The sequence below is a fragment of the Streptomyces sp. NPDC001450 genome (genome assembly GCF_053597295.1).
This window is the reverse complement of record NZ_JBSFHY010000057.1, coordinates 1-47238: the sequence shown is the minus strand read 5'-3', so window position 1 is coordinate 47238 and position 47238 is coordinate 1. Positions and strand designations below refer to the sequence as shown.

The window sequence follows — 47238 nt, the reverse complement described above, 5'->3', positions numbered from 1 at the left end:
CGCCCAGGGCGGTATCGACGGCGAAGTGCAGGGCCGTTTGTTCACCCCGAGCCTGCGCAAGGACCGCGCCGAGGCCGACTCGATTCTCTCGGCGGTCGCGGGGCTGTATCTGCACGGCGGGCAGGTGGACTGGCGCGCCGTGTTCGCCCCGACAGGGGCCACGGTGGTGGACCTGCCGACCTACGCCTTCGAGCGCGAGCGCTTCTGGCCCGAGGGAGCCAGACTGGGCGGCCGGCCGGCGGTGGACTCCACCGACCGCGCGGACTCAGGGTTCTGGACGGCTGTCGAGCGCGGCGACGCCCGGACGCTGGCCGACTCGCTCGGTGTGACGACGGACGCGCTGGACGGGCTGTTGCCCGCGCTGTCGTCGTGGTGGCGTGGCAGGCAGGAGCAGTCCCGGGTGGACGACTGGCTGTACGGCACGAGCTGGAAGCCGCTCGGCGCGGTTTCCGGTGGCGCGCTGCCGGGCCGCTGGCTGGCGGTCCTGCCCGCCGGGCTGCGGGACGACACGTGGAGTGGCGCCGTGCTGGACGGTCTCGTGACGAGCGGGGCCGAGCCGGTCCCGGTCGAGTACGAGCCCGACGCCGACCGGGCCGCCGTGGCCGCGCGGCTGGCCACGGCGGCGGGGGACGAGCCGGTCGCCGGGGTCCTTTCCTTCCTGGCGCTGCCCGAGCCGGACGGCGAGAACGCCACAGGGGCCGACGGTGCCGGTGACGGCGTACCGGCAGGCCCCGCCGCCACCGCCGTACTCGTACAGGCGCTCGGCGACACCGGTATCGCCGCTCCGCTGTGGGCGTTGACCAGGGGCGCTGTCTCGGTCAACCGGTCCGACCAGGCACCCGACCCGGCGCAGGGTGCCGTATGGGGGCTGGGCCGGGTCGCGGCGCTGGAGCATCCGGACGGCTGGGGCGGTCTGGTCGACCTGCCCCAGGTCGTGGACCGGCGCACGATGGGCCGTTTGACCGGCGTGCTCACGGGCCGTTCGGGAGAGGACCAGGTGGCGATCCGGGCGACCGGCGTGTTCGGGCGGCGACTCGGCCGGATGGCGCCCGGAGCCCTCGGCGCGGGCTGGCGTCCCTCGGGCACCGTGCTCATCACGGGCGGTACGGGCGCGCTCGGCGCCCGGGTGGCCCACTGGGCCGCCGCGCAGGGCGCCGAGCGTCTCGTCCTGATCAGCCGGCGCGGCCTCGACGCGCCCGGCGCTCCGCGGCTGCGCGACGACCTCGCCGCCTCGGGCGTACAGGTGACGGTGGCCGCATGTGACGCGGCGGACCGTGAGGCACTCGCGGCGCTGCTGGCCGAGCATCCGGTGGACGCGGTGGTGCACACGGCCGGTGTCCTCGACGACGGGCTCGTGCAGGCGCTCACCCCGGAGCGCTTCGCGGCCGTCCTGCGCGCCAAGGCCGTCGCCGGACGCAACCTCGACGAGCTGACCCGGGACCGGGAGCTGTCGGCGTTCGTGCTGTTCTCGTCGTTCGCGGGCGCCATCGGCTCTCCGGGGCAGGGCAACTACGCAGCGGCCAACGCCTACTTGGACACCCTCGCCGAGCGACGCAGAGCGGCCGGGCTTCCGGCCACGTCCGTGGCGTGGGGGCCGTGGGCGGAGGACGGCATGGCCGCCGACGGCAGCGTGGAGGAGTACCTGCGCCGCCGGGGCCTGACGGGACTCGCCCCCGAGCCGGCGCTGGTGGCGATGGAGCGGCTGGCGGGTGGCGGCGATCCGGTCGCCGTCGTGGCACGGGTCGACTGGACGCGCTTCGCTCCCGCGTTCACCGCCGGACGGGGCACCACCCTGCTGGGGGAGATCCCGGAGGCGGACGCCGCGCTGAAGGACGCCGCGTCCGGGGCGGACGCCGACGCGCTGCGGCAGCGGCTGGCCGGACTGGGCGCAGACGAACGGTCCTCCGCGCTGGTCGAGTTGGTACGGGAACAGGCGGCCGTGGTCCTGGGACACGCCAGGTCCGACGCGGTGGACCCGGCCCGTGCCTTCCGGGAGGCCGGATTCGACTCGCTGACCGCGGTGGAACTGCGCAACCGGCTGGGCGCGGCCACCGGACTGCGGCTGCCGGCGACCCTGGTGTTCGACTACCCGGCGCCGGTGGACATCGCCCGGTACCTGGACGCCGAACTCCTCGGCCCCGGCGGCGACCCGGCCGCAGAGACCGGGGTCGTCGCCGAGATCGACCGACTGGCCGAGGCTCTCGCGGCCGAGGCCGGCGCCGGCGGCGAGAGCCACCTGGAGATCACGACGAAGCTGCGGGGGCTGCTGGCGATGTGGACCGGCGCCGACACCGGTGAGACGGACGACGCGGTCGCGGAACTGGACGGGGCGACGGACGACGAGATGTTCGACCTCATCGACAAGGAACTCGGAATCTGACCACCCGGCTCGGGCGACAGGACCGTTCACGGCTTTTGCGAGGAAGTGGAGCACGATGGCGAGCAATGAAGAGAAGCTTCGGGACTACCTGAAAAGGGTGACGGCGGACCTCCGCCAGACCCGCAAGCGCCTTCATGACGCCGAGACGAGCCGTCAGGAGCCCGTCGCGATCGTCGGCCTCGGCTGCCGCTTCCCCGGAGGCGCGGACACCCCCGAGGAGTTCTGGCGGCTGCTCGCGGAGGGCCGCGACACCGTGGCCGACTTCCCCGCCGACCGGGGCTGGGACCTCGACGGCGTCCTCGACCCGGCGGGCGGCACCGGTACCACGTACGCCCGCCAGGGAGCCTTCCTCTACGACGCCCCGCTGTTCGACTCGGCATTCTTCGACATATCGCCCCGCGAGGCCATGACCATGGACCCCCAGCAGCGGCTGCTGCTGGAGACCTCCTGGGAGGCGCTGGAACGGTCGGGCATCGAACCGGGGTCGCTGCGCGGCAGCCGGACCGGCGTGTTCACGGGCACCAACGGCCAGGACTACCTCGCGCTGATGCTCGGCCGGCCCGAGGAGGCCGACGGCCATCTGACCACGGGCATCACCGCGTCCGTGCTGTCGGGCCGGGTGTCGTACGTGCTCGGCCTGGAGGGGCCCGCGGTCACCGTCGACACCGCGTGCTCGTCGTCGCTGGTCGCCCTGCACCTGGCGGTCCAGGCGCTGCGAGGCGGCGAGTGCGATCTGGCCCTGGCCGGTGGTGTCACCGTGATGTCGACGCCGGGTGCCTTCGTGGAGTTCTCGCGGCAGCGGGGCCTGGCGGCCGACGGCCGGTGCAAGGCGTTCGCCGAGGGCGCCGACGGCACGGGTTGGGGCGAGGGCGTCGGCGTGCTCGTGGTGGAGCGGCTGTCCGACGCCCGGCGCAACGGGCACCGGGTGCTCGCCGTGGTCCGCGGTACGGCGGTCAACCAGGACGGGGCCTCCAACGGCCTCACCGCCCCCAACGGCCCCTCCCAGCAGCGGGTGATCCGCGCCGCGCTGGCGGGCAGTGGACTCACGCCGGCCGATGTCGACGCCGTCGAGGCGCACGGCACGGGTACGGCACTGGGTGACCCGATCGAGGCGCAGGCGCTGATCGCCACCTACGGCCAGGACCGCGAACGGCCGCTCTGGCTGGGCTCGGTGAAGTCGAACATCGGACACACCCAGGCAGCCGCCGGTGTCGCCGGCGTCATCAAGATGGTGCTCGCCCTGCGGCACGGCACGCTGCCGCGCACCCTGCACGCCGACGAACCCACCTCCCGGGTGGACTGGACGGCCGGCGCTGTCAGGCTGCTCCACGAGAACACCGACTGGCCGCGGGACGAGGACCGTCCGCGGCGGGCGGGCGTCTCCGCCTTCGGCGTGTCCGGCACCAACGCCCACGTCGTCCTCGAACAGGCCCCCGACGAACCGGCCGCCGACCCGGAAATCCCCGCTCCCGCGCCGCCGGCCCTGCGCCTGCCGTCCGCGGCGGTGCCCTGGGTCGTCACCGGCCGCACCCCCGCCGCCCTGCGCGACCAGGCCCGGCGGCTCGCCGGCTTCCTGCGGTCCCGCCCCGCGACGGACCCGGCGCACACCGGCGCCGCACTGCTCGCCACCCGGTCCGTCTTCGAACAGCGGGCCGTGGTGCTGGGCACCGATCGCGAGGAACTGCTGCGCGGCCTGGACGCCCTGGCCGCCGGCCACGCCCGGCCCGGACTGATCAACGGCTCCGCCTCCGGAACCGGCCGGACCGCCTTCCTCTTCGCCGGACAGGGCTCCCAGCGCCTCGGTATGGGGCGTGAGCTGTACGAGACGTACGAGGTGTTCGCGGAAGCCTTCGACGAGGTGTGCGCCCAGGTCGACACCACCCTCGAACGCCCGTTGCAGGACGTGGTGTTCGGCACCGACGCCGACCTGCTGAACCGCACCGAGTACGCGCAGCCGGCCCTGTTCGCCCTGGAAGTCGCCCTGTTCCGGCTCGCCGAGTTCTTCGGCGTACGCCCGGACGTACTGCTCGGCCACTCGATCGGCGAGCTGGCCGCCGCCCACGTGGCCGGTGTGTGGTCCCTGGCCGACGTCTGCCGGCTGGTGGTGGCGCGCGGCCGGCTGATGCAGGAGCTCCCCGAGGGCGGCGCCATGGTCTCCCTCCAGCTCTCCGAGGACGAGGTGCCGCCCCTGCTGGAGGGCCGTACCGACCGGGTCGGGATCGCCGCGGTCAACGGGCCCCGCGCCACGGTGATCGCCGGGGTCGCCGCCGACATCGGGGAGATCGCGGAACGGGCGAGGGCACAGGGCCACAGGGCCACCGCGCTCCGCGTGAGCCACGCCTTCCACTCGCCGCTGATGGAACCGATGCTGCGCGACTTCCGGCGTGTCGCCGAGTCGCTGGAGTTCCACCCGCCGCGCCTGACCGTCGTATCCGACCTCACGGGCCGCCCGGCCGACCCCGACGACCTGACCGACCCCGAGTACTGGGTCCGGCACGTCCGGCACGCCGTCCGCTTCGCCGACGGCGTCCGCGCCCTGACCGGCCTCGGCGTCACCCGCTGCCTGGAACTCGGCCCCGACGGCACCCTGTCCGCCCTGGCGGCGCAGAGTCTGCCGCCGCAGGACGAGGTGCTCGCCGTCCCGGCCCAGGTCAAGGACCAGCCCGGACCGCGGGCCTTCGAGACAGCCCTTGCCGCCCTGTACACACGCGGCGCCCCCGTCGACTGGACCAGCCTCCTCATGGGCACGAGTACAGGCACGGGCACGAGTACAGGCACAGGCACAGGCACAGGCACAGGTACAGACACGGGCACAGCCACCCCGCCCGCCCCGCCGGAGCCGCTGCCGACCTACGCCTTCCAGCGGCGCCGCGCCTGGCTGCCCGCCGTGGCGTCCGGCGCCGCCGGAGTCCGCGCCGCGGGCCTCGGCGCCGCCCGGCACCCGTTGCTCGGCGCCGCCGTCGAACTCGCCGACGCCGGCGGCATCCTGCTCACGGGCCGGCTGTCCGCGCGGTCCCAGCCCTGGCTGGCCGACCGTGAGACGGCGGGCTGCACCCTGCTGCCCGCGTCGGTCCTCGTCGAACTGGCCGTCCGCGCCGGCGACGAGGCCGGCTGCACCGTCCTCGAAGCGCTGTCCCTCCGCGATCCGCTGCCGCTGCCCCGACGGGGCGCGGTGCGGATGCAGATCCTGGTCGGCGCGGCCGACGAGACTGGACGGCGCACGGTGACCGTGCACTCCCGGCCGGACGACGACGAGGGCGACCAGCCCTGGCGCTGCCACGCCGAGGGCACCCTGACCGCCGCCGCACGGCCTGCCGGGGACGCCCCGGACACCAGTGTCCGGCCGCCCGACCGGGCCGAACCGGTCGACGTGGACGGCCTGTACGACCTGCTGTCGCTGCAGGGCCACTCCTACGGCCCCGCCTTCCGCGGCGTGCGCGCGGTGTGGCGCCACGGCAGTGATCTGTTCGCCGACCTCGCCGTCCCGGACGGACTGGGCGACCGCGACGCCGGAGCCTTCGGCCTCCACCCCGTGCTGCTCGACGCCGCGGTGCAGGCGGTCCTGTCGGCCGCACCCGAGGCGGGCGAGGGCCGCATCGCGCTGCCGCTCGGCTGGCAGGGGGTGACCGTGCACGCGACCGGAGCGGACGCCGCCCGGCTGCGGGTCACCGGCGCGGGCACGGACCGGGTCTCGCTCACCCTGGCGGACACCGAAGGGCGGCCGCTGGCCACCGTCGACTCCCTCTCCCTGACCTCCCTGCCCGTCGCCGACCTCGCGGCGGACGGGCCGGTCGACGGGCTGTACGCACTGGACTGGACGCCGGTGACCGGCCGGCCCGCCGACAGTGGACTCGCCGGGCACCCGCACGGCGACTGGGCGGTACTGGGCCCGGACGGCGCGGCCCTCGCCGCCCACCTCACCGAACGAGGCGTCCCCGTCCGTGAACACCAGGACCTGGCCGCCCTGCGGGCCGCCCTCGACGAAGGCGCGACACCACCCGTGACGGTGCTGCTGCCGGTCGGCTCCACGGACCGTCCCACCGACAGCGCGGGCCTCGCGGCCGAGGCCCGGGACGCCACCGCCGCGGTCCTCACCACCCTCCAGGAGTGGCTGGCCGACGAGCGCCTCGACGCCTCCCGGCTGGCGGTGCTCACCCACCACGCCGTGGCGGCCGCCCCCGGCGACCGCGTACCCGGCCTCGCGCACGCCCCGGTCTGGGGGCTGGTGCGCACGGCCCAGTCGGAGCACCCCGGCCGCTTCCTGCTCGTCGACCGCGACACGGCCGACGCCCTGCCCCCGTCCGCCGTACGGGGAGAGGAACCCCAACTCGCCGTGCGCGGGGAAGCGTTGCTGGCACCCCGGGTGGTCCGCGCACCGCGCCCCGCCGGGGAGACTCCGGTCGTGTTCGGGCCGGACGGCACGGTGGTGGTCACGGGCGGCACCGGCGGTCTGGGCGCCCTTGTCGCCCGGCACCTGGTGACCGGGCACGGCGTACGGCGGCTGCTGCTGGTCAGCCGGTCCGGGCCCGAGGCAGTGGGCGCGGCCGAACTGCGCGACGAGCTGATCGCGCTCGGCGCCGAGGTGACGGTCGAGGCGTGCGACGTCTCCGACCGCGTCGCGCTGGCCGCCCTCCTGGGCGGAGTGCCGGCCGAGCACCCGGTCACCGGGGTCGTGCACACCGCGGGTGTCCTCGACGACGGCCTGGTCACCTCCCTCACCCCGGAGCGCCTGTCCACCGTCTTCCAGGCCAAGGTGGCAGCCGCCGCGCACCTGCACGAGCTGACGAAGGATCAAAACATCTCCGCGTTCGTGGTGTTCTCCTCGGCCGCGGGTCTGCTCGGCAACCCTGGTCAGGCCAACTACGCGGCCGCCAACACGTTCCTCGACGCCCTCGCCCAGCACCGCCGCGCCGCCGGACTGACGATGACCTCACTGGCGTGGGGGCCGTGGGAGCGGTTCGGTGGCATGACGGCCGGCCTGGACCGCGCACATACGGCCAGAACGGCCGCCCAGGGTGTCATTGCGCTCTCCGTCGAGCACGGACTGTCCCTGTTCGACGCCGGCACCGCCGCCGACCGGGCGCTGCTGCTGGCGATGCGCCTCGACACAGGGGCACTGCGCTCCCGCGCCGAAAACGGTGAACTGCCCTCGCTGCTGCGCGGACTGCTACGGGTCACCGTCCGCCGCGGCGCGACCGGCGCGGCCGGACAGGGCGGCGGATTCGCGCGGCGGCTCGCCTCGCTGCCCCGCGCCCGCCGGCACCGCGCGGTGGCCGAACTGGTCACCGGCCAGGTCGCCGCACTCCTCGGCTACGACAGCGCCGACCTCGTGGGCTCCGACAAGCCGTTCAAGGAGCTGGGCTTCGACTCGCTCGCCGCCGTCAACCTGCGCAACCGGCTCGGCCAGGAGACCGGACTGCGTCTGCCCGCCACCCTCGTCTACGACCACCCCACCTCCGGGGCCCTGATCCGCCACCTGGTCACGGAACTGGGCCTGGACGGGGACCAGGGCGACGGCGACGACGCCCCCACCCGCCCCGGTGCCGCCGTACCCGACGACGACCCGGTGGTGATCGTCGGCATGGGCTGCCGCTACCCCGGCGGGGCCGACTCACCCGAAGCCCTGTGGCGTCTGGTCGCCGCGGGTGCCGAGGGGCTCGGTCCGTTCCCCGCCGACCGCGGCTGGGACCTCGACGCGCTGTACGACCCGGACTCCGACCGCCCCGGCACCACCTATGTCCGCGAGGCCGGATTCCTCTACGACTCCGGGGAGTTCGACGCCGAGCTGTTCGGCATCTCGCCCCGCGAGGCACTGGCCATGGACCCGCAGCAGCGCCTTCTGCTGGAGACCGCCTGGGAGGTGTTCGAACGGGCCGGGGTCGCCCCCGGCTCCCTCAAGGGCAGCCGTACCGGCGTGTTCGCGGGCGTGACCTATCACGACTACGCCTCCGGGATGCAGATGGGCACGGCGGGCAATGTGGCCGCGGGCCGGGTGTCGTACGCCTTCGGTCTCGAAGGCCCCTCGGTGGCGGTGGACACCGCCTGCTCGTCCTCCCTGGTCGCCCTGCACCTCGCGGCGCAGGCCCTGCGCGCCGGGGAGTGCGACCTGGCGCTGGCCGGCGGTGTGGCGGTCATGTCGCAGCCGGACCCCTATGTGGCGTTCAGCCGGGAGCGCACCCTGGCCGCCGACGGCCGGTGCAAGCCGTTCTCGGCCGACGCGGACGGCACCAACTGGGCCGAGGGCGTGGGCCTGTTGCTCCTCGAACGCCTCTCCGACGCCCGGCGGCGAGGCCACACCGTCCTCGCCCGGATCGCGGGCAGCGGCATCAACCAGGACGGCGCCTCCAACGGACTGACCGCCCCGAGCGGGCCGGCCCAACAGCGGCTGATCCGCCAGGTGCTGGCCTCCGCCGGGCTCACCGCCGCCGACGTGGACGCCGTCGAGGCCCACGGCACGGGTACCCCGCTCGGCGACCCGATCGAGGCCCAGGCACTCGTCGCCACGTACGGCCAGGACCGCGAACGACCCCTGTGGCTGGGCTCGATGAAGGCCAACATCGGTCACACCCAGGCGGCCTCGGGAGCCGGCGGCGTGATCAAGATGATCATGGCGATGCGGCATGGCGTCCTGCCCCGCACCCCGCACATGGACCGGCCGTCCTCGCACGTCGACTGGTCCGCGGGCGCGGTGGAGCTGCTGCACGAGGACGTGGACTGGCCGAGCGGCGACCGTCCGCGCCGAGCCGGAGTGTCGTCCTTCGGTATCAGCGGCACCAACGCCCATGTGATCATCGAAGAGCCGCCCCGGGACGGGGAAGGCGTCGTCGGCGCCACCGACACCTCTGTCGATGCCCAGACCGCCGACGGCATACGGACCAGGGCTCCTGCGGTGCCCGGCCGCGTCCCGCTCCCGCTGTCGGCGCGCAGCGCGGAGGCGCTGCGCGGACAGGCGGCCCGGCTGCACGCCTTCCTGACGGACGAGCCGGTGGCCCGGCTGCACGACGTGGCCCTGTCGCTGGCCACCACCCGGTCCGCCCTGGAACACCGCGCGGTGCTCACCGTCTCCGACCACGGCACGGCGCTGACCACCCTGAAGGCACTGGCGGACGGCACCGAGCCGGACAGCCCCGTCATCAGCGGCACCGCCCGCACCGGCTCCGCACAGCCGCCCGTCGTCCTCGCCTTCCCCACGGCCGACGCCCGGTGGACGGCGAGCACCGCGCCTCTCGCCGACTCCGCACCGGTGTTCGCCGAGACGCTCACGGCCTGCGGACGGGCCCTGTCCGCACTGGTCGACTGGACCCCCGCCGACGTCCTGGCCGGGCGTACCGCCCCCGACTGGCAGCGACGGCCCGAGATCGCCGGACCGCTCGGCTGGGCGGTGGCCGTCGCGGTGACCGCGCTGCTGCGCTCCTACGGCGTCGAGCCCGCGGCGGTCACCGGTCAGGGACACGGCGAGATCGCGGCGGCGTGCGCCGCCGGGCTGCTCCCGCTGGAGACCGGCGCCCGGCTCGCCGTGCACCACAGCCGTACGACGGTCGAGAGCGCGCCGCCGGTCCGGTTCGGCCCCGCCGAGGTGCCGTTCTGCTCTGCCGCGACCGGTGGCTGGCTGGACGCGGGGGAGGAGACCGGCCCCGCGCAGTGGGCCGCCGACCTGGCCAGGGCCCCCGCCCGGACCGAGCAGGCGCTGCGGACGCTGCTGGACAGCGGGCACCGCACGATCGTCGTCCTCGGTCCGGAACTGCCCGGCGGCGAGGGGGCATCGGAGGAGGCAGCGCAGGTCACGGAACGGCCCGGCGCCGTGACGGCCGACGGCGCGGACCTGCTGCCGCTCACCGGGCCGGACGGGCCCGACCTGACGGCCCTCCTCGCACGGCTGCACGTACGCGGCGTCGAGATCGACTGGGACGCCGTCTTCGCGCCCACTGGGGCCCGCCGGGTGCCGCTGCCCACGTACGCCTTCCGCCGCCACCACTACTGGATGACCCCCGCCCCGCGACCCGCAGGCGACACACCGTCCGCCGGAACGGACCGGACGGCGGACGGGCACCCACTGCTGGACTCGGTCGTCGAACTTCCCGAGCCGGGCGGGCTGTTGCTGGCCGGCGGGCTGTCCCGGGCCACCCAGCCGTGGTGGGCCGCACAGGAGGTGGCCGGCACGGTCGCGGTGCCCGGGTCGGTCCTCGTCGAACTCGCCGTCAGGGCCGGCGACCGGGCCGGCTGCGACCGCATCGCCGAACTGACCACGGAGGCCCCCCTGGTCCTGCCCGAGCGGGACGAGGTCCGGCTGCGGGTGACCGTCGGCGAGCCCGGTGCGTCGGGTGAACGGCCGCTGCGCGTGTACTCCCGGCCCGCCGGCGCCCTGCCCGGCACCCCCTGGACCCGCAACGCCAGCGCGGTGCTGTGCCCCGCCGGCGGCCCGGCCTCCTTCGATCTGGAACTCTGGCCGCCGGCCGAGGCGGAGCCGGTCGACCTCACCGGCCTGCCCACATCGGCCACCGACGGCCTGCTCGGCCTGTGGCGGCACGGCGACGACCTGTTCGCCGAGGTTGCCCTGACCGCCGAGCACCGGCAGGCGGGCGGCCGCTACGGCCTGCACCCGGCGCTGCTGGACACCGCTCTGCGCACCCTCGCCCTCGCACGGGACGAGCCCCGCGAGCAGGACACGGCATCCGTGCCCGACTCCTGGCACCAGGTGGCGCTGCACGCCGAGGGCGCCTCGGCGCTCCGGGTGCGGCTGACCCGTACCGGCACCGACACCGTCGCCGTGGAGGCGGCCGACGACACCGGGCTGCCCGTGGCGTCGATCGGCGCGGTCCGGCTCAGCCCCGCCGACCCCGCACGGCTCACCGGCGCCCGCACCGCCCAGCACGGCCCGCTGCTGCGCCTGGACTGGCCCGAGACCGCGTGCGAGACACCCGGCGCCAAACCCCGCTGGGCGCTCGTCGGCCCCGATCCGCTCGGCGCACGTGCGGCCCTGATGAAGGCGGGTGTCTACACCGAGGCGTACGACACCCTGGGTGCCCTCGCCAAGGCGGTGGATTCCGGCGCGGCCGCGCCCGGGGCGGTGCTGGCCGGCGTGGTGCCCGGGCCCACGGACACGACCGCCGCCGGTGCCATCCGGTACGCGGCCGAACTGGCCGGTGAATGGCTGTCCGACGAGCGGTTCGCCGACGCCAGGCTGGTGTTCCTCACCCACGGTTCGCTAGCCCAGGCCGACGGCGGCGGCACCCCGGACCCGGCGGCCGCCGCCGTCTGGGGACTGATCCGCTCCGCACAGCTGGTCGACCCCGGCCGACTGGTCCTTGCCGACCTGGACGGCAAACGCGCCTCCTGGCGCGCCCTGGCGGCCGCGCTGTCCACGTCCGAGCCGCAACTGGCCCTCGTCCGGGGCGCGGTGCACATGCCACGGCTCGCCGCCGTGCAGGCCGCACCGGCGGGAGGCGCGGGCCTGTGGGCCGATACGGCGGGCACCGTCCTGGTCACCGGCGCCCACCGGCCGGCCGCCGCCGCAGTGGCGCGGCACCTGGTGGCCGAGCGGGGCGTACGTCGCCTGCTGCTCGCCGCGGCCCCCGCGGACGGCGACGCGGCCGCCCGGCTCGAGGAGGACCTGACCGCACTGGGCGCCGAGGTGACCGCAACCGCATGCGACCCCACCGACCGGCAGGCGCTGACCACGCTGCTGGAGTCGGTACCGGCCGCGCACCCGCTGACCGCCGTCGTGCACGCGGCGGAGGTACCCGAGCCCGGTGCGGCCGAGGCGGAGGAGGAGCTTCTGGAGGCGGAGCTGCGGGCGGCCCTGAACCTCAGCGAGCTGACGGGACGTGAGGACCCCGCTACCGCGGTCCCGCTGATCCTCCTCACGACCGCCGCCGGCACGCTGGGGGCCGCCGGACGAGGCGGCGAGGCCGCCCTCGGCGCCTTCCTCGACGCCCTCGCCCGCCGCCGCCGCGCCGCAGGGCTGCCGGTGACATCGGTGGCGTGGGGGCCCTGGGACCTCGAGGACGGGGCGGCGGGCGGCGCACCCGCGGGTGTCGTGCGGCTGCCCCGGACCGCGGCCCTGGACCTGTTCGACGCCGCCTGCGCCCTCGACGCCCCCACCGTCGTCCTGCTCCGCCCGGACGTACCCGCCCTGGCCGGCAGGTCCGGGGACGAGAGCCTTCCGGCGCCCCTGCGGGGCCTGGCCGGACCTTCGCCCCGGCGCCGTGCGGGACAGCGGGGAAGCGCGGGAGTCCTCAGCACGCTGCGCCGCCGTCTCGCCGGTCTGGCCGACGCCGAACGCGACACCGTCCTCGTGGACCTCGTCCGTGCCGACGTGGCGGCGGTGCTGGAATACCCGTCGCCCGAAGCCGTCGACGCCACCCGCGCCTTTCGGGACATCGGCCTCAACTCGCTCACCGCCTTCGCCCTGCGCAACCGGCTGCGGGAGACCACGGGACTGAGGCTGCCCGCCGCCCTGCTGTTCGAGGTCGACACCCCCGGGCGGCTGGCGAAGCACCTCAAGGAAGAGCTCCTGCGCCCGTGACACCGGCAACCGCACCACATCCCAGCAGTTCCACGACACCCAAGGAGAACAGCCACAGATGAAGACGGACGGCGTCTATGTCGACACGGTCGGGACGTACATCCCGGACCGGTGGGTGAGCGTCGAGCAGGCGGTCGAGGAGGGGCTCTACGACGAGTACTCCGTCCAGTACGGCACCGGGCTCACCGCCGCCTACATCGCGGGCGACCTGCCCGCACTGGACATGGCGGTGTTCGCCGCCCGGCAGGCGTTCCGCCGGTCCGGCAACGACGTGGAGGACCTCGACTTCCACGTCCACTGCACCGCCGTGCAGCACGGCCCCGAGGGTTTCTACCCGCCCGGCTACGTACTGCGCGAGCTGGGCGCGAGCGGGGTGCCCAGCACGGATGTGCGCCAGCACTCCAACGGTCTGCTGGCCGGCATCGAGGTCGCCGTGGGGCAGCTGACGGGGGCCGCCGGGGCCGAGACCGCGCTGGTGACGGCGGCGGAGAACTTCACCAGCCCGCTGATCGACCGGTGGAAGGGCTTCGGTACCGGTTTCACCGCAAGTGACGGCGGCGCCGCCGTCCTGCTCAGCGGTGAGGGCGGGTTCGCCGCGCTGCGCGCCGTGAACTCCGGGACGCTCCCGGAGCTGGAGCAGTGGCACCGCGGCGAGGAGTCACTGCTGCCGTTCCGGGGGGAACAGCGCAAGGCGTCCGGCACGATGGAACTGTTGTCCTACTTCAACCAGCACGTGGTGCCGGTCGACAAGTGCATGGAGCTGATCCGCGACTTCGAGCTCGACATCGTGCACCGGTCGCTGGTGGACGCGGGCCTGAACGCGTCGGACCTGCGGTGGGTGGTGGCCGCCAACAGCGACTCCCGCATGATCGACCAGATGAAGATGCAGCCACTGGGCCTGCCGATGTCCCGTTCCACCTGGGACTTCGGCAAGGAGTACGGCCACATGGGCGCCTGCGACATGGCGGTCTCCCTCGACCACCTGCTCCGCAACGGCCTGGTGTCCCCCGGCGACCACATCCTGATGACGACGTCCGCGTCCGGCTGGGTGTCCACCTCGGCCGTCCTGACCGTCCTCGAGCTCCCGGCCTGGGCCCGGGAGAACCCGGTCTCCTGAACCCGGGCGCCTCACCGGCGTCCACCACGCACGTGCCCGACAACGGAACATTCCGACAACGCAAAGACCCGGCACCAGGCAGAGGTGCCGGGTCGGCTCGCTGAAGGGCGCGCTACTGGGGCGTCGCAGGCGGCGGCTCGGGAGCCGTCAGCGCTCGCGCCTGGCGTACACCATCGAGTAGCGGTACACCTCCGGCAGGTTCGCCGCGTTCTCCACCGTCACGGCGAAGCCCTGCGCGTCGAGGATGTCCCGCACCGCGTCCAGGCGGCCGTCGAGGTCCTGCACCTCGATCACGGTCTGGCGCACGCGCTGCCAGTCCGCCGCGTCCAGCCCTTCCATGACCTCCAGCTCCGCGCCCTCAACGTCGATCTTCAGCAGGTCGATCGGGCCTTGCGGCGCCCACCCGCGCAGCTCGTCGGAGAGCCGGTTCACCTCGGCCTCGACCTCGACGCCGGCCATGATGCGGTCCAGCGCCTCCTGGCCGATCTGCTCCACCGTCAGTTCCTGCCCGACCTTCTTCTGCTCCGGGTACCGCGTCGAGTTGCCGGGCAGGGCGGGGTAGAACGTGAAGCGGACCTGGTCCTCGTGCCGGCTGCCCAGCGCCGAACGCACCACCTCCACGTCCTTCGCGCCATGGCTGTCCAGGTTCTCCAGCAGCGCCTGGTGGATGGCCGGGATCGGCTCGAACGCCAGGATCTTCGCGCCGGGGAACTCCTGCTTGACGAAGAGGGAGAACAGGCCCACGTTCGCACCTGCGTCCACGATCCGTGAGGAATCGGAGAGCTGAATACCGTGCTTGAGGTAGGTGCGTTCGACGAATATCTCGTTGTAGATGAAGTCGACTTCGGAGAACAGCGCGCCCTCCGTCTGCGGCACGAAGACGGAAACGCCGTCAGCGACCTGAACTGACCTGATGTCGGTCATGATTGCTCCCTGAGCCGTGGATTGCTGCTCAGTGTGCCCCGCGGAAATCCAGCAATCTCCTAGACTTCCGCGCGCCCCGGGGCAGGGCGTGGCGCGTGGCGCCGTTCAGGCGTCCCGGCCGCGCAGCACCAGATAACCGCCGAGCACCACGGCCGCCACCCACAGCAGCATGATGACGAGGCCGCCGCCCGGCCCGTAGGGCACGTCGGAATTGCGCACCACCCGGGCCATCGCCTCACCGGCCTGGTCGGGCAGGTAGTGCGCGACCTTCTTGGCACCGGGCACCGAGGACAGGATCTGCGTGACGAGGAAGAAGAAGGGCATCAGAATGCCCATGGACACCATGGAACTGCGCAGCATGGTGGCGACGCCCATCGAGAACACGGCCATCAGCGTCATGTAGAGCCCGGCACCCAGCGTCGCCCGCAGCACGTTGTGCGCGCCGATCGTGGTGCTGTGCGAACCGAGTGCTGCCTGCCCGGCGAAGAAGGTCACGAAGCTGGTGACCATTCCGACTGCCAGCGCGGCACCGGTCGCCACCGCCAGTTTGCTGAAGTAGAAGACGCCACGCCGTGGCACCGCCGCCAGCGAGTTGCGGATCATGCCGGTGCTGTACTCGCCGCCGATCACCATGACGCCGAACGCGATCATCGCCAGCTGGCCGAGGACCCCGCCGGTGAAGCTGGTTCCGGCGGGGTCGAAGGTGAGCTTCTGCTGCTGTGACAGGTCGTCGTACTTGGCGTTGGACAGCGCGCTCACCAGCGTGCCGAAGGCCACGGTGACGGCGAAGGCGGCGAACAGGGTCCAGCCGGTGGAGCGGACCGTGGTGAGCTTGGCCCACTCGGAGCGGAGGGCCGCGGTGGGTGCGGACATGGGTCAGGACTCCGTTCCGGTGGTCTGCGGTGCGGTCCGACCGCCGTGCGACACGGCGCCGGCGGCGAGCGGTCCGGTGCGGTACTCGGCCGCCTCACCGGTCAGCGCGATGAACGCCTCCTCCAGGGAGGCGTGCTGCGGGCTCAGCTCGTGCAGCAGGATGCGGTGCTCCAGCGCCAGCTCGCCGAGCCGCTCCGCCGGGACGTCGGTCACCTCGAAAGCGCCGGAGGAGTTCTCGGTGGCGGTGATGCCCGCCCCGGCGAGCGCGTCCCGCAGCTTCTCCGGTTCGGGCGTGCGGATCCGCACGCCCGAGCGGGTGTTGCGGTCGATGAACTCCTGCATGCCGGTGTCGGCGAGCAGCCTGCCCCGGCCGATGACGACCAGGTGGTCGGCGGTCAGCGCCATCTCGCTCATCAGATGGCTGGAGACGAACACCGTGCGGCCCTGGGCCGCCAGCCCCTTCATCAGGGTGCGGATCCAGTGGATGCCCTCCGGATCGAGGCCGTTGACCGGCTCGTCCAGCAGCACGATCTCCGGATCGCCCAGCAGCGCCGCGGCGATGCCGAGCCGCTGCCCCATCCCCAGTGAGAAGCCCTTGGGCCGCTTCTTGGCGACCGAGGCCAGTCCGACGTCTTCGAGCACCTCGGCAACCCGGGACAGGGGTATGCCGTTGCTGAGCGCGAGGCACCTGAGGTTCTGGTACGCGCTGCGCCCGCCGTGCATCGCCTTGGCGTCCAGCAACGCGCCCACGTGGCGCAGCGGGTCCTTGAGCCGGGCGTAGGGTTTGCCGTCGATGAGTACATGGCCCGAGGTGGGGCGGTCCAGACCGAGCATCATCCGCATGGTGGTGGACTTGCCCGCTCCGTTGGGGCCGAGGAATCCGGTGACACAGCCGGGCCGGACCGTGAAGGTGAGGTCGTCGACGACCACCTTCTCGCCGTACCGCTTGGTCACTCCCGCAAGGTCGATCACGCCGCCCACGCTAGGCCGAGGAACCACTTCCGGTCCGCTCCCGCGGCAAATGTCTAGGGGTTCTCGCAGCCGGCGGCGCGGTCACCGGCCGGGCAGTGCCGCCAAGTCCTGTGCGATGGCGGTGTAGTAGGGCAGATAGGTGTCCAACAGCGCCCTCAGGTAGTCCCCTTCCGCGGTGGCTGCGCGGAAGTCCGGTACCAGTCCGCGCAGCCGTCCCACGGACGCACGGGTGATCGCGGGGGAGCCCGGGCGGATGACGCGCCGGGCCGCGATGCCCAGGCGCTGCTCGATCGCCGTCACGATCGACTCCACCGGTTGTGGGATTCCCGAGGCCACGTTGAGCACCTCGCCGGTGATCCCGTCCGCCAGGAGCCGTCCGACCGCGTGCAGCAGGTCCCGTACGTCCAGCAGGTCCCGGTGCGCACCCTGATGGACCGTCACCTCTCCCTGCGCGACATGCCGGACGAGGGTGGGCAGCAGCTGGTGCGACCGCTGGTGACGGCCCACCACATGGCTCAGCCGCAGGATCAGATGCTCGGTACCCGACGAACGCACCACGCTCTCCAGGGCCAGCTTGTGCCGCCCGTAGGCGTTCGGCGGCCGTACCGGGTCCGTCTCCGTCGCCTCGCCGTCCGGGAAGCCGTACATGGAGAAGGAGGCCGTGGAGAAGAACAGCAGCCGACGCCCCTCCCGCGCGCAGCCCTCCAGCACGTCGTAGAGGAGCTGTGCCTCACGGTCGTACTCGGCGAGGGTCGTGGTGGATGTGCTGGACACACCGGAAGCGATCGCCGTCACATCGGGGAAGCGGTCGCCGAAGGCGGCGGCCAGGTTGCGGCCGAGGAAGCCGTCACCGATGATCCGCACGACCGTCTCCCCCGCTCCCGGCGGTGCTCCCGACTCTCCGGACTTCGGCCACGGGCAGGCCGGGTGCGATGCCCGCGACGGTACGCAGGGCCGCGACGAGGGTCCGCGCCTGTACGTTGAGGTAGTGGCTGTACTTCAGCAGTTCACCGAGCTGATGCAACGTCACCCACTTGTAGTCGCCGGGCACTTCGGCGGGCCCGCCGTCGTCCGCCTCGACGATCAGGTACCGGTTCTGCGCGTGCAGGAACCGGCCGCCCTCCTCCGACAGCACCGTGTCGAACAGCACCTGTTCCGGGCGCGCCTCCTCCACCAGGCCGAGGAAGCGGGGGCGGCCCTCCGCGGGCAGATGGGCGTAGTTCTCCGGGGTGCACTGCACGGTGGGGCCGAGTTCGACGACGTCGAGGTACCCCGGCTCGACCCTGGCGTGGACCAGACAGTGCGGTACGCCGTCGATCCGGCGCACCAGCATCGCCACCGTCCCGGTGCCGTGCGGTTCGAGCAGCGGTTGCGACCAGGACGCCACCTCGCGCCGGTTGGAGACGACGTCCACGGGCACGATGCTGAAGAACAGGCCCCGCTCGTGGGAGATACGGTCCTCGGTGCGGTACCAGCCGTGCCCCTCGACCTCGCGCAGCGGCAACAGCGCGGCGCTGACCTCCCGCTCGCTCTGCTGTGCGGTGATCCAGCTGCGGACCGCCACGCCCGAGTGGAGGCCGGTGGCCGGCCCGGAACCGTGGTGCCATTCCGGCAGGCAGGAAAGCACCGTACGCGCGTCCATGTTGATCAGATTCTCGTAGTGAAGCAGCGCATTGACCTGCCGCAGTGTCAGCCAGCAGAAGTCCTCGCCCGCCTCCACCTCCGGGCCGACCTCGACGATCATGTTGCGGTTGCGCTTGCAGAAGAACCACGAGCCCTGCTCGGACTGGAGCACATCTGCCAGTACCCGATGGCCACGGGCCTGCGGCTCGCGGAAGCAGTCCAGGTACGGCACCGAGGAACCCCCGTGCACCCGGGTGTAGTTGCTCTTGGTGGCCTGCACCGTCGGTGACAGCTGCACCCCGTTGACATTGCCCGGCTCGGACTTCGCCTGCATCAGACAGTGCAGCACCCCGTTGATCTCACGGACCGCCAGCCCGAGGATGCCTATCTCCGGCTGCCTGATGATCGGCTGGCTCCACTCGGGAACCGGCCCGAAGTCGGTGCGCACCCGCATCCCGCGCACCGCGAAGAACCGCCCGCTGCGATGTTCCAGGTCGCCGGTGCCCGGGGCGAAGTGCCAGCCGGACAGTTCGGCGAAGGTGGTGCGGTGTACCTCCTGGCTGTGCTTGCGGCGGCGCTCGTCCAGCCAGTCGAAGAACTGGACGTCGGACATCGCCTCGCCGCCCGTGGCCGTCGCGGAGACGGCCAGCCGCGCGGCGAGGACCGCATCGGTGTCGGACTCGGGACCGGTCGCGTTGAGCTGGGGCATCGCTGCCTCTCCATCGGATCGACGTCGGCCCACGGCGCCCGCCGCGGACCGTGGGGCTACTGCGGCGGGCAGGAGGTGCCGGACGGCACCGACGCCCCGGACGTAGGGGCCACGGCCCGCTCCGCGGGCTCACCGGCGCGTGGGCCGGCACCCTGCGCGGCGGGTGCCAGCGCGGTCAGCACCAGGCCCTCGTCGACCAGCCACCGCCCGGTGAGTTCGGTACCACCGCCGACCGGACCGGTGAAGGCGGGGGGCACCGGCACCAGCACCCGGACCGAGAACGTGCCCCGCGTCCCGCCGGAGGCGTCCGGCTCGTGGGTGAAGCGCAGCCGGGCGTCCTCGAACCCGAGCGGGCTGCGGGCCAGCGGGAACCACACCTTGTACACCGACTCCTTCGCGCTGAACAGCAGCCGGTCCCAGGGCACCTGCGGCACCGACCGTCCCAGCGGGGCGAGTTCTGTGCGCTCGTCGGGCAGTGACACCGCCTCCAGGACGCCGTCCGGCAGCGGGGCGGCCGTCTCGGCGTCGATGCCGAGGGCCGCCAGTTCGGTGGCGCGGGCGACCGCCGCCACCCGGTAGCCGTCGCAGTGGGAGATGGCACCGACCACTCCCGCGGGCCAGCCGGGCTCACCGCGCGGGCCGGGCAGCAGCGGCACCGCCGGAAGCCCCAGCGCGGCCAGCGACAGCCGGGCGCACCGCCGGCCGGTGGCGAACTCCCGGCGGCGCTTCTCCACCGCCTGCGCCACCACCGCCTCCTCCTCGGGAAACAGCGGGGGAGCCACCAACTCGCCGCGTACCTCGGTCACTTCCACCTGGTCGGGCAGCAGCCGGCGCATCAGTGGCGTCATCGCGCACCTCGCCGGGGAAGGATCTCGCGCAGCAAGGGGGAAGGCATCCCGCGCGGCTGCCACTCGCGCGGGTAGCCCAGCGACACCTCGCGGTGCGGCACCCCGTCGTGCCACGTCGTACGGGGGATGTGCAGATGGCCGTACACGACGGTGGCCGCCCGGTAGCGCCGGTGCCAGTCGTGCGTGGCGGTGGTTCCGCACCACAGCGCGAACTCCGGGTACCGCAGAATGCGGGTGGGCTCGCGGACCAGCGGGAAGTGGTTCACGAGTACGGTCGGCAGGTCCGGCGGGCAGGCGTCCAGCCGCTCGCGGGTGTACGCCAGCCGCGCCCGGCACCAGGCCGCGCGGTCCGGGTAGGGGTCGCTGTGCAGCAGGAACTCGTCGGTGGCCACGACGCCGGCCTTCTCCGCACGGGCGAGCGCGTCGGCGGTACCGGTGGCACCCGGCGGCAGGAACGAGTAGTCGTACAGCAGGAACAGCGGCGCGATCACCACCGGCCCGTCCGGGCCGGGCCACTGAACGTACGGGTCCTGCGGGGTCAGCACGCCCAGCGACCGGCACAGTTCGACCAGGCTGCGATAGCGGGCCTCACCGCGCAGGATCACCGGGTCGTCGGGGTGCGTCCACAGTTCGTGGTTGCCCGGCACCCACACCACGGTCGCGAACCGCTCGGCGAGCAGCCGCAGCACCCACTCGACATCCGCGGTCAACTCCCCGATGTCACCGGCGACGATCAGCCAGTCGGAGGGATCGGAGGGGTGCAGGTCCCGCACGACTGCGCGGTTCTGCTCGTAGGCGACGTGCAGGTCACTGACCGCGAAGAGCCTGCCGCCCGGCACACCGCTCACCGCTTCGGTGCCTCGCCGGTCCCGGGCCGCGGATCCGTGGTGGGCATGGGAACTCCTCGCTGTGCGTCCGGCGCCTCGGATACGCGTCCGGCGCTCAGCTTTATGCCACCGTCCCGACCGATGACACAACGTGCTGCCGCCCCGCCCGGCCAAGTACAGGGGAAACGCCCAGACTTCCGCCCCGACACGGCCGTCCGGGCCCGACGGTGCTGGATAGTGGCGGCACATCCGTACGAGCAAGCACGAGCAAGCCAGTGCTCCAGACCACTGGAACCCGCCAACAGAGGACGGACGAGCAGCGTGAGCGTTTCCCCCGTCGACGACGGCCTGTGGTGCAGGCGGTTCAACCCGGCTCCCGACGCCGCCCACCGCCTGGTCTGCTTCCCCCACGCGGGCGGCTCGGCCAGCTACTACCTGCCGGTCTCCACGGCCCTCAGCCCGCGCGTCGACGTCGTCGCCGTGCAGTACCCGGGCCGTCAGGACCGGCGTAACGAAGCGTTGCTCGACGACATCGGCACGCTCGCGGACCGGGTGCACGAGGTGCTGCGCGGCTGGGACGACCGCCCGCTGACCTTCTTCGGGCACAGCATGGGCGCGCTCGTCGCCTTCGAGGTGGCCCGGCGGTTCGAACGGGAGGGCAGCGGTCCGGTACGGCTGTTCGCCTCGGGCCGGCGGGCCCCCTCCCGCTACCGCGACGAGAACGTCCACCGGCGCGACGACGACGGAATCATCGCCGAGGTGAAGGCGATGAGCGGCACCGACGACCGGTTGCTGGGTGACGAGGAACTGATCCGGATGATCCTGCCCGCCCTGCGCGGCGACTACCGGGCGGTGGAGACCTACCGGTGCGCGCCGGGCGCCACGGTGGGCTGCCCGGTCACCGCGCTGGTAGGCGACAGCGACCCCAAGACGTCGGTCGACGAGGCCCAGGACTGGGAGAAGCACACCACGGCGGAATTCGACCTGCGGATCCTGCCCGGCGGCCACTTCTACCTCAACAGCCGTGCCGCGGACGTGCTGAAACTGCTCGACGAGCACTTCACCGCACAGACCGCGCCGCAGGGCACCTGACCGGTCCTCCCGGTGAGCACGTCCACGACAAGGAAGGACAGACGTGAGCATGTCCGACGACACCGCCCTGGTACGGGTCGTACGCGGCGAGGCCAGTGCGGAGGAACTCGCCGCGCTGACCGCGGTCCTCGTGGCCCGCGCCGTGGCCCGCGGCCACACCCCGGACGGTCCGGACCGCCCCCGCAGCACCGCCCGCTGGAGCCGTCTGGAACGCCTTACCCACTACCGGTCGCCGGTCAGCTGGCAGGTGGCGGCTTGAGCCGAGCCGTACGTCCTGGTCAGGCCGCTCCCTGGGGGCGGATCTCCTCGGCGGGCACAGGCGGCGCGTCTGCCGGGTCGAACAGACCCGCTTCCCCGAGAGCGGTGGCGAGGCCCGAACGTCCGGACGTGGACATCTTGCGGTAGCAGCTCGTCAGATGCTTCTCCACGGCCCGCCGGGAGACGCCGAGGGTGTCGGCGATGGCCTGGTTGGTCAGGCCCTGCACGGCCATCCGGGCCACCATCCGCTCCGCCGACGTCAGTCGTGCCCGCGCCGGCGCGCCGACCGCCGCCGGCCCCAGCATCTCCTGCGCACGGGCCGCGACCTGGGACGCCCCGCACTCCACAGCCAGTTCGTACGACATACGCAGCGCCGTCTCCGCCTCGGCGGCATGGCACGGCGCCACGGCCTCCCCGAGCCGCAGCAGCACCGAAGCCCGCGCGTGCAGATCGGCGGATTCCTCCAGGACCTCGGCGGCCTCCCGCAGCAACCTCGGCGCCGAGGCCTTGCCCAGCACCGCGGCCTGGAGGGCCAGTGCGCGGCCCAGAACCGACGGGGCACCCCAGGCCCGCGCCCGCTCCAGGTGCTGCGCGCACAGCTGTTCCGCCCGGTCCGCTTCGCCCATCCGGTGCAGCGTCCGCGCCGCCCAGTACGCCGACGGTGCCACCATCGGATTGCGCCATCCCGCCCGCTCCAGGGCGTACCCGGCGTCGAGGAAGTGCTCCACCGCCATGCCCGGCTCGTGGCGTCGCTCCGCCTTCAGTCCCCGGACCAGGGTGAGCAGCCCGGCCAGCTCGCAGTTCTCGTGCAGTGCGCGGATGCGCTCCGGCAGCGAACCGACCAGCTCCGGCTCCCGGGCCCGCAGCGCCACCAGGACCAGCGCGAGCGCCGACAGCGTGCTCACCTCCTCGGGACCGACCACCGAGCAGGCCTTCACCGCCCGCTCCCGCGCCGCCGTCAGCCGGCCCTGGGCGAGCAGCACGAGCGCCTGCTCGCTGAGGATCACCGACTCCTCCAGCCGTGCGCCCCGCCGCACCGCGTCCGCCAGGGCCGTGTCCAGCCAGGGCAGCAGCCCCGCCACCGAGTCCGCGGTGACCAGGACCGGTACCACCAGCGGCAGCATGGTGTGCACGTGGGCCGCGGAGGCCGGCTCATGTTCCAGGACGCGGCGTGCGAGCGCCCCGACCCGCGTGGCGGGCAGCGACATGGCAACGGTCGCCGCGTGCAGGAGCGCCACGAGCAGCTCCCGCTGGCCGCCGCGCGTCATCTCCGGCCACTTGCCCAGCCCGGCCAGGCGGTCCGCGGCCGACGCGACCACCGCCGGATCGGTTTCGCAGAGGTAATGCAGCCGGGCCTCCAGACGCAGCTCCAGCGGGCGCCGCTCAGCCGGCAGTGCTCCTGGGGCCGCCAGTTCGTCAGCCGTCTGCCGCAGCAGATCACCCAGCGACAGCAGCGTGGCACCGGGCGCGACCGGGGTGAGCGCCATCAGCGCCTCGGCGCGGGCCAGCGGGCTCGGCAGCAGCGGGAAGGCCTGGGCGACGTGCCGGGCGGCCACCGACGGGGCGAAGCCGCGCTCCACGGTCGCCAGTTCCACCAGCAGCCGGGCCCGCGCCTCACTGTGCGGCAGGACGTCGCGCAGTGCCCGGCGCAGATAGCGGGCGGCCGTCTCGGGGGCGCCGCGCCGCACCGCCGCGTCTGCGGCGCGCCGCAGAGCCGCCACCGCGTCGCCGTCCAGCTGTGCGGTGGTGACCAGCAGATGGCCGGCCACCCGTTCGGGCGTGCTGCCCCGGTAGCGCAGCAGGGCGGCGGCCTCCAGGTGCAGCCGGTTGCGTTCGCCCGGTGGCGTGGCTTCCTCGACCACCTCGTGGACCGCCCGATGGGCCAGCCGGAGGGTGTCCTGCCGGGTGAGCAAGGCCAGCCGGCGCAGACGCCAGAGACTGTCGTCCCGGTCCACCGGGTCCAGCCCGGCCAGTTCGCCCACCACCTGCGGGTCGGCGTCGTCCCCGAGGACCAGCAACGCACGGGCCGTGGCGAGGACGGACCGCGGCTGCTCACGCAGACACAGCAGCAGCCGCCGCCGCAGCGCCGGAGGCACCAGCGTGGCCACCTTGGTCGCCTCGGCCGCCACCGGTGCGATACCGCGGGTCTGGCACTCCTGCAGGAGCGACACGAGATGCAGCGGGTTGCCGCGCGTGGCGTCGTGGCACGCGGCCGTGAACTCGGCCTCGGCCGACGCGCCCAGACGGTCCAGAACCAGGGCGTCGACCGATGCCGCGCCGAGCGGGGCCGGCAGCAGGGTGTGCTCGGCGGCGGCCAGGGGCCGGATGCCGGGTGGTTCCGCAGCGGGTTCTCCCTCGCACACGGTCACCGCGACGAGGATCCTCCGATGTGTCACCTGGCGCACCAGCTGGTCGAGCCAGTCCAGCGTTCCCTCGTCCGCCCAGTGCAGATCGTCGACGAGCAGTACCGGCACACGGTCGTGGCTCATGTTCAACACCATGGACAGCAGCGCGCGCACGGTCGTCGCGGTGTGCTGCCGGGGCGACTCGGGGTCGCCCTGGAGGAAGGCGAGCGCGGGTCGCGCGGGCCCCGAGCACCATCTGGCCACGAATGCACCGGACTTGAGAACCGGCTCCAGCAGCTGCCGGGTGACACCGAGCGGGAAGTCGCGTTCCGCGGGGGCGGCGTAGGCCCGCATCACCAGAGGCCGCGGCGGTGCCGCCGACCCGGTCACCGACCCGGTGGCCAGTCGCGCGGCCAGTTCGCCGATCTCCGTCAGTACCGCCGACTTGCCGATTCCGGGCGGCCCGCTGATCACGACGAGTGATCCGCTGCCCTGTACGGCGAGCCGGAGGGCCTCGGCCGCCAGTTTCAGTTCGTTCTGCCGCTCAAGCAGCATGCCAGCGGCCTCCTTGCACGGTGTTGTTGAACATGGGGGGTGGAGTGAGAGGTCCGTGGGACGGGGCGGGTCATGGAGTCATGGGAGTACCGCCGTCTTGAGGTCCGGATCCGGGTGCCGAGATGTCCGCACGTGCCCCGTGGCGCGATCCAGCCGCCTCGCGGGCCACGACGGCCTGCGCGAAACGCCGGGACGCGGGCGTTCGGCCGAGCCGACGCAGTGCGTGTTCGGTCAGACGGGCCGCCTGCGGCGCCGGGGAGCCGAGGCCCCGGCGCAGCTCGGTCCAGGCGAGCGCGGAGTCGGTGCCCCAACGCTCGGCAAGCCGCGACTCCTCGGCGAACAGCTCCGCCGCCCGGTCGTCGTCACCGCAGCCGAGATGGGCCAGGGCCGCCAGCGAACGCCAGGCCAGGAGCCCCGGATTGCCCCACTCGCGGGCCGCCATCCGCCGACCGCACTCCTCCGCCTCGGCCAGCGCCTGCCGCGGGCGCCCCTGGCAGAGCAGCAACTGCGCGCGGGCGTACAGCAGATGGATCCAGGGGCTGCTCTCCTCGGCACCGGGCGGCAGCTCCTCACCTGCCAGCCGGTCGGCCTCCTCGTACCGCTCCCGTGCGACCAGCAGCCGGATCTGCACCGCCCGCAACGTGGTGAGCCGGGTGGGATGCCACACCTCCGGCGCTCCCAGGGAGCGGCATGCGGCCAGGTCGTGGGCGGCGGTGTCCGGGTCGCCGGCCCGCAGGTTCAGGTGGGCGCGCAGCAGCAGTCCCACTGCCACCAGCGCGGGGCTGCGGCGATGCCCGGCCTCGGCGAGCGTCGCGTCCAGCGCGCTGCGCGCCGTGCCGTGCGCGTCCGCGACGGACAGCACGCAGCAGGCGGTCAGCCGGGGGAACAGCGCTCCGCCGAGCGGCGCCCGCAGTACCTCCCGGCACATCTCGCGTACCGCGGACGCATCGTGGCCCCGGGCCATCTGCCGCCAGGCCTCCGCGGCGAGTGCGGCCGGACGGACAGGGTCCTGCGGATCCTGGGGAGCCGCCCCCGCGTCCCGTGCCGTGGGCCCCGTACGGAGCAGGAGGTCCATCGGCCGACGCCGGGCCTCCGCCCGGGGGACGTCCGCGGACTCCGCGCCGTCGTTCCCGTACCACACAGCCGGCATATTCAGCGTCGAACCGGGTTCGCCGCGGGCGAGCAGCAGGTCCGCCGCGGCCGTGCGCACATGCGCACGGGCCTGCGCTCCGGACAGCAGTTCCGTGATCCTGCGGTCCGCCGCCTCGGGCGCGGTCATCGTGTAGGCCTCGGCGGCCTCCAGTAACACCTCGGCGCGCTCCGCAGCGGGCAGTGGCTCGCGCAGCGCCCGCTCCAGCAGTTCGGCCGCCTCGATGTGCCGGCCGCGCGCCAGCAGGGTGCGGGCGGTGCGGCGCAGGACCCATGGCACCCAGGACTCGCCCAGCGGCACGGTGTTGAGCAGCAGCGCGGCCAGCGCCTCCTCGTCGGCGTCGCAGCGGTGGGCCCAGCGGGCCGCCTCCGCGTACAGCCGCTTGCGTTCGTCGCCGTTCATACCGGCCAGCACGGCGGCCGTACGGTCCGTCAGCCCCGGACGCGGTGGATCGCGGAAGTCGATCAGCCCTTGTACCCGCAACGCCCTCAGGGCGCCCGCCAGTTCGCTCTCGTCGAGGCCCACGAGGGCAGCCACCCGGTCCACCGGCACCAGCCCCCGGCAGACCGCCAGACCGCGCAGCAGCGCGAGCGGGCCCGGGGACAGCTTCGCGGCCGACTCGGCTGCCAGGTCCGCACGCGCGGTGTCGATTCCATGGGTGAACGCCGTCCTCAGCCCGGTGGCGGACACCTCGCCCGGCTCCCGGCGCAGCTCGCCCAGGACCCGCTGCAGCAGCCAGGGACTGCCACGGCTGAGCCGGGCGGCTCTCTCCCACCAGATGTCGTCCGATGCCGCCGGGGCGGGCAGTCCCGCCGCTGCCCACATGGCGTGGACCTCCAGCGCGCCGAGCGGCCCGGGCTCCAGCAGCAGACCCCTGCCGTCCTGCAGGGCGGCCGCCTGGTCCAGGAGCCCGGCGCAGGCGTCGGGGAACTCGCCGCGCGCGCTGGTGACGGTCAGCAGTACCCCCAGCGGGGCCGAGCCGAGCCGTCGCAGCAGCCCCGCGATCACCTGGATCGACTCGGGGTCCGCCCATTGCACGTCGTCCAGGGCGAGGAGCGTCGGCCGGTGGGTCGCGCACAGCAGTGAGCGGCACCATGCCTGCGCGGAGCCCTCCGCGGGCGGCTCCATGGCACGGGCCGGGCCGGCCGCCGGTGACCGAGGCGGCCTCAACTGCTCCACCAACGCGTAGGGGGCGTACGAGAACGTGGGGGAGCCCAGTGCGGTCAGCACCTGGACACCGGCCGCCCGGGCGAAGGCCACGCCGCGCCGCAGCAGCCGGCTGCGTCCGCTGCCCGGAAGGCCGTGGATCACCATCACACCGGGGGTGCCGCCGGCGAGCCGGCTCATCATGTGGAGCAGCGCCGCTTGTTCGGTGTCCCGTCCGTACAAGGGTGCGAAGCCGTCCTGGGCGGCCAGTTCGAGCAGGGCACGACTGCAGGGTGTCGGCGGTCGGTCGGGTGTGGTGCTCATCGCTGCTGACCACCCCCACCCGGTCCGGACGAGCGGATCCCGGGCGCCTCCCGTAACACGTCAACGAGTTCCTCACGGCGGCTCACGCCGAGTTTCTGGTAGGTGTGGGTGAGATGCAGTTCGACCGTGCGCCGGGTGATGTAGAGCGTCTCCGCGATCTCCCGGTTGGAGCGGCCCTCCATCGCCAGGGTGGCGACTCTGCGCTCACGTTCCGTCAGGGCGTCGCCCGGGCGGCCGGTGAGCTGGCGGGGCCGGCCGCCGGCCTCGGCGAGACGCAGCCGAATGTCCTGCGCGGCGTTTCCGGCCCCGCACCCGATCATCAGGTCCAGCGCCGTCCGCAGCCGGGGCCGGGCGGCCAAGGGGTCGCCGGCGTCGAGCAGGGCGCGGCCCAGGGCGTATTCGGCGCGCGCCCGCAGCAGCCGCGCGGGGGATTCGGCGAGTCGCGCGCACGCCTCGTCGAGGAGCAGGTGTCCGGCACAGCCGGGCGTGGCCAGACCTCGTGCCAGCAACGCGAGCCCGGCGCCGCGCGGGGTGCGCGAGTCGGCGACGAGTCCGCTGCCCTGGGCGGCGATCTGCCGCGCCTCGGCCGGGCGGCCCAGTTCCGTCAGCAGGTCGGCCGCCTCCAGCCACCACGGCAGCACCATGTGTGGCTCCGCGGCTCCAGGGCCCAGCGCCCGGCCGCTGGAGCGCAGTGCGACCAGGGCGCCGCGCAGGTCCCCGCGGGCTCGCCGGACGGCTGCCGTCGTCCACCAGTACATGGGGTGGACGTAGAACAGGGGTTGCAGTTCCGCGCCGCTGATCTCGCCGAGCACGGCCTGGGCGGCGGCGATCCTGCCGCGCTGGGCGAGCACGTAGGCGAAGACGACGGCGGGAGCGACGGCCGGGCCGTCGCCACGCCCGCGCTCGATTTCCAGGGCCCGTCGGCCGTCACGTTCGGCCTTGGGCAGGTCGCCTGTGCCGCACAGCACCAGCGCCCGGACCATGAGGGCCTGGACCCGGCTCGGGTCGAGGTCCTGGCGGACGGGGCGGCGCAGAAGGCGGTCGAGGGCGTCGAGCGCGGTGGTGTCGTGGTCGGTGAGGTGCGCGACGACGGCAGAGGCGATCAGCGTCAGGTCGTCCAGCGGGGTGCCGGGGGTGTCGACGGCCATCGGGACGGCGTTGCCGGGCAGGGGAGTGGGGCGGCCGCTGAGTGCCGACAGCGCGGCGCGGGCCAGCCGCAGGCGACGGTTGCCGGGACCGTTGTCGGCGGGCTCGGCGAACGTCTGGGAGCGCTCTCTGACCCAGCGTACGGTTCCGGGCCGCAACGACCCGCTCAGCAGCAGGGCGGATTCCAGGACGGGTCGGCAGTCCTCCGGGACGGTGACCGCCCCGGTGCCGGCCGGGCGGTCCAGGATGCGGGCGAGCAGTCGCGCCGCCTCGTCACCACGACCGAGTACGACGAGGGTGTCGGCGTACCGCAGTGCGATGTGGGCGAGTTCGCCTCCGTCGGTGCTGGTCGCCAGCAGCGTGCTCAGGTGGTGGACGGCGACGGCGGGTTCGGTGGTGGTGAGGATCTCGGCAAGCCGGGCCCGGATCCGGCGCAGTGTACGGGTGTCCTGGTCGGCGCCGATGTCCAGCGCGTGCGAGAGGTAGCGCACGGCGGAGCCGGGCGAGTCGGCGTCCAGGGCCGCGCTGTGGAGAGCCTCCAGCATCCAGGGCGCGGCGCCGCACCGGATCCGCAGGAGGGCGTCCGCCACCTGGGTCGGCGGACGCCCCGCGTCCTCCAGCAGGCGCGCGGCGCGGGCGTACAGCGGAATGAGGTCGTCGTCCGATATGCCGCGGAGTATGTCGCCGGCGGGTCCGTCGAACCGGGTTCGCGGGCCGTCGGCGGGCAGGGCACGGCGTTCGGCGAGGTGGTCCATGGCGCGTCGTACGGTCGGCACGGGCATCCGGATGAGTTGGCTCACCAGCTCCGGGTCGGCACAGCCCAGTACGGCCACCGCGGACAGAACCGCGCAGGCCGAACTGGGCAGCGGGCCTGGATCTGTGGGTGTGGTCCGGCCCGGTCCCGTTCCTTCGTCGCCCGCGACACTCGCGTCGGCGTACCGGTCGGCGAATGCGTGGACGGCCGCGGGTATGCCTTCGGAGTGCTCCAGGCACCGGCTCAGCAGGGCCGCGTCGGGTTGTCGACCCAGCCGCCGGGTGAGCAGTTCGGCGACGTCGCAGGCCGCCAGCGGCTTCAACTCCATTGTGGTCCAGGCATGGTGGGCGAGCAGCGAGGTCAGGGCGGGGGGCTCGGCGACGGCGGACACGGCGGGCACCGTGATCACCAGCAGCAGGGGTAACCCAGTGGATCTGCGCAGTACGTAATCCAGTCCGCGCAGGGAGTTCGGCCGGTCCAGGTGCGCGTCGTCGACGGCCAGGACCACGGGCCCGCTCCCGGCGAGCTCGATGACCGTCTCGTGGAGCTGATGCGATGTCACAGGCCCGTGGCCCGACGGTGATTGAGCATGAGGCGCGTCGGCCCGTGCGGGGCCGACCGCGTCGTACCAGCTACCGTCGAGCGGGCCGGCGAGCAGTACCGACGCCCAGGGCGACACGGTCCGGCAGAAGGTCCGCAGCAGCGCGCTGCGGCCGATGCCGACGGGGCCTGTCAGCATCACCGCCGGGGCCGGTCCCGAGGCGGCGCGGGGGGTGCGGCCGATCAGTGCCGCGAGGGGGGCGGTCCTGCCCACCAGCGGTTCGGAGGGGTCCACACCCATGGTCGGCGAGCAAGGAGCCGGTAAGGCCAAGGCGAGATTCACGGTGCCACCGGGTGTTCTGTGGGGACGGACACTTGATGGGCTCTGTGCGGGGAGGGATGGGGCAGCGGGGAAAATGAGTGGCCGCACAGTGTTCACAGCGGCATGTGTGAGGGCGAGAACTCGTGGAGGCGCCCGTAGGTGAAGGGCGCGTCCCCTCTGCCGCTTTGTAAGCGGTTGTCGGGGTCTTGTTCTCGGTTCAGTGCTGGTGCACACACAACGCCGGGATTGTAGCCGATTCGCCTTGTCAAGTGTGTCTGTCATGTGAAAGAGCGTAGTCACTTGAATAGTCAAGCAGGCGCCACCGTGGCGTCGGTGACTGGCCGGATGTGTCTGGCGCCGCACATATTGCGCCCGTTTCCTCCGCTTCATCCTGCTGATGTGGCGATTGAGGCCGCTCCGGGCGGGTGTGAAAGGGGTGTGAACAAAGAAGACTAGTGAATCCCCTAGAATCCAACCGAGTCATGCACGGCGTTTGGCTTGAGGCATTTTCCACGGATTGCCGGTATCGCCGCGAAGCGCTTTCGGGTCAGGGTGACCTGCCTATTCCGGGTCAGGGGAATGAGGAAGTGGGCCGGGCGGACGGTGGCGCGACGTGGCGTAATCGTGGAATGCTGCGGCCGGATTCGTCAGCACCGGCCCGGCTCAGGCCGGCAATCGGATGCGGAACCAGGTTCCGCTGCCGGGTTCGAGGGTCACCGTGCCGCCGTGCGCGGTGACGATGGCCGCGACGACGCTCAGCCCCAGCCCGATTCCACCGCCCGCGTCCTCGTTCGGAACCCGGGTCACCGCCTGCCCGCCGTGGACGAACCGCTCGAAGGCCGAGCCGCGCAACTCGACGGGTATGCCCGGGCCGTCGTCGATCACCTCGATCACCCGGAAACCGTCCTCGGTGCCCAGGCCCAGCGCGGTGCGCGTGCCCTCGGGCGTGTGATGCCGCACATTGGCCAGCAGGTTGGCGACGGCCTGGTAGAGGCGGTCCCTGTCACCGGTGACCATGTGGGTGCCGGGCAGGATCGTGACCCGGATCGGATGGTGCGGGGAACAGGCCCGGGCGTCGGCCACCGCGTCACGGCAGAGCCGCGCCAGGTTGACCGGCTCACGGCGCAAGGGCTGGCCGAGGTCGAGCCTGGCCAGCAGCACCAACTCGTCCAGGAGCGCCGCCATTCGACGGGTCTCGTCCGTCATGCGGGCCATCGCCAGGTCGAACTTCTCCAGATCGGCCAGGCCGCCCAGCCGGGCCAGCTGTACATAACCGGAGATCGCGGTGAGCGGAGTGCGCAACTCGTGCCCCGCGGTGGCCAGGAATTCCAGCAACCGCCGTTCGGTCTTGCGGCGGTTGTCGTGCTCCCTGTACAGCTGGGCGCCCAACCCCAGAGCCGTCAGCAGGGGCAGGAAGATCAGCATCACCTTGAAGATCATCTGTGGACCGGGGGCTCGCAGGGTCGGTATGGGTCCGACGATCCCCTGCTGTCGTCGACTTGTCGGATCACGGCCGCCCGGTGGGCACCGTGGCCGATGGCGACCGTGTGGAGGGGGGTCGGGTATGCGGTGGTCGAACCGCCGGTCGGCGACAGGCCGCCCGGTGCGGGCCAGGTGGGCGGCAGGAAGAAGACGGCCATCAGGGACGGTGCCCCGATCGCCACACGTCTGAGCCGGGGCCGTGCAGCGTCCGGGGAACGGGGCGCCGACACGGCGGTCTGCCCGCGAGTCCGTTGGTGGTACACCTAACCGTCCGATCAGGGTCGCGGCGTGAGAGCGGCGAGGAGACGCCTTGCTTGGCGGCACGATACCCAAGGTCGGTTCGTGTTCGGGGCTATATGGGTGACCGGTGTGTTTCGTAGCGCTACCGACCTTGACAGTTTTGGTAAGGGCAGGTGGGAAGCGGTGGAACGCGATGTTTGCGTGATTCGCAGGGCAGCCGGCGATCCGGGATCCCAACTCGCCGCCGGACGAGTCTGATCGATCGTGCGTCCTGCCCTGCTGGTCGCCCGGCCGCGGCCGGGGCATGGATGTGCGGGCGAACGCACTGCTCAAGGCCGTCCTGCGGGGCCCAGGCCTCCGTAGGCGTCGTCATGCGTACGCGTCTTCGCGTCACCGCCGGGCTGCCCCGTCGACGGCCGCGTCCGACGAGACCGGGCACCGGGAATTCAGGTGAATCCCTGGTTTTGCGCCGTTGGTGTGGCGCCGGTCCCGGTCGATGTGGTGAGGGCGGCCTCCCGGGCTCGGGTCAGTGCACCGCCGTCGGTGGCGCGGCGTCGACGCCGCGCCACTCTTCGAGGGTGGGCAGGCTGATTCGGAACCATGCGCCCCGCTCGGAGGGTTCGAGCCCTATCGACCCGCCGTGTGCCGTGACCACTGCCGCCGCCACGCTCAGCCCCAGCCCGCTGCCCGGGTAGGTCTCCTGACCCGGCGGTGACCCGGTCCCCGCGCGGAAGAAGGGCTCGAAGATGCGCTCCCGCACGGTCTCCGGGACACCGGGACCGTCGTCGACGACGTCGATGACATGACGGTCGCCGTCCAGACGCAGTCGAACCTCGGCCGAGGTGTCCTCGGGTGTATGGGTGAGCACGTTGGAGAGGAGGTTGCCGATCGCCTGCTGCAGCCGGCGTCCGTCGCCCTCCACCAGATGGGTGGAGGAGTCCAGCACGCAGCGCAGGGCGCGCCGGGCGTCGGGAGGCTGCGCCAAGGCCACCGCCCGGACACACAGTTCGGCCAGGTCCACCGGTCGCTGTTCGAGTATTCCGCAGTGCCCCGCACGCGCCAGCAGCAGCAGATCCTCGACCAGGCGGGTCATGCGCAGGGTCTCTCGCTGGACCTGCTCCATCGCCTCATCCAGTTGGCGTGGGTCGTCCAGTGCCCCTATCCGGGCCAGTTGCGCGTACCCGGTGATGGCGGTGAGGGGAGTGCGCAGCTCATGGCTGGCGGCGCCGACGAGTTCGCACAGCCTGCTGTCCTCCTGTCTGCGCTGCACCGACCCCTCCTCGATACGTCGTAGCAGGTAGTTGAAGGCGTCTGCCGCGGACTGCAACTCCCTCAGCGGTTGCGTGCGAACCGGCACGCGCACTGACGGCTCGTCACTTCCTTCCGCGATCCGCCGGGCGCTGTGGGCCATGTCGCGCAGGGAGACGAGGGCGCGCCGGCTGATCCACAGGGCGCCGAGGACCAGCACGAGGACCAGCGGAACGCTGATGGCGATCTCGATTCTCACCAGCGTCCGCACGGTCGCCTCGTCCGTGGCCGTCGACCGGGCGGTCACCAGGTAGCTGCCGTCCGGCAGCCGGCCCACCATGGCCCGCACGGGCACGTTCGTCACCGCCCTGGAATGACCGACGCCGGCCCGCTCACGCAACTCCTCCGCCGAGGTCGGCAGACTTCCGATGAGGCACGTGACCCCGGTCGACAGCCGCACGGCACCCCGCTCGTCGGTCACCACCGACGCGGATCCGTCCTTGGTCGGAAACAAGCCGTGCCCTTCGCGCAGCGCCTGCAGCCGGAAGCGATGGCTCTGGACGATCTGCTGGTCGGTGCGCTCCCGCAGGTGGTACGACAGCGTGAGCGCACAGTAGATGTCGGCACCGAGCACGCCGATCGCGGTGATGATGAGGAAGCCTCAAGTCATTCTGCGGCAAAGCGACTTGACAACCGGTCCGGACCGAACCGGACCGGACCGCCCGCTCCTTGCTGCAGCAGCGGCTCGGGGCGGCGCCCGCGTAGGTGGGCATCGCCTCAGTCCTCCGCGAGCTGTGCGGGAGGGGTCGTGCGTACCAGATAGCCTGCCCCACGAACGGTGTGTATGAGGGTCTGGTCGGTGTCGCCGAGCTTGCGGCGCAGGTAATAGATGTACGTCTCGACGATTCCCGACTCACCCCGGAAGCCGTAACTCCAGACGTTGTCGAGCATCTGTGCCTTGGAAATGACCTGGTCGGCGTTCTCCAGCAGATAGCGCAGCAGTGCGAACTCCGTGGAGGACAACTGCACCGGCTGGCCGTGCCGCCAGACCTCGCGGGTGTCCTGGTCCAGTTCCACCCACCCTGCCCGGAGCCTGCGGCTGTTGGACTGTGTCAGCTCGCGTCCGCGGCGCATGACGGCCCGTATCCGGGCCACCACCTCATTGAGGTCGAACGGCTTGGTGACGTAGTCGTCGGCGAGTTCCAGGCCGCGTACCTTGTCCTCCACGGCGTCCCGAGCGGTCACGAACAGGACGGGAGCGATGACGCCCGCGTCCCGGAGACGCCGGCAGACCTCGAAGCCGTCCATGTCGGGCAGGAGGACATCGAGCAGGATCACATCCGGGGCGCGGTGAGCGGCCCGGGTGAGCGCCTCGGCGCCCCGGGCGGCGGTGACCACCTCGAAGCCGAGGAACTGCAGCGCCATGGTGAGCATTGAGGCGATGCTGGCCTCGTCCTCCACGACGAGCACGGTCGTCTTCGAGGACGTGTCGCTCTTGTTCATCGGGTGCACACCATGAAGTCAGCCAGAACCTAATGCCGTTGGAAATCCGCTGCTGGTCGGGGGAGACGGGGATCACATGCCGTTGTTGTCATGATGGCACAGGGGTGATCCATTGGCTTCGTATTCCAATCGCTCTCTGAGTGGACTTTGATGTACCTCTGAACTTCGTGGACTTTGCTGTCCAGACATGACCACATACGCGGGGGCGATACCTGACCCACACCCACTGTTCGCGTCCGAGGGGAACGAGGATGTCGACGAAGCGCGCCGCAGAGTCAGCTGGGAGATCTTCTCGGCCCTGACCGAGGTGGTGTCCGGCCGGGGGGACTGGAGCGAGCAGAGCGCGGCTCGCATCCGCGCCGAGGGCCGGGCATGGGCGCGACGCGGCGGGTCCGCCGACGAACTGCTCACGATGGTCCGCGGCATGACGCGCCAGCTCATCAACCGCTGTACGGTCGGTAGCCAGGACCAGGACGCTCTGGCTCACGAGGTCATGGTGCTCAGGCTTGGTGACGCCGGCCGCCGGGTGGGCCGGGAGCTGAACTGCGGTTTCTTCGAGGTCGGTGGCAACGGCGAGAACACTCCGGCGCCACCGCCCCCCGCACACCGTGCCCCGGAGTGTTCCACCGGGGCTCGCGCGGTGCTGGCGGTGCGAGCACCCTCGTGCACGCTCGCCGACATCGACCGGGTCTTCCGAACCCATGCCGGAGCGATGGTGCTGGCCTCCGACGAAGGCGCTCACGTGTTGCTCCCCGCGGCCGACCAGGAGGAGTCCGTCGCCCTGGCCCGCAAAGCTCACGGCGACCTTCCGGGTGACGTCTGGATCGCCGTGCACTGGCAGGACCCGTCCCGTGGCAGACCGTCGGTACGGGAGGTGCCGGACTCTGTCGGAGTGTCCGTCGCCGACGGCATCTGTGCCACGCTCCTCGCCCTCGACTGTCCGCCCGGCGTGTACGAACTGGACGACGTCCTGGTGGAGTACGGCGCCGCGGAGACCCCGGAGGTCTGCGAGCGGCTGCTCAAGATGGTCGAGCCGCTGCACGAGCACCCGGTGCTCTGGGAGACCCTGGTCGCCCTCATCGCCGCCGACGGCGTCCGCCACCGTGCCTGTGAGCGCCTGGGCGTTCACCGCAACACGCTGGATCGTCGCCTGCAGCGGATCGGCCTGCTCACCGGGCAGCGCCCCGACGGGCTGAGAGGCCTGTGCACGCTGCGCGCGGCCCTCGCCGTGGTCGCCATGACCCGGCTGCAGCGCAGCGCCCGCCTCGCCGGAGCAGGGCAAGCCATGACGGCGGGGCAAGGGCCCCGATGGACGTCGCTGCCCCCGACCACGACGCCGCTCCGGCAGGCCCACCCTGTCGCGGAGGCAGCCTGTCTGACCCGTCCCATGGCGGCGGGAGCCTGACCCGCCCTGTGACGGTGGGGACCTGACCCGTTCTCGTATTGCCGCCGCACCGGGACGGCACTCCAACCGCCTCCGCGCGCGGGGCGAGCGGTCCACCCGGCCGGCCCCACGCGCTCCCACAGCCGCCGCCCGCGCTCGGCCCCCGCCCGCCGCCCGCGCTCGGCCCCGCCCGCCGTCCCGGCACGGCCGGCCAGTACGCTGCCCGGCCGAGCAGCATCAGCACCGCCGGCAGGAAGGTCAGCGCGGACAGCACCGCGCACCCGATGCCGATCGCGCCGACCGGACCGAGTTCCCGGTTGTCGGTGGGGTCGCTCAGCAGCAGCGCGAGCAGACCGGCGGCGTCGGTGGCCGCACTGGCCACCACCGCGCCCGCCGAACGGCGCACGGCGGCCCGCACGGCCCCGAAACGGTCCCTCCCGGCCTCCAGCTCCTCCCGGTGACCTGCGGTCAGCAGGGCGTAGCCGGTGGCCGCGCCGATGACGAGGATCGACAGGATGCCCTGCACCTGGCCGTCGACGCGGACCAGACCGTCGGAGGCCGGCACGTGCACCACGGCACAGGCGACACCCAGCGCGAACACAGCCCTGAGAATGATCAGCAGCGTGAGCAGCACGCTGCGGTACACCAGCAGCAGGATGACCAGCACGGTGACCAGTGCCACCGCCGGCAGCAGCCCGTCGATGCCCGCGAAGGCGTCGGACAGGTCGGCCCGACTCGCGGCCGGTCCCGCCGGCTGCACGCTGGTGCCCGGCACGTGCCCGGCCGCGTCCCGGACCCGCTGCAGGACGGCCGGCAGCCGGTCCCCGAGGTCCGGGCGCAGCGGCACGACAGCCTGCAGCGCCTGCTTGTCCGCCGAGGCGACCGGCGGCGATGCGGCCGGCCCCGCCGGCGCCGGGTCGTCGGCCAGCGAGGTGAGCGCCCTCGCTGCCTGCGGCTGTACCTGGGCCACGGACCCGCCGTCACGACCGGTCCACACCACGATCGCCGGGAGGGACTCCCGCTGCCGGAACGCCTCCTGCTCCCGCAGCACCCGCGTCGACTCACACTGTGCGGCAGGAACGCCGCCTGGTCATTGGGCGCCACCTCCCCGAGCAGCCCCGCGAACGGCCCGAACGCGGCGCCCGCGCCGAGCCAGCCGACGAGCAGCACGAGGGGGACGAGCCGGCGGGCACGGCGTCGAGCGGACATCGCTCTGCACGGATCGGATCAGCAGCGCACTACAGGGAACGGAGTCGGTACCCGTGGAACACCAACCTGCCTACGGCTGTCCCGTCCCGTTCGGATGCACCCGGCCTCACCCGGCACGTCCCCGACGGCCCGTCACCCGCCCGGACCGCCCGCACTGTCGCATCCGGCCGCCTGGCTCGCACGGTAGAGAGTAGAGACAGGTGAGGGCCGCGACAGCGGCGGGCGACGAACAGGTGGGCGGTGGAAGCGACCATGAGCGACCACGAAACCACACGGACCGGGCACCCGGCGGACGGCGGCCTGACGTGCCTGGTGACCGGTGCGACCGGGTACATCGGCGGCCGGCTCGTGCCGGAGCTGCTCGACGCGGGCCACCGGGTGCGCTGCCTGGTCCGCACCCCGCGCAGACTGCGTGACCACCCCTGGGCCGGCCGGGTGGAGATCGTGCAGGGCGACGTGACCGACGCCGAGTCGGTGGCGCGGGCGATGGACGGCGTTGACGTGGCCTACTACCTCGTGCACGCCCTCGGCACCGGGCGCGGATTCGAGGACACCGACCGGGAGGCGGCCCACGTCTTCGGCGAGCAGGCCCGACGGGCCGGCGTCGGCCGCATCGTCTACCTGGGCGGGCTGACCCCCGGTGCGGTACCCGAGCGGGAACTGTCGCCGCACCTGCGCTCCCGCGCCGAGGTCGGCCGCGTCCTGCTCGCCTCGGGCGTGCCCACGGCCGTGCTCCGCGCCGCCGTCATCATCGGCTCCGGCTCCGTCAGCTTCGAGATGCTGCGCTACCTCACCGAGCGGCTGCCCGTGATGGTCACCCCGCGCTGGGTGCACACCAGGATCCAGCCGATCGCCGTACGGGACGTCCTGCGCCTCCTGATCGGCTGCGCACGCCTGCCCCGCGAGGTGAACCGCACCTTCGACATCGGCGGCCCGGACGTGCTGACGTACCTCGACATGATGCGCCACTACGCCGCTGTGGCCGGCCTGCACCGGCGGCTGATCGTGCCCGTCCCCGTCCTCACCCCCGGCCTGTCCAGCCACTGGGTCGGGCTGGTGACGCCGGTCCCGGCCTCGCTCGCGCGTCCCCTGACGGAGTCCCTGCGGCACGAGGTGGTGTGCCGCGAGAACGACATCGAACGGTACGTGCCCAGCCCGCCCGGTCACCCCATCGGCTTCGACCGCGCCGTCGCCCTCGCCCTGCAGCGCATCCGCGACGCCAAGGTCACCACCCGCTGGTCGTCGGCCTCCGTGCCCGGCGCCCCCAGCGATCCGCTGCCCACCGACCCCGACTGGGCGGGCGGCAGTCTCTACACCGACGTGCGCCGACGCGACGCCGACGTCCCGCCCGAGGTGCTGTGGGAGGTCATCGAGGGCATCGGCGGGGAGAACGGCTGGTACTCCTTCCCGCTCGCCTGGGCGGTACGAGGCCGTCTGGACCGCCTCGTCGGCGGTGTGGGCCTGCGCCGGGGACGCCGTGACGCCCGGCGCCTGCGGGTCGGCGACTCGCTGGACTTCTGGCGGGTCGAGGAGATCGAACGCGGTCGCCTGCTGCGGCTGCGCGCCGAGATGCGGCTGCCCGGCCTGGCCTGGCTGGAGATGGCTGTGGACGGCGACGGCCACGGGCCCGTCCGGTACTGGCAGCGGGCCTTGTTCCACCCGCGAGGGCTGCTCGGCCACCTGTACTGGTGGAGCGTCTCGCCCTTCCACGCCCTCGTCTTCGGCGGCATGGCCCGCAACATCGTCCGCGCCGCCGAGCGCCTGGCATCCCAGCGGGACGGGCACGGGACGACTGCGTCCACCGAGCCTGCCACGGCCGAAGACCTCCGTGCCGGTTCCCGACACCCACCCGGAAGAAGCTGACGCTCATGCACGTCTCGGTCGTCCTGTTCACCGCCGACCTGCGCCTGCACGACCATCCGCCGCTGCGTGCGGCCCTGGAGGCGGCCGACGCCGTCGTCCCGCTGTTCGTGCGGGACCGGGCCGTCGAGGCAGCCGGGTTCGCCGCGCCCAACCGCCGCGCCTTCCTCGACGGCTGTCTGGCGGACCTGGACGCCTCGCTGCGCGAGCGGGGCGGCCGGCTCGTGGTGCGCTCCGGCGACCCGGTGGAGGAGGTCTGCCGGGTGGTGGCCGAGGCGGACGCCGACGAGGTGCACATGTCGGCCGAGCACAGCTGGTTCGCCGTGCGCCGGGAACAACGGCTGCGGTCCGCTCTGGAGCAGACGGGCTGCCGGCTGTTCGTGCACGACGCGGTCACCGTCGCCGTACCGCCCGGCATGGTGACCCCCGCGTCCGCCGACCACTTCGCCGTCTTCACCCCGTACTACCGGCAGTGGACGCAGGCGCCGCTGCGGCCGGTCGTCGGCGCTCCGCGCCGGGTGCCCGTGCCCGACGAGGTAGGCGGCGAGCAGGTCCCCGCGCGCGACGAGACCACCGGGGCGTCCCCGGATCTGCCGCCCGGCGGGGAGAGCGAGGCCCGCAAGCGGGCGACCGCCTACTGGCGCCGCGGCCTGGACGCCTACGAGACCACCCGCGACGACCTGGCCGCCGACGCCACCTCGCGCCTCTCCGCCCACCTGCACTTCGGCACCCTGTCCCCGGCGGAGCTCGTGCACCGCGCCCGTCGGCGCGGCGGCGCCGGTGCCGAGGCGTTCGTACGGCAGCTCGCCTGGCGCGACTTCCACCGGCAGGTGCTCGCCGCGCGCCCCTGGACAGCCCGTGCCGACTACCGCACCAAGCGCGACCGCTGGCGCACGGAGCGCACCGCCGGTGCCGACATCGACGCCTGGCGCGAGGGCCGCACCGGCTACCCGGTCATCGACGCGGCCATGCGACAGCTGCGCCAGGAGGGCTGGATGCACAACCGCGCGCGGCTGCTCACCGCCAGCTTCCTCACCAAGACCCTCTACGTCGACTGGCGGATCGGCGCCGCCCACTTCCTGCACTGGCTGGTCGACGGCGACGTGGCCAACAACCAGCTCAACTGGCAGTGGATGGCCGGCACCGGCACCGACACCCGCCCCAACCGGGTCCTCAACCCGGTCACTCAGGCCAAGAAGTACGACCCGGACGGCACCTACGTGCGCCGTTGGGTCCCCGAACTCGCCGACGTCGAAGCCCCGTCGGTGCACGAGCCGTGGAAGCTGCCGGGCCTGGACCGCGCCGCTGTCGACTATCCCGACCCGATCGTCGAACTCTCCGACGGACTCGACCGCTTCCGCCGGGCCCGCGGCAAGCAGACGTGATACAGGCGACCGCGATGACCACCCGGCCGCCGAGCTGGGCCACCGCCTGGGCGGCCGAGCATCGCGGCGGGCGCCTGCGGCAGGAGGACTTCTACCGCTGGGTGCGCCGCGAACCGGACCTGCTGATGGACGGCGGCGAACCGGCCCGCGGCCGCTGGAACCACGACCACGCCAACTGCGCGACACGGGCTGGACGCACCACATTCCGCGGCTGATGGTGCTCGGCGGCTTCGACCTGCAACGCGGCTGGGACCCACCTGAGGTCACGGACTGGTTCCACCGCTGCTTCGTCGACGGATACGACTGGGTCATGCTGCCGGCGTCACCGGCATGCCCCAGTAGCCGACGGCGCCGGCGCCGCACTTGGCGCGAGGCCCGGCCCGGCGCTGATCGCCGACGCGCTCAAGCGGGCGCAGGCCCGGCCGGTCTTGCGTGCCGCGGGACGCTTTCCGGGCTGAGCCGACGCGCCGGGGTTGCCTCTTCGCCGTACGCCACGTGCAGCGGGGCAGCCCTGGGAAAGCCGTACACCGGGTCGGCGGTGTGGCGCAGGGGTGCGGTGAGGCCGACGCGGACGCGGCAGGTGGCGTTCGGAACTGCGCGGCCCGCGGCGGGCGCGCGGAGTTCGGCCTCGTACCGCGGGCCGACCGGCCGGTGTGGGGCGGTCGGGCTCGGCCCCGATGGCCGGCGTGCGGCGTTCAGGCTCGCCCCGCCGGCCGGCGTACGGCGCCGTCCGTGCCGTACAGGCCGGTCAGCGTCCGGGCGGCCTCCCGCAGACCCGCGCACCGAGGAAAGCCGTCGGCCCCCCGCCGGTCCCAGCCCGGGCCCGCCGGCAGGACGAAGGGCCCCCTGCGAGCGCCCGCAGGTCCCCACTGCAGGCCCGCGACATGCCGGGCCAGCGGCGCCGACGCTGTCGAGCGGGTCTGTGCCCACAACACGACGGCGGCCGGGCCGGTGCGCCGGACACAGGCCAGCAGCGCCTCCACCGGTACGGCGGCGCCCAGCATCCGCGTCGGCACGCCGAGTTCGTCCAGCGCCGCGTCGAGCGCCTCCAGCGGCAGCGAGTGCTGCTCGCCGGGTACGCAGGCCAGCACCACAGGCTCGGTGCCGACGGGCTCCGCCGCCCGCGGCAGCACCAGCGGCGCACGGCGCAAGGCGGTGGAGATCTGCCAGGACAGCAGGTGCTCCACCTCCACGTAACGGTCGCCGGAGGACTCCCACTTGCGGCCCACCGCGCGCAGTGTCGGCACCATCACCTCCTCCCACGCCGTGGTCAGCCCGTGCTCCCTGACCGCGTCCAGCAGCCGGCTCTCCAGTTCGGGCGCGTCCAGCCGCACCGCGGCCCGGGCCAGCCCCCGGCACTCCTGGCGTACGTCGCCGAGCGGCAGCCCGCCGCCGGCACCGCCGCGGCGGGCGTCGTCCCGGAACGGCGGTGCCGGCGGCGGGCTGCCAGAAGGAGCGGCCGGGGCAGGGAGGGAAGAAGCCCCCTCGCCGTGCGTGAGGCGGGCCACCCGAGCCGCCTCGGCCGGGGGAGCGCCCGCCGCCGCCAGCCGGCACATCTCCTCGACCATCGCCACGTCCTGCGGACTCCAACGCCTGTGACGCCCCTGCGACCGCGAGGCGGGCCCCAGGCCGTAACGGCGGTCCCAGGAGCGCAGGGTGGTGGGGGAGACGCCCAGGCGGCGGGCCACCGCGCCCGTGGTCAGCCCGGCCGCCTCCGTCGCGTCACTCATGACGGTCACCTCCCGCCACTTCGTCGGACTCGTGAGCCCGTCCGTCCGCATGTTCCTGCTTTCAGATTAAACGATGCGAGACCGATGCGAGTTGTAGGCGCCTTCCTCCGGGGCCCACGCTGAACGGACAAGACAACGGCACGTACGGCGCGGTGGGGCCGAGGCCGCACCGCTCACCGGGTGAGTGCCGCGCCCGACCGGCGACGCCCGCCCGGTTCACGAGGAGAGACGTGGTCATGGACCGTATTCCGGCCGCACCGAGCTCCGTCACCACCATCGAACCCGGTCTCGCCCATCCGTCACCGGACGTCGTGGACGGCATCGCGCTGTCCGCCGACGACGCCGCCTGGTCCGCGCTCCACCGGCGGTGGGGCGGGCTGGTCCACGGACTCGCCCAGCAGGCGCTCGGTGACGCACGGGAGGCGGAGGACGTGACCCAGCAGGTGTTCACCGACGCCTGGCGCGGACGGCACGGATACGTGCCGGAGCGTGGAACACCGGCCGCCTGGCTCGTCGGGATCACGCGGCGCAAGGTGGCCGACGCGCTGGCAGCCCGGGCGCGTCGCGCCCGGCTCGCCGCCGCGGCCGCCGGACTGCCCCCGGCGCAGGGCCGCGAGGCCGCCGGCGAGCCCGAGGACGCGCTCGACCGGCTGGTCGTGGGCCGCGCGCTGCGTCAACTCAGCTCCGCGCAGCGGCAGGTGCTGCACCTGGCCTACTACGAGGACCTGACGCAGGCGCAGATCGCCCGGATCACCGGCTGGCCGCTCGGCACGGTCAAGAGTCACACCCGGCGCGGCCTCGACCACCTTCGCCGCTGCCTGGAGGACTCGGGTGTCGCGGTGGCCTGACGCGCACGATCGATGCAAGTTCGACCGGGAAATGGTCTCTCTGGCGGGGAGGTGGTCAGTTGCGGGACCACTTCACTAGGCTCCGGAGCATGCGGATCTCCGTCTCCTCCGACATGGACGAACCCGTCGCCCGTCTCCTCGTGGAGGAGCTGCGCCGGCGCGGCCACGAGGTGCGTGAGCACGGCGCGCTGCGGTCCGGTGCCGATCCGCAGTGGGCGGTCTGTTCCGAGGCGGCCGCCCGTGACGTCGCCGAGGGCACGTCCGACCAGGCGGTCGTGTGCTGCTGGACCGGTACCGGCGCCTCCATCGCCGCGAACAAGGTGCCGGGCGTCCGCGCAGCCCTGTGCACGGACGCAGGTACGGCCGAGGGCGCCCGTCGCTGGAACGACGCCAACGTCCTGGCGCTCAGCCTGCGGCTCACCTCCGCACCGGTGCTGACGGAGATCCTCGACGCCTGGTTCGCGGCCGAGCCGAGCCAGGACCCGGAGGACGTGCAGAACGTGGCCCGCGTCGGCCGCCTCGACGCCGCCAGGAAGGTCTCCTAACGGCGTACGGCGACCTGGCGCGGGCCAGGACCGGTCGTTCGCTCGGTGTCGTGTGTGGTGTCCGGCGTTCGGCGTGGTGTCAGGTGTTCGGCGTTCGGTCGGATTCAGTGGGCGCCCAGTCCGCCGCCGCCGAACGAGCCGCTCGACCCCTTGCTCCAGCGCGGGCGCTCCTTCGAGGCGCTGGGCCTGGTGTCCATGTTGGTCAGTTCGTACGGGGTGAGCGGGCGGCCGCCCTTGGGGATCTGGGGAACCTCCTGGGACTCCCTGTTCTCCCGGACCTCGTGCACCGGGCCCTCGGGTGGCAGGTGCGGCTGCTCCTCGGGGCGTGGTCGATCGGACTCCCGGTACTTGACCCGGGAGTTCATCCAGAAGCCGCCGGCGAGCAGCGCCAGGAGGCCCAGGGCCACCAGGAAGAGTACGAGGCTCATCAGGCCGCTTGCCGCGGCCAGCTGCATCTGTGCGGTACTCATAGGACAGGAATACCCCACCCGGAACGGGACGAACCGGACACCTTGTGTGACCGCGCCTGCACGGACGGCGATACGGCCCCCGGTCGCGGCGTCACCTCGTCCCGCCGGGCGGGTTTGCGACGCCTCCGCCCGGCTACCCGCTCGGTGTGACACCGCCGACTTCACCACAGCAGCTCTACCGGTTCCTGGAGGACCGTTTCGAGTGTGCCCAGGCGTGCACGGAGTGCGCCAGGGCGTGTGCGGTGCGTGCGGGCCTCCTGGATCCGGCCGGGTCCCCGCGCCAGGACCGCGTGCGCCGACTGGGCATCATGTGCGCCGAGGTGTGCGACGCCACCTGCCGGATACTGGCCGAGCAGGACCGTCGTGACGAGGAAGGGATCAGGATCCAGCTGGAGTGGTGCCGCTCGGTCTGCCTCGACTGTGCGGACGCCTTCGCCGGGCAGCCCGGTGCCGAATCGACCGCGGGGGTGTGCCGGTCCTGCGCCGAGGCGTGCACGGGCTTCCTCGCGGTCCTGAACTGAGCCCCGGCGCGCCATTCCTTATTTCTGAAACACGTTCTACGGTGTGCGCCGTCAGGACCGCCCTTGGGGACCCTGGAGGCGCCGTGCACCTCGACCACACGCCCGAGCAGCAGCGGCTGCGCAGCGAACTGCGTGCCTACTTCGCCGACCTGGTGCCCGACCATGCCTATGCCCGGTACGCGGATCCCGCCGCGCAGAAGCGGTTCTACCGCGAGGCGATCCGGCGGCTCGGCACCGACGGCTGGCTCGGCGTGGGCTGGCCCGAGGAGTACGGCGGGCGCGGCATGACCGCGATGGAGCAGTTCATCTTCTTCGACGAGGCTGCGCAGGCCGGCGTACCGCTGCCGCTGATGGCGCTGAACACGGTCGGCCCGACCATCATGCAGTTCGGCACCGAGGAGCAGAAGGCGTACTTCCTGCCCCGCATCCTCTCCGGCGAGATCGACTTCGCCATCGGCTACAGCGAGCCCGAGGCCGGCACCGACCTCGCTTCCCTGAGGACACGAGCCGTACGCGACGGCGACGAGTACATCGTCAACGGGCAGAAGATCTGGACCACCAACGGCGACACCGCGGACTGGGTGTGGCTGGCCGTGCGCACCGACCCCGAGGCGCCGCCGCACAAGGGCATCACCATGCTCCTGGTGCCGACCTCCGACCCGGGCTACTCCTGCACCGTCATCAACACCCTCGCCTCGCACGACACCACGGCCAGCTACTACGAGCACATCCGCGTCCCCGTCGCGCGCCGGGTCGGCGAGGAGAACCAGGGCTGGCGGCTGATCACCAACCAGCTCAACCACGAGCGCGTCACCCTCGCCGCCCACGGCACCATGGCGATCCGCGCCCTGCACGACGTGCAGCGCTGGGCGATGGACACCAAGCTGGCCGACGGCCGCCGGGTCGTCGACCTGCCCTGGGTGCGCCGTCTGCTCGCCCGGACCCACACCCGCCTCGACGCGATGAAGCTCCTCAACTGGCAGATGGTGACGGCAGTTCAGGAAGGCACCCTCACCCCGCAGGACGCCTCCGCCGTCAAGGTCTACGGCTCCGAAGCCCGCCGGGACGCGTACGCGTGGCTCATGGAGGTCGTCGGAGCCGCCGGCCCGCTGAAAGAGGGCTCGGCAGGAGCGGTCCTGCACGGCGAACTGGAGCGCGGCTACCGTTCCGCCGTGATCTTCACCTTCGGCGGCGGCAACAACGAGATCCAGCGCGAGATCATCTCGTGGATCGGGCTGGGGATGCCGCGGGTGCGGCGGTGAACCGGTGCGACCACCGTCTTTAGTTGTCGCAAACCGGGGATGGTCGGCACCAAGATCACCGTCTGCACTCGGGGTACGCGGCCCGGGGCGCACGCCGCCATCGACGGTGGCGCTACGCCTTGGGGGAAGGCCAACAGGCAGCTGTCTCGGCGGTCGGCTGGAGTCGTGCGCAGATGCCCTCTGCGGCGCGGCTCCAGCGACCAAGGAGATCACCGGACCGGTCGAGGACCCGGAAGCGTGCGATGCACGCCGCCGGTTTGCGGTCGGTCGTCGGTGACGACGCCGGGCGTCGCGCATGCACGCGTGGAACGATTGTGGAGGACGGGAGAGGGGCACCTCTTGGAGGCCTCGTTGCGTGTTGTGATCGTCGGTGACCGTTTCATTCCTGCCGGGTTCTACGTCGACGCCCTGGCCGAGGCTTGCGGTCCGCGCTTCGGGCCGGTCCGCAGCGTGGAGTGGCGGGGCACCAGGCCATGGAGTGGCACGGCCCCGATGCCGTGACGGTGCCGGACGAGATCGTGGAGGCGGTGGGAGAGGCCGAGGTGCTGGCGGTGCACTTCGCTCCGGTGTCCCGCGCGGTGCTCGTGGCCGCCCCGGTGCTGCGGGGCGTGTGTGTGGCGCGCACGGGGCTGGAGAACGTCGATGTGGATGCGGCGACCGCCCGTGGAGTGGAGGTCGTGCCGGTGTCAGGCCGCAACGCCGCGGCCGTGGCCGAGCTCGCTGTCGGTCTGAGGACGTCGAGGAGATCGCCGCCCGCGGGGCGGCGCTCCTCGCCGCCGGTGCCGTCGGACTGCTCGGCGACACGACGGACCCGCGCGCCGGCGCCAGGGTCATCAGGCACCATGAGCCGGCCGCCGGCCGCGTCGCGGTGCTGGGGGGAAGGCCTACCAGGTCTACCGGGAGGCTCAGGAGGCTCTCTGGCCCGTCTGGGGCCGCCTCGACTCGGCGAGCGGGAGCAGGTGACCAGCGGTTGGCGGCGCGCAAACAGCACGACGGCTCTCCGTACACGGGACGCAATCACAGCCTTTATCACATTTTCTGTGATTTTCTCGGGAAAAGTATTGCATATCAACGCGGGTGGGCGTAGACAGGCATTCAGGACCAATCGCAGCCCGGCTCTC

28 protein-coding genes and 2 pseudogenes are annotated in these 47238 nt (G+C 72.9%); 14 read left to right on the top strand and 16 right to left on the bottom strand.

What is annotated here, in order from left to right; all coding sequences use genetic code 11:
• The 3 genes from ACWC5O_RS40700 to ACWC5O_RS40690 all read left to right on the top strand — a co-directional run.
• A partial coding sequence (locus ACWC5O_RS40700) for an SDR family NAD(P)-dependent oxidoreductase (RefSeq protein WP_450781209.1) occupies positions 1-2380 on the top strand: 2380 nt, incomplete at its 5' end.
• Between the two features lie 55 nt (positions 2381-2435).
• The gene (locus ACWC5O_RS40695; RefSeq protein ID WP_450591586.1) at positions 2436-12905 is read left to right on the top strand and encodes a type I polyketide synthase; all 10470 of its coding nucleotides are present in this window, start codon (positions 2436-2438) and stop codon (positions 12903-12905) included.
• Positions 12906-12963: 58 nt separating this feature from the next.
• Complete coding sequence (locus tag ACWC5O_RS40690; protein WP_450591585.1) at positions 12964-14022, top strand: ketoacyl-ACP synthase III family protein; 1059 nt, start codon at positions 12964-12966, stop codon at positions 14020-14022.
• 147 nt (positions 14023-14169) lie between these two features.
• On the opposite strand, the gene ACWC5O_RS40685 is transcribed toward ACWC5O_RS40690, so the two are convergent.
• From ACWC5O_RS40685 to ACWC5O_RS40655, 7 genes are all read right to left on the bottom strand, one after another.
• Positions 14170-14946 carry an FkbM family methyltransferase gene (locus ACWC5O_RS40685; protein WP_450591583.1) on the bottom strand — a complete coding sequence of 259 codons (777 nt, stop codon included), beginning with the start codon at positions 14944-14946 and terminating at the stop codon, positions 14170-14172.
• 105 nt (positions 14947-15051) lie between these two features.
• A complete protein-coding gene (locus tag ACWC5O_RS40680) occupies positions 15052-15819 on the bottom strand; it encodes an ABC transporter permease (protein ID WP_450591581.1) in 768 nt (255 codons plus the stop codon).
• 3 nt (positions 15820-15822) lie between these two features.
• Positions 15823-16791: an ABC transporter ATP-binding protein gene (locus ACWC5O_RS40675; RefSeq protein WP_450591579.1), complete on the bottom strand. Its 969-nt coding sequence runs from the start codon at positions 16789-16791 to the stop codon at positions 15823-15825.
• An 81-nt stretch (positions 16792-16872) separates the two neighbouring features.
• Positions 16873-17655, bottom strand: a complete 783-nt coding sequence (locus ACWC5O_RS40670; protein ID WP_450591577.1) for an NAD-dependent epimerase/dehydratase family protein — start codon at positions 17653-17655, stop codon at positions 16873-16875.
• On the bottom strand, positions 17639-19123 hold the full coding sequence (locus tag ACWC5O_RS40665) for an NDP-hexose 2,3-dehydratase family protein (protein WP_450591576.1): 1485 nt from the start codon (positions 19121-19123) through the stop codon (positions 17639-17641). The genes ACWC5O_RS40670 and ACWC5O_RS40665 overlap by 17 nt, the downstream gene beginning before the upstream one ends.
• Before the next feature lie 56 nt (positions 19124-19179).
• Positions 19180-19962, bottom strand: a complete 783-nt coding sequence (locus ACWC5O_RS40660) for a 4'-phosphopantetheinyl transferase family protein (RefSeq protein WP_450591590.1) — start codon at positions 19960-19962, stop codon at positions 19180-19182.
• Positions 19963-19967: 5 nt separating this feature from the next.
• A complete protein-coding gene (locus ACWC5O_RS40655) occupies positions 19968-20819 on the bottom strand; it encodes a metallophosphoesterase family protein (protein WP_450591574.1) in 852 nt (283 codons plus the stop codon).
• Between the two features lie 300 nt (positions 20820-21119).
• Here ACWC5O_RS40655 and ACWC5O_RS40650 point away from each other — a divergent pair, with 300 nt between their 5' ends.
• Both ACWC5O_RS40650 and ACWC5O_RS40645 read left to right on the top strand, forming a co-directional pair.
• Positions 21120-21890, top strand: coding sequence for a thioesterase II family protein (locus ACWC5O_RS40650; protein WP_450591573.1), 771 nt, complete (start codon positions 21120-21122; stop codon positions 21888-21890).
• 49 nt (positions 21891-21939) lie between these two features.
• Entirely contained in the window at positions 21940-22149 is a 210-nt protein-coding gene (locus tag ACWC5O_RS40645; RefSeq protein ID WP_450591571.1) for an acyl-CoA carboxylase subunit epsilon, read from the top strand.
• 19 nt (positions 22150-22168) lie between these two features.
• Here the strand turns inward: ACWC5O_RS40645 and ACWC5O_RS40640 are convergent, their stop codons facing one another.
• The 6 genes from ACWC5O_RS40640 to ACWC5O_RS40615 all read right to left on the bottom strand — a co-directional run bounded on the left by ACWC5O_RS40640 (position 22169) and on the right by ACWC5O_RS40615 (position 34903).
• Positions 22169-25048, bottom strand: coding sequence for an AAA family ATPase (locus ACWC5O_RS40640; RefSeq protein ID WP_450591570.1), 2880 nt, complete (start codon positions 25046-25048; stop codon positions 22169-22171).
• 70 nt (positions 25049-25118) lie between these two features.
• Entirely contained in the window at positions 25119-27668 is a 2550-nt protein-coding gene (locus ACWC5O_RS40635) for an AAA family ATPase (RefSeq protein ID WP_450591569.1), read from the bottom strand.
• Positions 27665-30409, bottom strand: a complete 2745-nt coding sequence (locus ACWC5O_RS40630; protein WP_450781208.1) for a LuxR C-terminal-related transcriptional regulator — start codon at positions 30407-30409, stop codon at positions 27665-27667. Before ACWC5O_RS40630 ends, ACWC5O_RS40635 begins: the two co-directional genes overlap by 4 nt.
• A gap of 684 nt (positions 30410-31093) precedes the next feature.
• A complete protein-coding gene (locus ACWC5O_RS40625) occupies positions 31094-31870 on the bottom strand; it encodes a sensor histidine kinase (protein WP_450591566.1) in 777 nt (258 codons plus the stop codon).
• A gap of 808 nt (positions 31871-32678) precedes the next feature.
• The gene (locus ACWC5O_RS40620; protein ID WP_450591565.1) at positions 32679-34034 is read right to left on the bottom strand and encodes a sensor histidine kinase; all 1356 of its coding nucleotides are present in this window, start codon (positions 34032-34034) and stop codon (positions 32679-32681) included.
• Between the two features lie 143 nt (positions 34035-34177).
• On the bottom strand, positions 34178-34903 hold the full coding sequence (locus tag ACWC5O_RS40615; RefSeq protein ID WP_450591564.1) for a response regulator transcription factor: 726 nt from the start codon (positions 34901-34903) through the stop codon (positions 34178-34180).
• Between the two features lie 187 nt (positions 34904-35090).
• On the opposite strand from ACWC5O_RS40615, the gene ACWC5O_RS40610 reads away from it, so the two are divergent.
• Complete coding sequence (locus tag ACWC5O_RS40610; protein ID WP_450591563.1) at positions 35091-36308, top strand: helix-turn-helix domain-containing protein; 1218 nt, start codon at positions 35091-35093, stop codon at positions 36306-36308.
• Between the two features lie 151 nt (positions 36309-36459).
• Here the strand turns inward: ACWC5O_RS40610 and ACWC5O_RS40605 are convergent.
• A pseudogene (locus ACWC5O_RS40605) lies at positions 36460-37496 on the bottom strand (MMPL family transporter); the annotation flags it as partial.
• Between the two features lie 252 nt (positions 37497-37748).
• On the opposite strand from ACWC5O_RS40605, the gene ACWC5O_RS40600 reads away from it, so the two are divergent.
• The 3 genes from ACWC5O_RS40600 to ACWC5O_RS40590 are packed head-to-tail and all read left to right on the top strand — an operon-like array spanning position 37749 to position 40956.
• Positions 37749-39359 carry an SDR family oxidoreductase gene (locus ACWC5O_RS40600; RefSeq protein ID WP_450591562.1) on the top strand — a complete coding sequence of 537 codons (1611 nt, stop codon included), beginning with the start codon at positions 37749-37751 and terminating at the stop codon, positions 39357-39359.
• 5 nt (positions 39360-39364) lie between these two features.
• Positions 39365-40741 carry a cryptochrome/photolyase family protein gene (locus ACWC5O_RS40595; protein ID WP_450591560.1) on the top strand — a complete coding sequence of 459 codons (1377 nt, stop codon included), beginning with the start codon at positions 39365-39367 and terminating at the stop codon, positions 40739-40741.
• Between the two features lie 14 nt (positions 40742-40755).
• Entirely contained in the window at positions 40756-40956 is a 201-nt protein-coding gene (locus ACWC5O_RS40590) for a cryptochrome/photolyase family protein (RefSeq protein ID WP_450591558.1), read from the top strand.
• 480 nt (positions 40957-41436) lie between these two features.
• On the opposite strand, the gene ACWC5O_RS40585 is transcribed toward ACWC5O_RS40590, so the two are convergent.
• A complete protein-coding gene (locus ACWC5O_RS40585) occupies positions 41437-42471 on the bottom strand; it encodes a MerR family transcriptional regulator (RefSeq protein ID WP_450591557.1) in 1035 nt (344 codons plus the stop codon).
• A gap of 236 nt (positions 42472-42707) precedes the next feature.
• Between ACWC5O_RS40585 and ACWC5O_RS40580 the strand changes: the two genes are divergently transcribed.
• A complete protein-coding gene (locus ACWC5O_RS40580; RefSeq protein WP_450591555.1) occupies positions 42708-43319 on the top strand; it encodes an RNA polymerase sigma factor in 612 nt (203 codons plus the stop codon).
• A gap of 89 nt (positions 43320-43408) precedes the next feature.
• The gene (locus ACWC5O_RS40575) at positions 43409-43864 is read left to right on the top strand and encodes an RpiB/LacA/LacB family sugar-phosphate isomerase (protein ID WP_450591554.1); all 456 of its coding nucleotides are present in this window, start codon (positions 43409-43411) and stop codon (positions 43862-43864) included.
• A 104-nt stretch (positions 43865-43968) separates the two neighbouring features.
• Here the strand turns inward: ACWC5O_RS40575 and ACWC5O_RS40570 are convergent, their stop codons facing one another.
• Entirely contained in the window at positions 43969-44334 is a 366-nt protein-coding gene (locus ACWC5O_RS40570) for a DUF6479 family protein (RefSeq protein WP_450591553.1), read from the bottom strand.
• Between the two features lie 146 nt (positions 44335-44480).
• Here ACWC5O_RS40570 and ACWC5O_RS40565 point away from each other — a divergent pair, with 146 nt between their 5' ends.
• The 3 genes and pseudogenes from ACWC5O_RS40565 to ACWC5O_RS40555 all read left to right on the top strand — a co-directional run.
• Positions 44481-44855, top strand: a complete 375-nt coding sequence (locus ACWC5O_RS40565; RefSeq protein WP_450591552.1) for a ferredoxin — start codon at positions 44481-44483, stop codon at positions 44853-44855.
• 83 nt (positions 44856-44938) lie between these two features.
• Positions 44939-46117, top strand: a complete 1179-nt coding sequence (locus ACWC5O_RS40560) for an acyl-CoA dehydrogenase family protein (RefSeq protein WP_450591551.1) — start codon at positions 44939-44941, stop codon at positions 46115-46117.
• Positions 46118-46590: 473 nt separating this feature from the next.
• A pseudogene (locus tag ACWC5O_RS40555) lies at positions 46591-47238 on the top strand (hypothetical protein); the annotation flags it as partial.

Coding starts and splice junctions, on each gene's coding strand:
- ACWC5O_RS40665 (WP_450591576.1), bottom strand. CDS start 19,123: ATGCCCCAGCTCAACGCGACCGGTCCCGAGTCCGACACCGATGCGGTC.
- ACWC5O_RS40590 (WP_450591558.1), top strand. CDS start 40,756: ATGACCACCCGGCCGCCGAGCTGGGCCACCGCCTGGGCGGCCGAGCAT.
- ACWC5O_RS40600 (WP_450591562.1), top strand. CDS start 37,749: ATGAGCGACCACGAAACCACACGGACCGGGCACCCGGCGGACGGCGGC.
- ACWC5O_RS40625 (WP_450591566.1), bottom strand. CDS start 31,870: ATGATCTTCAAGGTGATGCTGATCTTCCTGCCCCTGCTGACGGCTCTG.
- ACWC5O_RS40630 (WP_450781208.1), bottom strand. CDS start 30,409: ATGGGTGTGGACCCCTCCGAACCGCTGGTGGGCAGGACCGCCCCCCTC.
- ACWC5O_RS40645 (WP_450591571.1), top strand. CDS start 21,940: ATGTCCGACGACACCGCCCTGGTACGGGTCGTACGCGGCGAGGCCAGT.
- ACWC5O_RS40615 (WP_450591564.1), bottom strand. CDS start 34,903: ATGAACAAGAGCGACACGTCCTCGAAGACGACCGTGCTCGTCGTGGAG.
- ACWC5O_RS40635 (WP_450591569.1), bottom strand. CDS start 27,668: ATGAGCACCACACCCGACCGACCGCCGACACCCTGCAGTCGTGCCCTG.
- ACWC5O_RS40680 (WP_450591581.1), bottom strand. CDS start 15,819: ATGTCCGCACCCACCGCGGCCCTCCGCTCCGAGTGGGCCAAGCTCACC.
- ACWC5O_RS40640 (WP_450591570.1), bottom strand. CDS start 25,048: ATGCTGCTTGAGCGGCAGAACGAACTGAAACTGGCGGCCGAGGCCCTC.
- ACWC5O_RS40610 (WP_450591563.1), top strand. CDS start 35,091: ATGACCACATACGCGGGGGCGATACCTGACCCACACCCACTGTTCGCG.
- ACWC5O_RS40585 (WP_450591557.1), bottom strand. CDS start 42,471: ATGAGTGACGCGACGGAGGCGGCCGGGCTGACCACGGGCGCGGTGGCC.
- ACWC5O_RS40595 (WP_450591560.1), top strand. CDS start 39,365: ATGCACGTCTCGGTCGTCCTGTTCACCGCCGACCTGCGCCTGCACGAC.
- ACWC5O_RS40575 (WP_450591554.1), top strand. CDS start 43,409: ATGCGGATCTCCGTCTCCTCCGACATGGACGAACCCGTCGCCCGTCTC.
- ACWC5O_RS40695 (WP_450591586.1), top strand. CDS start 2,436: ATGGCGAGCAATGAAGAGAAGCTTCGGGACTACCTGAAAAGGGTGACG.
- ACWC5O_RS40580 (WP_450591555.1), top strand. CDS start 42,708: ATGGACCGTATTCCGGCCGCACCGAGCTCCGTCACCACCATCGAACCC.
- ACWC5O_RS40690 (WP_450591585.1), top strand. CDS start 12,964: ATGAAGACGGACGGCGTCTATGTCGACACGGTCGGGACGTACATCCCG.
- ACWC5O_RS40570 (WP_450591553.1), bottom strand. CDS start 44,334: ATGAGTACCGCACAGATGCAGCTGGCCGCGGCAAGCGGCCTGATGAGC.
- ACWC5O_RS40685 (WP_450591583.1), bottom strand. CDS start 14,946: ATGACCGACATCAGGTCAGTTCAGGTCGCTGACGGCGTTTCCGTCTTC.